Below are 56628 nucleotides of genomic sequence, written 5' to 3' on the forward strand. Positions count from 1 at the left end.
TGCCACTGGTTCCCGTGTCAGCCGCAGAGGCGTTCCGTGTATGACCAGCCCCGGACGGGCGTCGGACGCTGAGACCAGGGCAGCGCGTAGCGATCCGCTGCGCCTGTCGACTCCGAATGACTCTCGGTTCGTCATTTCGTGCGGGTATCGGCCCAGGACGGCCGTCGGGCACTAAGAAATGAGGAGCGCGTAGCGATCTGGGGTGTCTGGGTGCTTAGGGAGGGGGCGGTGTGTGCCTTGGGTGCGGGTGGGCGCGCCCCGGCGGGGGATCGGCTGGGTTTCGGGGTCGGATGCCCGGTCTGCCGGGCCCTGTCCCGGCGCGCATCTCTGATGCGCCGTCCCTTTGACCTTGGACCGTGCCGTTCTTTTGGGGGTTTCCCGGCAGTCTTCGTTTTTCCGTGGCGGGACGGCCTGTCAAGGGTGGCCGAAGGCCATCGCGTAGCGACGCGACCGCAGGGAGCGCTCTTGACAGGCCGGCCCGACGCGGAAGGACGATGAGACTGACGGGAAGCCCCCATACCCTCCCTGATCCCGCCCGGCCGAGATCCCGACCCATGGGTCCCGGCCCGCTATTTGCGTCCCCGTCCACATCCGTGTCGCTGTGGCCGCCGCGCCGCCGCGCCGCCCGTGTGGCGGGTGGGCAGCCGCCGACGTGCCCCCGGCCCCTCGAGGGGGCAAAAGCCGGCCCCGGCCGCGGTTACGTCACCGGCAGTACCACATGCACCCGGAAGCCGCCGCCGTAGCGGGGGCCCGCGGAGCAGGAGCCGCCCAGGGTGCTCGCTCGTTCGCGCATTCCGAGGAGGCCGTGGCCGCCGCCCGGGGCGGACGCGGGGGAGGGGTCGGCGCCGGTGCCGCCGTCGTCGAGGACGGTGACCTCCGTCGAGGCGCCGACCCGGACCACGCTGACCTCGGCCCGGGCCCCCGGGCCCGCGTGCTTGCGTACGTTGGTCAGGGCCTCCTGGATGACCCGGTACGCCGCGAGGTCCACGGCGGCGGGCAGCGGCCCGGGGTCCCGGCCCAGCTCCACCATCACCTTCACCGGCAGTCCGGCGTGCCGGAAGGTGTCCACGAGCTCGTCCAGCCGGGCCAGGCCCGGGGCCGGCTCGGTCGGGGCCTCCGGGTCGCCGGACTGGCGCAGCAGGCCGACCGTGGCGCGGAGTTCGTTCAGTGCCGAGCGGCTGGCGTCGCGTACGTGGGCGAGGGCCTCCTTGGCCTGGTCGGGCCGCTTGTCCATGACGTGGGCAGCCACCCCCGCCTGCACGTTGACCAGGGCGATGTGGTGGGCGACCACGTCGTGCAGGTCGCGGGCGATGCGCAGGCGCTCCTCGGCCACGCGCCGGCGGGCCTCCTCCTCGCGGGTCCGCTCGGCGCGTTCGGCCCGCTCCCGTATCGCGTCGACGAACGCGCGCCGGCTGCGGACCGCGTCGCCGGCGGCCGCGGCCATCCCGGTCCAGGCGAAGATGCCGATGTTCTCCTGGGCGTACCAGGGCAGCGGGCCGGCCAGCATGGCCACACCGGTCAGCCCGGCCATCGTGAGCAGGCCGATCCGCCAGGTGGTGGGCCGGTCGGTGCGGGAGGCCAGGGTGTACAGGGCGATCACGGTCGACATGGCGACGGGCGCGCGGGGTTCGCCGGTGGTCAGCTCCAGCAGGGACAGCGCGATGGTCGCGGCGAGCACCGCGCGGGGCCGGCGGCGCCGGAAGACGAGCGCGCCCGCGGCCAGGACCATCAGCAGCAGCGAGAACGGCTCGGGGGTGCGGGTGCCGAAGGTGGGCCCGTGCGGGCCGTGCGGGTCGGCGAAGGAGCCGACGACCATGGAGACGAGCGCCCCGAGCGCGAGGACGGCGTCGAAGGCGAGCGGATGGGCCCGCAGCCACCGCCGGGTGCGGGCGAACGGCCCGAGGTCTGTCGTCACCCCGATACGGTACGGCCTGCCCTCCCGGGCGGAGCCGGGCAGTCCGGCCCCCGGGCAGTGCGGGCGCCCGTTCGGCGGCCGGTCGGCCGCCGGTCAGCCGCCGGGGCGCGGCGGCCGCGGGGGTGCGGACGCGGCGGGGGGCCTGCGGTGCGGCGGCGGGGTGGAGCAGGGCTGCGGGCGCCGGGCGGCGCGCACCAGGCACAGCGCCATCACGGCGGCGATCGCCGCGAGATGCTCCTTGCCGGCGAGGTTGTCCTTGACGAGCACCTCGCCGACCATGACGCCGATCACCAGGGCGCCGGTCAGGTGGGCCCGGTAGCGCCAGCACAGGTAGAGGGCGAGGCCCACGACCGCCGCCGACGGGCCGGTGTCGTTGACGACCCGGTCGTCGACCGGCAGTCCGAAGGGGTGGCCGGGGCCCAGGGAGAGCCCGATCCGCGCGTACGTGGTCCCGGCGAGGGTGGCGACGTAGCCGATCAGCAGCGTGCGCCACCACCCGATGCAGACCTCGGCGATCCCGAAGACCAGCAGGATCTGGGCCAGGGCCCCCCACACGGGCAGGTCGAGGGCCGGGACGAAGAGGGAGAGTGGGGTCCGCAGCAGGGCCAGCCAGAACGGGTCGACGGCCTTGACCGACCCGAGGTTCTGGACGGGCTGGAACCCCCACGGGGTGTTCTGGACGACCTGGAATGCCGAGGTGAGGCACACCGCCCCGAGGGTCATCGGGACGGCCCGCCAGCGGTCGCGGACGAGGGCGTCCCGGACGGTCCTCAGCAGGGGCCCCCACTCACGGCGGGCGAACCGCCGCAGTGGGGTGGTCGTCCAAGCCGTCAACGATTGGTCTCCAGATGTCTGCGGTTGAGCCACTTCGGCAGCCCGGGAGCCTCCAGGAAGCCCTCGGCCCGGCCCGCCGCGATGCCGATCCGCAGCAGGTCGGAGCTCTTCTCGAAGAGCATGAACCGCGGCTCCCAGATCGGCCGGTATTTGGCGTTGGCCCGGTAGAGGGACTCGATCTGCCACCAGCGGGAGAAGAAGCTCAGCAGCGAGCGCCACAGGCGCAGCACCGGACCCGCGCCGAGCTTGGACCCCCGCTCGAAGACGGAGCGGAACATCGCGAAGTTGAGCGAGACCTGTGTGACGCCGATCTCCTTGGAGCGTTCGAGGAGTTCGATGACCATGAACTCCATGAGACCGTTCTCGGAATCGCGGTCACGGCGCATCAGGTCCAGCGACAGGCCCTTGGGGCCCCACGGCACGAAGGACAGCAGCGCCCGCAGGTCGCCGTTGCCGTCGGTGCACTCCAGCATCACGCACTGGCCGTCGCCCGGGTCGCCCAGGCGGCCCAGCGCCATGGAGAAGCCGCGCTCGGTGGCGCCGTCGCGCCAGTCGTCGGCGCGGCGCACCAGCTCGGCCATCTCCTCGGCCGGGATGTCGGCGTGGCGGCGGATGCGGACGGTGTAGCCGGCGCGCTTGACACGGTTGAAGGCCTGCCGGACGGTGCGCATGGCGCGGCCCTCGAGGGTGAACTCGGCGGTCTCGACGATGGCCTCGTCGCCCAGCTCCAGGGCGTCCAGGCCGTGCCGGGCGTAGATCTGGCCGGCCTCCTCGCTCGCGCCCATCACGGCCGGCACCCAGCCGTGCTCGCGGGCCTCGGCCAGCCACGGGTCGATGGCGCCGGGCCAGGCCTCGGGGTCGCCGATGGGGTCGCCGGAGGCCAGGGAGACACCGCCGACGACGCGGTAGGTGACGGCGGCCTTGCCGGTGGGGGACCAGATGACGGACTTCTCGCGGCGCAGGGCGAAGTAGCCGAGCGAGTCGCGGTCGCCCTGCTTCGCCAGCAGCGCGCGCAGCCTGTCCTCGTCCTCGGGCGTGATCGGGTCCACGGCGCGGCGCGAGCGGAACGCGGCGAGGAGCACGGCGAGCAGCAGGATCATCGACATCACGTTGATGACGACGTCGACCCAGGCGGGCGTGGTGATGGAGGCGTAGTCGCGGGCGTTGGGGTCCAGGGTGATCAGGCGCATCGCTCCGTAGCGCCAGCGGGCCAGGAACGTCGCGTCGGCGGCGTCGGGGTCGGTGTTGGCGGCGCCGACGATCAGCGCGGCGGCCAGCGAGGTGACCAGCAGGCCGACGGCGGCGACGGCGGTGGCCAGCTTGGGGTTGGAGCGGTCGCCCTTGGCGTAGAACTCCTTGCGGCCCACGACGAGGGCTGCGACGAACGCCGCGGTCAGGACGAGGGAGATCCAGTTCTGGGTGTGGTCCCGGAACTCCGGGTAGCACAGGTTGAACTCGCCGCTGGTGCACGGCGCGAAGGCGGCCGTGGCGAAGGCCAGCAGGAGCAGGCCGCCGAGGACCAGGTTCAGGATCCACGCGGCCCGCTTGCGCCGGCCCATGGTGACGGCGAGCAGCAGCGAGAACAGGCCGGAGGCGAAGCCCGCGGTGAGCAGGTAAGGGGTGTAGAAGTCGGCGGTGTTGTGCCGGCGCAGGTCCTGCCCGAGGGAGACCCACACCGCGCTGAGGAAGTTCACGAAGGTGACGGCGCGCAGGTACCAGACCGCGAAGGCGGCGCTGCGCCGGGAACGGGCCGATCCGCGCCCGGTGTCGCGGCCGCCGCCGTCGTCCTTCTTGCTCGGGGTGCTCGCGTTGCTCCCGGTGTCCTTGCTGCTGGTCTCCTTGGCGCCGTCCTTGCCGATGGCCTTGGTGGTGTCCTTGGCGGCGGACTGCGGTGTTTTCTTCGGCTGCGCACCCTCTGGGGCCTTTGCGGCCTGAGTGGCGGTCCGGTCGGTATGTTCGCTGGTCAAGCGGGCCTCTCCCATGAAACGCGATGATATGGGGCGCCGCCGTCCATGGGTGGCCGGGTCCGGGGGTCATGGCCTGGTCAAGACCGTGTCCCCCGGCGGCTCAGTCGTTCGGCTCGTGCTCCGGCCGCTCGGGCCGCTCCGGCTGCTCCGGGAGTTCCGCCGCGAGTGCGGCGGCCGCCTGGACCAGCGGAAGAGCGAGCAATGCCCCGGTTCCTTCTCCCACGGTGACGCCGTGGGAGAGCACAGGGTTGAGTGCCATCCGGTCCAGGGCCTTGGTCTGGCCGGGCTCGCCGCTGGCCTGCCCGGCCAGCCACCAGTCCGGGGCCCGGAACGCCGCCCGCTGGGCCACCAGTCCGCAGGCCGCCGAGACGATGCCGTCGAGGACGACCGGCGTACGGCGCACCGCGCACTGGAGCAGGAAGCCGGTGATGGCGGCAACGTCCGCGCCGCCGACCGCGGCGAGCAGGGCCACCTGGTCGCCCAGGACCGGGCGGGCCCGGCGCAGCGCGTCGCGGATCGCCGCGCACTTGCGCATCCAGGTCAGGTCGTCGATGGGCAGGCCGCCGCGGCCGGTCACCACCGAGGCGTCGGTGCCGCAGAGCGCGGCGACGAGCGTCGCGGCGACCGTGGTGCCGCCGACGCTCAGGTCCCCCAGGACCACCAGGTCGGTCCCGCAGTCCGCCTCCTCGTCGGCGATCCGCATGCCGAGCCGCAGGGCCGCCTCGGCCTCCTCGCGGGTCAGCGCGTCCTCGACGTCGATGCGCCCGCTGCCGCGGCGCACCCGGTGGCGGACCACGTCCTGCGGCAGCAGCTCCGGGTCGCAGTCCAGCCCGGCGTCCACGACCCGCACCGAGGCGCCGAACCGCCCCGCCAGGATCGACACGGGGCTGGCCCCGTCGAGCACGGAGCGCACCAGCGCGTGGGCGGAGCCGGCCGCCCGGGCGGAGACGCCGGCGGCAGCGATCCCGTGGTCCGCGGCGAACAGGACGACCTTGGGCGCCTTGATCGGCTTGACCGGAACCCGCCCCTGCGCGGCGGCGAGCCACTCGGCGAGCTCGTCGAGCCGCCCGAGCGCCCCGGCCGGCACGGCCAGCCGCTCACGGCGCTCCTCGGCGTCACGCCGGACGCCGCCGTCGGGGCGCTCGATCAGATCGGAGAAGTCGTCGAGATTCAGCGTGGTCATCTGCCAGAGCGTACAGCCGGTGAGGCCCTGCCCAAGCCTGTCCCGCCACTGCGGGCCCCGGCGCAGGACCGGCGCCCCGGATCAGTCCTTCAGCACCAGCGCCTGGCCGGCCACCACCAGCAGCACGTGCTCGCACTCGGCGGCCACCGCGGCGTTCAGGCGCCCGAGTTCGTCCCGGAAGCGCCGCCCCGACGCGGTCGCCGGGACGATCCCCGAGCCCACCTGGTTGCTGACCGCCACCACCGTGCGCCGGGTCGCCCGCAGCGCCGCCACCAGCTGCGCCGTCCGCTCCCGCAGGTCCTTCTGTCCCCGCCCGGCCCAGACCGCGTCGTCCCAGGCGCCCACCCGGTCCATCGCGTCCGTCAGCCACAGCGCCAGGCAGTCGATCAGCAGCGGCTCACCGCCCTCCGACAGCAGCGGCACCAGCTCGCAGGTCTCCACCGTCCGCCAGCTCGCCGGCCGCCGCTCCCGGTGCAGCCCGACCCGCGCCGCCCACTCGGAGTCGCCCTCGCGGGAGCCCGAGGTGGCCACGTACACCACCTCCGGGAAGCTCTCCAAGCGCCGCTCCGCCTCCAGGGACTTGCCCGAGCGGGCGCCGCCCAGCACCAGCGTCCGGCGCGGCAGGTCCGGCACCGCGTGGTACTCGCCCACCGTCACCGTCGTCCCGTCCGGCACGGCCCGCGCCCCGGCCGCCGCGCACCGCCGCTCCAGCTCGCGCCCCGGCGGGACGTCGTGGTCCAGGTGTACGGCGATCACGTCCGTGGTCGGCCCGGCCGCACCGGAGGCCCGCAGCCGCGCCAGTGCCTCGGGCCGGCCCAGCACGTCCGCGAGCACCATGTCGTACGGGCGCTGCGCCAGGCTCCAGGGCGTCCCGGCCGGCGCCCCGCCGGGCGGCAGGTACAGCAGCCGGCTGCCGTCCGGGCCGGTCACCTCGTACCCGGTGCCCGGCGCGTCCATGGGCACCGCCCGCACCCGGTGCCCGCTGATCACCGCCAGCTCCCGCCCGTCCGGCACCCGCCCGGCCGCCGGCAGCCCCGGCGGCAGCTCCACGGCGGGCCCGTCGTGCGGGTGGGTCAGCAGGACCTGGCGCACCCCGGCCAGGGAATGGCCGGCGCGGGCACCGGCGAAGACCGCCCCGGGGGTCAGGTCGAGCAGCAGCGCCCCGTCCACGAGGAGGGACGTCGCGGCCCGCGCGCGGGGGCCGACGCTGACCGCGCAGGCCGCGCAGGGACAGCCGGGGCGGGGCAGTCCTTCGGGTGTGCCGGTGCCGAGCAGAGTGAGTTCCACGAGAAGATCCTCCCGCGTCCCCGGGAGTGGTGCGCGCCCGGCTACTCTGCGGGCAGACTCAAGGCGACCAGCGGATGAGCAGCGGACGAGCAACGGAGGCGGACATGGCGTGGACGTGGCGGTTCGAGACGGCCGAGGGCACCGAGACGACCCCGGCGGTGACCCCGGAGGAGTTCACCACGCAGGGCGACGCGGAGTCCTGGATCGGGGAGTACTGGAAGCAGCTGCTGGAGGGCGGCGCCGAGCGGGTGAAGCTGTCCGACGACAACGGCGTCGAGCTGTACGCGATGAGCCTGCGCGAGGCACTGGACGCCTGACCCGCCGGTCCGGCCGGTCCGGCCGCGCCGCCGCACGAGGCGCGGGGGCCGGTCCGCCCGGGACGGTCCACGGCGGACACGGCTGCGCCCCGGGCCCCGTGAGGGGACCCGGGGCGCAGCCGTGTCGCAGGGCGGGGAATCAGCCGCGCACGCCGCACAGGTGCAGCAGCGCCGCGACCCCGCGGTACGGATCGGTCCGGCCGGCCCGCTCCTCCGCCGCCAGGAGCCGCTCCAGCTCCTCGTCGGGCGGCAGCTGCTCGCCGGCCTCGGTGCCGTCGGTGAAGACGCGGACGCCGTACCAGGACTGCAGCGGCGCGCCGATCCCGGACAGCGTGGCCGTCAGCTCGGACAGCCGGTCGGCCCGGACGTCCAGGCCCAGCCGGTTCGTGTAGTCGATCGTGTCGAAGGCGGCCAGCGCCCCCGACCAGTCGCCGCCCAGGCCGGGCCGCATCGCGAGCGCGTCGCCGTTGCGCACGAGCAGGGACAGCAGGCCGCCGGGCGCCAGCATCCGGGCCAGCCCGGCGAGCATCGCGTCCGGCTCGGGGACGTACATCAGTACGCCGTGGCACAGCACCACGTCGAAGCTGCCGGGGGTGAAGTGCGCGCCGGTCTCCCGGCCGTCGCCCTCCATCAGCAGGACCCGCTCCTGGATGCCCGCGGGCTCCGACTCCAGCGCCGTACGGGCGACCGCCAGCATGCCGGGGTCCATCTCCAGGCCGGTGACCTTGTGCCCGGCGCGGGCGAGGCGCAGCGCCTGGGTGCCCTGGCCCATGCCGACGTCGAGGACGCGCAGCCGCTGCCCGACGGGGAAGCGCTGGGCGATCTGCTCCTCCACCTGCCGGCCCACGAGCTCCTGGCGGACGGCGTTGCGCAGTCCGCCGAGGCCCTCGAGCCACAGCCGGGCGCCCCCGGAGAAGCCGTCCCCCGTCCCTGCGGGCGCCTTTGCGGTCAGGGCCGTTCCCCGCGCTTGACCTGCGGCTTCGGCAGGCGCAGGCGGCGCATCTGCAGGGTGCGCATCAGGCCGTACGCCACCGCGCCGCGGCGCGGCTGGTCGGCGAAGCGCTGGTTGAGAGCCTTGCGGAGGCGGAAGCCGAGGCCGACGGAGTCGACGATGATCAGGGCGATCACGGCGAGCCAGAGCAGCAGGGCGACGTTCTGGATCTGCGGCACCCGGATCATGCTCAGGACGAGGATGACCACGGCCAGCGGCAGGAACATCTCGGCCACGGAGAAGCGGGAGTCCACGAAGTCGCGGACGAACTTGCGCACGGGGCCCTTGTCGCGGGCGGGCAGGTACCGCTCGTCGCCGTTGGCCAGCGCCTCGCGCTGCTTGGCGAGCTCCACCCGGCGCCGCTCGCGGGCGCGTCGGGCGTCCTCCTTGCGGTCGCCGGTCGAGGCCACCACAGCCTTGCGCTGCGACTGGGCCACGGCGCGCTTCGGCGTCGGGCGGCCCTTGGGGGCCTGCGGGTCACGGGGCTTCGAGAGGTCGGCGCTCACCTTGTCGGTGGCGGCGGCCTTCTCTTCCTTGGAGGAGCGGCTACCAAACACAAAACCCAAGCGTACGTGGTCGCGGCCGGGTACCCCACCCCGTCGGGGAACGATCCGGCAACGGCGGGCGTCTGGAGTGGTGCAGGGTTCGTGCGGCACTGCGGACCCCTGCCGGGGTCCGGCGGTGTCGGGGGAGCACCTACTCCTCACGCCTGATCCGGGCGGGGACGCAGTCGTCCTGGAGGAGGAGCGCATCCGTCCACGAACAGTGCGGTAATGGAGGCAGGGCCCGTACTGTGGGTTCTGTGGCGGTCATCTCGGGTGATCGAGGATCGCAATGTGACCTGGAGCGAAGTCCGTCAGAAGGGGGCGCGCGAAGCCCATGAGCGGTGTCATGAAGCGTATGGGGATGATCTTCCGCGCGAAGGCGAACAAGGCCCTTGACCGGGCCGAGGACCCGCGCGAGACCCTCGACTACTCGTATCAGAAGCAGCTGGAGCTGCTGCAGAAGGTGCGCCGCGGCGTCGCCGACGTGGCGACCTCCCGCAAGCGCCTGGAACTCCAGCTCAACCAGCTCCAGGGGCAGTCCGCGAAGCTGGAGGACCAGGGCCGCAAGGCGCTGGCGCTGGGCCGCGAGGACCTGGCGCGCGAGGCCCTCTCCCGCAAGGCCGCGCTGCAGCAGCAGGTCAGCGACCTGGAGGTGCAGCACCAGACCCTCCAGGGCGAGGAGGAGAAGCTGACGCTGGCCGCGCAGCGCCTCCAGGCCAAGGTGGACGCCTTCCGGACGAAGAAGGAGACCATCAAGGCCACGTACACGGCGGCCCAGGCCCAGACCCGGATCGCCGAGTCCTTCTCCGGCATCTCCGAGGAGATGAGCGACGTCGGCGTGGCGATCCAGCGCGCCGAGGACAAGACCGCCCAGCTCCAGGCCCGCGCGGGCGCCATCGACGAGCTGCTGGCCTCCGGCGCCCTCGACGACCAGAGCGGCCTGGGCGCCAAGGACGACATCCAGGCCGAGCTGGACCGCCTCTCGGGCGGTACGGACGTGGAACTGGAGCTCCAGCGCATGAAGGCCGAGCTGGCCGGCGGCCCGTCCGCGCAGCAGCAGGCGATCGAGGGCGGCGCCCCGGGCGCCGCCCAGCAGCACAACCAGCACCGGTTCGACAAGCAGTAGGACGGGGCCCGTCATGATTGTCCGCATCATGGGGGAAGGGCAGGTGGAGGTGGCCGACAGCCACTTCCCCGAGCTCAACGCGCTGGACGACGAGCTGCTCGCCGAGATGGAAGGCGGCGACGAGGAGGGCTTCCGGCGGACGCTGGGCGCCCTGCTGGACGCCGTGCGGCGGCTCGGCAAGCCGCTGCCCGACGATGCGCTGGAGCCGTCCGAGCTGATCCTTCCCGCGCCCGACGCCTCGCTGGACGAGGTCCGGCAGATGCTCAGCGACGACGGGCTGATCCCGGGCTGATCCCGGCTGAGTCCGGCGGGCCCCGCGGGGGTGCGCGCTCAGTGCGGCGGCGGTTCCTTCGGGACCGCCGCCGCTGCCCGGTCCGGATCCGGGGTGCCGCCGATGAAGTTCTCGAACTTCCGGCGCGGGACGGCCCAGCGGCGGTCGTGGTGGAAGGCGCGCAGCGAGGCCTTGGCGCGGGCCCGCGGCCGGTTCGCGTAGAACCTCTTCGCGTACGGGGAGCCCGGCCGGGCCAGGCGCACCGCGCCGATCAGCGCCACGAACGGGATCACCGTGCCGAAGAAGGCGGTGCGCGCCTTGCCCTTCCACAGCGCGACCAGCGCCAGGAAGAAGTTCGCGGCGATGTTCACCACCACCAGGCCCCGGTTCTCGCGCTCGTCCGGGGTCAGGTCGTTCACGCCGAACGGCAGGAACCCGCTGAGGACCAGGGCCACCAGGGCGGCCGTCAGCACCACGACCTCGACGCTCTTGCGGCCCTGCTCGCTCCAGTAGACGTCGTCGAGGTGCAGGATCAGGGCGAACTCGTCGAGGACCAGGCCCGCCCCCAGGCCGAAGACCACGGCGGAGAGCAGGGAGCCGAAGCCGTGGGCGCCGCTGCCGATGGCCCCGAAGCCGCCGATGATCACCAGGACCACGCCGGGGACCACGTGGTGGACGTGCAGGCCGCCGGGGGTGACGTTCCTGAAGGGGCCCTTCCCGGCCCGGATCAGACGCGTGATGACGCGCGTGACCAGGAACGACAGGACGAAGGACAGCAGGGCCAGGAGCAGCGGGAGCTTTCCCGGTTCGACGATGTTGCGGTACCACCAGTGACCCATCCCGCCCGCTCCTTGTGTCGTGGCAGCTCCCCGTTTGGCCCGTATTGGGAAAATTTACCGGTCCCGGCGAGCGGGTAGCGTTCGCGCCGATGACAGATTCGTTCGATGATCAGCCTGCGCCGTCGCGCCTGACGCCGCCTGCCGAACGGGCCTCGCTGCCCGACGGCCTCCGCTTCGCCTTCGGCACCCTCACCGTGCTGCCCGCCCGCATCACCCGCTGGGACCGGCCCGCGGCCCGCACCGGCATGGCCTGCGCGCCGCTCGCCGGGCTCGTCGTCGGCCTGCTCGCGGCGGCCGCCGGGGTGCTGCTGCTCGTCCTCGGCGGCGGACCGCTGCTCGCCGCCGCCGTCACCCTCACCGTCCCGGCCGCCCTGACCCGCGGACTCCACCTGGACGGCCTCGCCGACACCGCCGACGGGCTGGGCAGCGCCAAACCGGCCGCCGAGGCGCTGCGCATCATGAAGAAGTCCGACATCGGCCCCTTCGGGGTGGTGGCGCTGCTGCTGGTGCTGCTCGTCCAGGCCGGGGCGCTGTCCGGCCTCTACGCCGACGGCTGGGTCCGCGGCGGCCTCGCGGCGCTCGTCGCGGCCGTCACCGCCCGCCTCGCCATGACCCTGGCCTCCCGCGACGGGGTGCCGCCCGCCCGCCTCGAAGGGCTGGGCGCGGCCGTCGCCGGCGTCGTCCCGCGGACCGCGGCCGCGCTGGCCGCCGTGGCGGTGGCGGGCCTGGCCGCGGCCGCCGCCGCCCCGATGGGCCCCGTCGCCGCCGCCCGGCACGCGGCCGCCGTCCTCGCCGGCCTCGCGGTGGCTGAGGTGCTGCTGCGCCGGTGCACCGGCCGCTTCGGCGGGGTCACCGGCGACGTCTTCGGCGCCGTCGCCGAGGTCTCCGCGACCGTGGCCCTGGTCGTGCTGTCCCTGGGCTGACCCCTGGGGCGACCCCTGGGGCGACCCCTGGGGAGGGCGGCGCGCCCCGGCCGCGTAGGGTCGGGCCGTGGATGAGACGCCGACGCCCATCAGGGTCCTGCTCGCCGACGACCAGGCCCTGCTCCGCAGCGCCTTCAAGGTGCTCGTCGACTCCGAGCCCGACATGGAGGTCGTCGGCGAGGCCTGCGACGGGGCCCAGGCCTACGAGCTCGCCCGCCGGGCCAGGCCCGACGTGGTGCTCATGGACATCCGCATGCCCGGCACTGACGGTCTCGCCGCCACCCGGCTCATCGGCGAGGACCCCGAACTGCGCGCGGTCCGCGTGGTCATGCTGACCACCTTCGAGGTCGACGAGTACGTCGTCTCGGCCCTGCGGGCCGGCGCCTCGGGCTTCCTCGGCAAGGGCGCCGAACCCGACGAGCTGCTGAACGCCATCCGCGTCGCCGCCGCCGGCGAGGCGCTGCTGTCCCCGGCCGCCACCAAGGGGCTCATCGCCACCTTCCTCGCCCAGGGCGGCGGCGCCGGAGCCGCAGCCCCGGCCGCCGCCCACGCCGAGCGGCTCGCCGCGCTGACCGGCCGGGAGCGCGAGGTCCTCGTCCACGTCGCCGCGGGTCTGTCCAACGACGAGATCGCCGGCCGGCTGGAGGTCAGCCCGCTCACCGTCAAGACCCACGTGAACCGGGCCATGGCCAAGCTCGGCGCCCGCGACCGGGCCCAACTGGTCGTCGTGGCCTACGAGTCGGGCCTGGTCAGGCCGCGGGCCGACTAGGGCCCGTCCCGCGGCCCGGCCGCAGTGCCGTCGGCCCCGTACCGCGCCGCGCGTACTACAGGCGCGGTATGCCGGAGATAAGGACGGGACCTGGGGCCGACGCAGCGGGCCCGGGCGTACGCCAGGCTGGAGGGCCACCCGCGGCCCCTGCCGCCCCCGCGGCGCCCGCTCAGACCGACTGCAGAGAGATACCGACGCCCATGTCCTGGCTGTCCCGCTTCAGCCTGTCCCAAAGAGCGCTGATCGGCCTGGTCTCGATCACCGCGCTGCTCTTCGGCGCCATAGCCATCCCGCAGCTCAAGCAGCAGCTGCTGCCGTCCATCGAACTGCCGGTGGTGTCCGTGCTCGCCCCGTACCAGGGCGCCTCGCCCGACGTGGTGGAGAAGCAGGTCATCGAGCCGATCGAGGCCACCCTCAAGGGCGTCGACGGCATCACCGGCATCACCTCCACGGCCAGCGAGGGCAACGCCCTGATCATGGCCAAGTTCGACTACGGCGACAGCGGCACCAAGCAGCTCGTCGCCGACGTCCAGCAGGCCGTGAACCGGGCCCGCGTCCGGCTCCCCGCCGAGGTGGACCCGCAGGTCGTCGCCGGATCCACCGACGACATCCCGACCGTCGTCCTCGCCGTCACCTCGGACAAGGACCAGCAGGCGCTCGCCGACCAGCTGAGCCGCTCCGTCGTCCCCGTCCTCGAGGACATCAAGGGCGTCGGCCAGGTCACCGTCGACGGCGTCCAGGAGCTCCGGGTCGCCGTCACCCCGGACCCCGCCAAGCTCGCCGCGGCCGGCCTCGACGGCGCCGCGCTGGCCCAGGGCCTCCAGGCCGGCGGCGCCACCGTCCCGGCCGGCTCCTTCGACGAGGCAGGCAAGAACCGCACCGTCCGCGTCGGCGGCGGCTACACCTCCCTCGCCCAGCTGGAGGAGCTGCGCCTGAGCGCCGGCCCCGGGAAGCCGGCCGTCCGCCTGGGCGACGTGGCCACCGTCAAGCAGGAGCCCGCCAGGGCCGTCTCCCTCACCCGCACCAACGGCAAGCCCAGCCTCGCCCTCGTCCTGACCATGGACAAGGACGGCAGCGCCGTCGCCATCTCCGACGCCGTCAAGGACAAGCTGCCCGAGCTGCGCTCCGCCCTCGGCGCCGGCGCCGAGCTCACCGTCGTCGGCGACCAGGGCCCGCCCGTCGCGAAGTCCATCTCCAGCCTCACCACCGAGGGCCTGCTCGGCCTGCTCTTCGCGGTGATCGTGATCCTGGTCTTCCTCGCCTCGCTGCGCTCGACGCTGGTCACCGCGGTCTCCATCCCGCTGTCCGTCGTCCTCGCGCTGATCGTGCTGTGGGCCGACGACCTGTCGCTGAACATGCTGACGCTCGGCGCCCTGACCATCGCCATCGGCCGGGTCGTCGACGACTCGATCGTGGTCCTGGAGAACATCAAGCGCCACCTCGGCTACGGCGAGGAGCGCGAGGCCGCCATCATCGCCGCGGTCAAGGAGGTCGCCGGCGCGGTCACCTCCTCCACGCTCACCACCGTCGCCGTCTTCCTGCCGATCGCCTTCGTCGGCGGCATGGTCGGCGAGTTCTTCGGCCCGTTCTCCCTCACGGTCGCCGCGGCCCTGCTCGCCTCGCTGCTGGTCTCCCTCACCGTCGTGCCGGTGCTCTCGTACTGGTTCCTGCGCGCCCCGAAGGGCGCCCTGGAGGACCCCGACCGGGCACGGCGCGAGGCGGAGGAGAAGGAGGCCAAGAGCCGCCTGCAGCGCGGTTACGTCCGGGCCCTCGGCCTGGTCACCCGCCGCCGGGCGAGCACCCTGGTCGTGGCCGCCGTGGTCCTCGTCGGGACCCTGGGGATGACCCCGCTGCTGAAGACGAACTTCTTCGACCAGGGCGAGCAGACCGTCCTGACGGTCAAGCAGCAGCTGCCGCCCGGCACCTCGCTGGCCGCGTCCGACGCGGCGAGCCACAAGGTCGAGAAGGCCCTCACCGGGATCGAGGGAGTCAAGGACTACCAGGTCACCGTCGGATCCTCGGGCTTCCTGGCCGCCTTCGGCGGCGGCACCGGCTCCAACCAGGCCTCGTACCAGGTGGTCCTGGAGGACGGGAGCGACTCCGAGGCCGTCAAGAAGCGGATCGAGGACACCCTCGGCTCGCTCGCCGGCATCGGCGACACGAGCATCTCCGCGGGCGGCGGCTTCGGCAGCCAGAACCTCAGCGTGGTCGTCAAGGCGGGCGACGCCGGCGTCCTCGCCAAGGCCGCCGAGCAGGTCCGGGCCGAGATGGCCACCCTCGACGACGTCACCGACGTCCAGAGCGACCTGTCCCAGTCCGTGCCGCGGATCTCGGTGACCGCCACCCCGCGGACCGCCGAGGCCGGCCTGAACCAGGCCGCGCTCGGCGCGCTCGTCGCCCAGGCCGTACGCGGCACCCCGGCGGGCAAGGCCGTCCTGGACAACACCGAGCGGGACATCGTCATCAAGTCCGCGCAGCCGGCCGCCACCCTGGCCGAGCTCCAGGCGCTGCCCGTCGGCCCGGCCCGGCTCGGCGACATCGCCGAGGTCAAGGAGGTGCCCGGCCCGGTCTCCATGACCCGGATCGACGGCGCCCGCGCCGCGACCGTCACCGCCAAGCCGGTCGGCGACAACACCGGCGCCATCGGCGCGCAGCTCCAGACGAAGATCAAGGCGCTGGACCTGCCCGAGGGGGCCACGGCCACCATCGGCGGGGTCTCCGAGGACCAGGGCGAGGCCTTCGCCTCGCTGGGCCTGGCCATGCTCGCCGCCATCGCGATCGTCTTCATGCTGCTGGTCGCCACCTTCCGGTCGCTGGTGCAGCCGCTGATCCTGCTCGTGTCGATCCCGTTCGCGGCGACCGGCGCGCTCGGCCTGCTGCTGGTGACCGGGACCCCGCTCGGTGTGCCCGCCCTGATCGGCATGCTGATGCTCATCGGCATCGTCGTGACCAACGCGATCGTCCTGATCGACCTGGTCAACCAGTACCGCGCCCAGGGCCTGGGCGTCGTCGAGGCCGTGGTCGAGGGCGGCCGGCACCGCCTGCGTCCCATCCTGATGACGGCCCTGGCGACGATCTTCGCGCTGCTGCCGATGGCGCTCGGCGTCACCGGCGAGGGCGGGTTCATCTCGCAGCCGCTCGCGGTGGTGGTGATCGGCGGCCTGGTCTCCTCGACCCTGCTGACGCTGCTGCTGGTGCCGACCCTCTACACGATGGTCGAACTGCGCAAGGACCGCCGCCGGGCCAAGCGCACGGCCCGCCTGCGCGTGGTTCCCGACCCGAAGGGCACCCCGGACACCGACCCGGCCCCGGCCGGCGTCTGACCGGCCGGGCCGCAGGAACCGGAAACGGCAAAGGGAAACGGAAACGGAAACGGCCGAAGGGCCGCCCCCCTCGACGAGGGGGGCGGCCCTTCGGCCGTTTGGCAGGCCGTGCGCGCGCTACGGGAGCGCGAGCATGCGCTCCAGGGCGAGCTTGGCGAAGCTCTCCGTCTCCTTGTCGACCTGGATCTGGTTGACCAGGGTGCCCTCGGCGAGGGACTCCAGGGTCCAGACCAGGTGCGGCAGGTCGATGCGGTTCATCGTCGAGCAGAAGCAGACCGTCTTGTCGAGGAAGACGACCTCCTTGTCCTCCCCGGCGAAACGGTTCGCCAGGCGCTTGACGAGGTTCAGCTCGGTGCCGATGGCCCACTTGGAGCCGGCCGGGGCCGCCTCCAGCGTCTTGATGATGTACTCCGTCGAGCCGACGTAGTCCGCGGCCGCCACGACCTCGTGCTTGCACTCCGGGTGCACCAGCACGTTCACGCCCGGGATGCGCTCGCGGACGTCGTTGACCGAGTCCAGCGAGAATCGGCCGTGGACCGAGCAGTGCCCGCGCCACAGGATCATCTTCGCGCCCCGCAGCTGCTCGGCGGTCAGCCCGCCGTTCGGCTTGTGCGGGTTGTAGACCACGCAGTCGTCCAGGGACATGCCCATGTCGCGGACGGCGGTGTTGCGGCCCAGGTGCTGGTCGGGGAGGAAGAGCACCTTCTCGCCCTGCTCGAAGGCCCAGTCCAGGGCCTTCTTCGCGTTGGAGGAGGTGCAGATCGTGCCGCCGTGCTTGCCGGTGAAGGCCTTGATGTCGGCGGAGGAGTTCATGTACGAGACGGGGACCGTCACCTCGGCGATGCCCGCCTCGGTCAGGGTGTCCCAGCACTCGGCGACCTGCTCGGCGGTGGCCATGTCGGCCATCGAGCAGCCCGCGGCCAGGTCGGGCAGGACGACCTTCTGCGCGTCGGTGGTCAGGATGTCCGCCGACTCGGCCATGAAGTGGACGCCGCAGAAGACGATGTACTCGGCCTCCGGCTTGGCGGCCGCGTCACGGGCCAGCTTGAAGGAGTCGCCGGTGACGTCGGCAAACTCGATGACCTCGTCCCGCTGGTAGTGGTGGCCGAGGATGAAGACCTTGTCGCCGAGCTTCTCCTTGGCCGCGCGGGCGCGCGCCACCAGGTCCGGGTCCGACGGCGAGGGCAGGTCGCCCGGACACTCCACACCGCGCTCGCTCTTGGGGTCGGCTTCGCGGCCGAGCAGCAGCAGGGCAAGGGGCGTCGGCTGGACGTCCAAAGGCTGGGCGGTGGTCACGACACGCACCCTTTCTGTTCTGCGACTACGAGACTTCATTCGACTTCTCGTCTATTTGACGCTATCTATGATAGCTGCTTCATGTCACTTTGACGATGGCCATAGTGTCGATGTGACGCATTCGCCCGTGATGAACCCGTCGCTCCGCCGGGTCCGCCGCCGGGCAGCGGTGTGCGAGCATGAATGTCTGAAACACGCGTCGGGTCCGGAATGAATCCGCGGCCCCGCTCGTTGCCATCGACGGCAAGAGTCCGACGTTTCCCTGCCTGAGGCGGGGAGCCGCCCACTTCGGGAGTGAATGCAGATGTCCGTACAGGACGACAAGACCACTGTGAGCGACGGCATCCTCCTGTCCGACGCCGCCGCCGAGAAGGTCAGGACCCTGCTGGAGCAGGAGGGCCGCGATGACCTGGCGCTCCGCGTCGCCGTCCAGCCCGGCGGCTGCTCCGGCCTGCGCTACCAGCTCTTCTTCGACGAGCGCTCGCTCGACGGCGACGTCGTCAAGGACTTCGGCGGCGTGAAGGTCGTCACGGACCGGATGAGCTCCCCGTACCTGCAGGGTGCCTCGATCGACTTCGTCGACACGATCGAGAAGCAGGGCTTCACGATCGACAACCCCAACGCCACCGGCTCCTGCGCCTGCGGCGACTCCTTCAGCTAAGCCTGAAGCGTGACGAAGGCCCCCGGCACCTCACGGTGCCGGGGGCCTTCGTGTGTGGACCGGAGCCCTACTGCTTCGGCAGCGGCTTGCCCGTGGTCCCGTCGACCACCTTGCGCTCGCCCAGCGGCTGCTGCAGCGTCGCCGACACCGACATCTCCTGGGCGATCATGATGCAGGCCCGGCCGGGATCGGTCGGGGTGTCCGTGATCCGCACCGTCACCGAACCGGCCTCCTCACGGGCCTCCAGCGCGTACGTGCTGCACACCCCGCCCCAGAAGTTCACCGTCAGCTTCCGGTCGGCCTGCCCGTACGAGAACCCCGGCACCGTCCGCGCGCCCGACGCCGGAGCCGGCGGGGTGGAGCCGCCCTCCACGGCGGACTGGACCACCGTGCGCCCCGGCGCACCGCCCGTGCCCGCCACCTCGAAGTGCCAGGCCGGCACCAGGCCGCGGGCCCCGTTCACCGTCCCGGGGGCGAGACCCAGCACGGCGCCCTTCACCGTCTCGGTCCGCGGCGGCTTCATCGGCCGCGGCTCCGGGTTGCACGGCAGCGTGTCCGAGGGGCCGACCGGGGTGTCCGGGGTCAGCGGGACCGAGGTCGCACAGCCGCTCGGGCCGGGGCCCGTACCGTCCGCGCCGCCCGAGGCCCGGTTCAGCCGGGCCAGCGCCTCCACGGCTCCGATCACCGGCTGCTCCCCGGCCCGCTCCGGCGCCTTCAGCTCGCCGCTGCCCCCCACCACCGTGCTGTCCGCGCCGACGCTGACCTTGGTGGACCAGCCCTGCGTGGGCAGTCCGCCGATCACCGGGTCGGCGGTCACCACCCGGACCGCACCCTGGGTCTGGCGGGCGTCCAGCCGGGCCCCGCTCTGCCCGACCGCGGCCAGCACCGGGGCGGCGGCCGCCTTCGCGGCCTCCTCGCTCACCGGCTTGCCGCCGCCCGCACCTTCGCCGCCCCCACCCTCGCCCTGGGGGAGCGTCGCGGGCCCGCAGGTGTCCTTGCCGCGCTTGCAGTCGTCGCCCGCGCCGCCGCCCCCGTGGAAGCGGGCGAAGTTCCAGGTGCCGGGGGCCTTGCGGTTCACGGTGAGCAGGGGCCCGGACCCGTCGCCGCCCTCCCCGGCCTGCCAGGTCTCGCCGACCAGCCGCGGGGCGCCCGCGATGCCGAGGGCCTGCGCGAGCCGGGCCACCTCCTGCTCGCCGATCTCGCCGGTCGCGGCGTACGAGGGCGCGCTCGCCGGGGCCTCCGGGAGCGGGACCTCCGCCCGGTACGTCACTCCGCTGCCGTGCGGGTCCGGCTCGCCGGGGGCGATGCCCGGACCGGACGGACTCGGGGCCACGCGGGGCGCCGCGGCCGCGGCGTTGCCCGTACGGCCGCCGCCCGAGCCGCCGTCGCCGTACGCCGTGGAGGCCCAGTACGCCGTGCCGCCGCCGGCGAGCAGGACGGCCGCCGCGATCGAGCCGATGGCCCAGGCGGGCCGCCGCCGTGTGCCGCGTGATGTGTCGGGTTGTTCGCTGGTCACCGCATGCTCCTTCGCCCGTACCGCCGGTGGCTGATGCCGGTGTGACGGAACAGGAGCGAAACCGGTTCCGCCGCCCTAGTCGCCGTACTCGGCGGTGGCGGCGATCAGGCGGGCCGAGGAGGGCGGCACGCTGACCCCGTGGATCTGCGCGGGCGCCACCCGGGCCGGCCGCGGGTCCGCCGGGACCGCCCAGTGCGGGGCCATCCTGGCGCAGTCGCCGAGCAGCTGCGCGAACCCAGGGCGCGTGTCGGCCGCGTACGCTCCGTATCCGAATCCATCGGTATAGGTCATGGGGGCACGGTAGGCTCGGTGCCGCCCGCGGAGAAAGACCTACTACGGGGTAGTTTCGGGGGGTCGGCGGGACGGCCGGGACCGGGTAGTTTTGACTGTCACCTCGCCGTCATCCGCAGGAGCATCCACGCCGTGCGTATCGCAGTCACCGGCTCCATCGCCACCGACCACCTCATGACCTTCCCCGGCCGCTTCGCGGACCAGTTCGTCGCGGACCAGCTGCACACGGTCTCCCTCTCCTTCCTCGTCGACAACCTCGACGTGCGGCGGGGCGGCGTCGGCCCGAACATCTGCTTCGGCATGGGCCAGCTCGGCACCCGGCCGATCCTGGTCGGAGCGGCGGGCTCCGACTTCGACGAGTACCGCGCCTGGCTCGACCGGCACGGCGTCGACACCGCGTCCGTGCGGATCTCCGAGGTGCTGCACACCGCGCGCTTCGTCTGCACCACCGATGCCGACCACAACCAGATCGGGTCCTTCTACACGGGCGCGATGAGCGAGGCCCGCCAGATCGAGCTGAAGGCCGTCGCCGACCGGGTGGGAGGGCTCGACCTCGTCCTCATCGGCGCCGACGACCCCGAGGCGATGCTCCGCCACACGGAGGAGTGCCGGACGCGGGGCATCCCCTTCGCCGCGGACTTCTCGCAGCAGATCGCCCGCATGGACGGGGAGAACATCCGCACCCTGATGGAGGGTGCGACGTACCTGTTCTCGAACGAGTACGAGAAGGGCCTCATCGAGACCAAGTCCGGGTGGTCGGACGAGGAGATCCTCGCCAAGGTCGGCACGCGGGTGACGACGCTGGGGTCGCGGGGTGTCCGCATCGAGCGGGCCGGTGAGGAGACCATCCTGGTCGGCTGCCCGGAGGAGACGGCCAAGGTCGACCCGACCGGTGTCGGCGACGCGTTCCGCGCGGGCTTCCTCACGGGGCTGGGCTGGGGGGTCGGGCTGGAGCGGGCGGCTCAGCTGGGCTGCATGCTGGCCACGCTCGTCATCGAGACGCTGGGCACCCAGGAGTACACGCTGGCCCGGGCCCACTTCATGGAGCGGTTCACCAAGGCGTACGGCGAGGACGCCGCCGCCGAGGTCCGCGCCCACCTGTCCGCCTGACCCCGGCCCGGGGGTCCCGCTGCGCGGAGCCCCTCCCCGCCCCGCCCTTTCGCCGTATCCCGGAGCTCCGCCCCCGGACCCCCAGCGCCTCAAACGCCGGCGAGGCTGGAACATCCAGCCCGCGCGGCGTTTGAGCGCACCGGGCGCGAAGCGCCCGGGTCTTCCAGCCGCGCGGCGATTGAGCGGAAGCGGATCGGGCGCGGAGCGCCGGGCTTTCCGGCCTCGCCGGCGCTTGAGGCGCTGGGGGTCCCCCCAGCGGTAGCTGGGGGAGGGTCCGGGCGGAGCCCGGTTTCGGGAAGGGGCGGGGAGGGGATCGCTCCGCGCAGCGGGAACCAGGGACCCCGGCTCCGCCGGGCACCGGGCTCCGCCCGGCTTCGGAGGTGCGGCGGGGTCAGAGGTTGCGGCGGACCGTGTAGGCCGTGGCCGGTGGGCGGGGGGATTCGCCCAGGTAGGTGTGGCCCCGCATCGCGCACCACGCCGGGATGTCCAGGCGGGCCACCTCGTCGTCCGAGACCACGGTGACGGTGCCGCCCACCGGGACCGTGCGGATGGCCCGGGCCAGCTCGATCACCGGCTGCGGGCAGCGCAGCCCGACGGCGTCCACCTCCAGCGACTCCGCGACAGGAGCCTGCGGCGCCTCCTCCGGCACGCCCAGCGTGTCCCGCACCCCGGCCACCACCCCCGGCAGCACATCCAGGAAGCCGTTCACCTCCGCCGCGGTGGTCCCCGCCGGCAGCGAGACCCGGACGTTGCCCTCCGACAGCACCCCCATCGCCTTCAGGACATGACTGGGGGTCAGGGTGGAGCTCGTGCAGGAGGAGCCGGAGGAGACGGAGTAGCCCGCCCGGTCCAGCTCGTGCAGCAGGGTCTCGCCGTCCACGTACAGGCAGGAGAACGTCACCAGGTGCGGCAGCCGCCGCACGGGATCCCCGACCACCTCCACGTCCGGCACCAGCCGGGCGACCCGCCGCCGGATCCGGTCCACGAGCACCCGCAGCCGGGCCGCCTCCGCATCGGCCTCGGCCCGTACGGCCCGCAGGGACGCGGCCGCGGCGACGATGGCCGGCAGGTTGGCGAAACCGGGGGAGCGCCCCGACTCCCGCTCGTCGGCAGGACCTTGGGGGGCGAAGCGGACACCCTTGCGGACCGCCAGCAGCCCGACCCCGGGCGGGCCGCCCCACTTGTGGGCGCTGGCGGCCAGCACCGACCAGCGGCCCTCCACCGGCCCCCAGCCCACCGACTGGGCCGCGTCCACCAGCAGCGGCACCCCGGCCGCCGCGCACACCTCGGCCACCTCGGCCACCGGCTGCACCGTGCCCACCTCGTGATTGGCGGACTGCAGGCAGGCCAGCGCGGTCGACGCGGTCAGCGCCGAGGCGTAACCGGCCGCGGAGGCCGCGCCCATGCGGTCCACCGGCACCCGGGCCACCGTGCCGCCGCCCGCCTCGTGCACCTCCGCCGCGTGGAGCACGCTGCTGTGTTCGACCGCCGATACGACCATATGGCTGCCGACGCGCCGGCGGCCGGCCAGCACGCCCGCGATCCCGGAGTGAACCGCGTGCGTCCCCGAAGGAGTGAACACGAGCTCGTCGGGCCGGCAGCCCACCGCCTCCGCGGCAGCCTCGCGCGCCGCGTCCAGCAGCAGCCGGGCCCGCCTCCCCTCCCGGTACAGTCGGGCGGGGTCGGCCCAGCCCTCGTCCAGCGAAGCCTGCAGCGCCTGCCGGGCGACGGGGTGCAGCGGGGCGGCGGACGCGGTGTCGAAGTACGGCATCCGGTCACGCTAACCGGCCGCCCCCCGAGCCGGAGGTCAGGGGGCGTCAGATGCCGCCAGGAGGCCGCCATTCAGCCGGTGCCGCGCCGTCCCCCGTACGGCGGATCCATCCCTTCGGGGGCAGTAGCGGCGCGTTGGGCACCCTCCCCGCGCGACCCCAAATAGCGTCCAGTAGGGTTTGGTCCGCATAAACATCCAAACCCCTGCCTGCGTCAGGGCCGGCGACCGACCCGAACACGGCCGCGGCCGGCCGCGCGGGCCGAGACTCTCGGGAAGGCGCTACGTGAGTCCCTACGGCTCCGACCGCTCGCCGCGGCGCCCGATGCGGCGGAAGCTGCTGCAGGCGCTGACTGCGGGCGTGGTCCTGGCGACCGCCACTGGTTGCTCGTACACATGGAAAAACTTCCCCCGCCTCGGAATGCCCACCCCGGTCACGGAGGAGGCGCCTCGCATCCTCTCCCTGTGGCAGGGGTCCTGGGCGGCCGCTCTGGTCACCGGCATCCTGGTGTGGGGCCTGATCCTGTGGAGCGTCATCTTCCACCGGCGCAGCCGGACGAAGGTGGAGGTCCCCCCGCAGACCCGGTACAACATGCCCATCGAGGCGCTGTACACCGTGGTCCCGCTCATCATCGTCTCGGTGCTGTTCTACTTCACCGCCCGTGACGAGTCGAAGCTCCTCTCGCTCACCCCGAAGCCCGCGCACACGATCAACGTGATCGGCTTCCAGTGGAGCTGGGGCTTCAACTACATCGAGAACGTCGACGGCGACGCGGCGACCCCGAAGGCCGGTGAGGTCCCGAAGGAGCTCTCCCGGATCCCGGACCGCTTCACCAAGGACTTCCCGGCGGGCGCCGAGGGCGTCTACGAGAAGGGCATCCCGGGCGACCACAACCCGCAGACCGGCAACCCGGGGCCGACCCTCTGGCTGCCCAAGGGCGAGAAGGTCCGCTTCATCCTGTCCTCGAACGACGTCATCCACTCCTTCTGGGTGGTGCCGTTCCTCTTCAAGCAGGACGTCATCCCGGGCCACACCAACGTCTTCGAGGTCACCCCCTCCGAAGAGGGCACCTTCATGGGCAAGTGCGCCGAGCTCTGCGGCGTCGACCACTCCCGGATGCTCTTCAACGTCAAGGTCGTGTCCCCCGAGGCGTACCGGGCGCACCTGAAGGAACTGGCCGAGAAGGGGCAGACCGGCTTCCTGCCGGCCGGCATCAAGCAGACTGACCCGGCCCGGAACGCGGAGACGAACAAACTGTGAGCATCCTCAACGAATCCCAGGGTGCCGCCGCCGACTCGTATGAGAACGAGCTGCCGGTGCGGCGCAAGCAGCCGGGCAACGTCATCGTGAAGTGGATGACCACGACCGACCACAAGACCATCGGTACGATGTACCTGGTCACGTCGTTCGTGTTCTTCCTCATCGGCGGCGTGATGGCACTGTTCATGCGTGCCGAGCTCGCCCGCCCCGGCATGCAGATCATGTCGAACGAGCAGTTCAACCAGGCGTTCACCATGCATGGCACGATCATGCTGCTGATGTTCGCCACCCCGCTGTTCGCAGGCTTCGCCAACTGGATCATGCCGCTGCAGATCGGTGCGCCCGACGTGGCGTTCCCGCGGCTGAACATGTTCGCGTACTGGCTCTACCTCTTCGGCTCGACCATCGCGGTGGCCGGCTTCGTGACGCCGAACGGCGCCGCCGACTTCGGCTGGTTCGCCTACTCCCCGCTGTCGGACGCGGTCCGCTCGCCGGGCATCGGCGCCGACATGTGGATCATGGGTCTGGCCTTCTCCGGCTTCGGCACGATCCTCGGCTCGGTCAACTTCATCACCACGATCATCTGCATGCGCGCCCCCGGCATGACGATGTTCCGCATGCCGATCTTCACCTGGAACGTGCTGCTGACCGGTGTCCTGGTCCTGCTCGCCTTCCCGGTCCTGGCCGCCGCGCTCTTCGCGCTGGAGGCCGACCGCAAGTTCGGTGCCCACGTCTTCGACGCGGCCAACGGCGGCGCACTGCTGTGGCAACACCTCTTCTGGTTCTTCGGACACCCAGAGGTGTACATCATCGCCCTGCCGTTCTTCGGCATCGTCTCCGAGATCATCCCGGTCTTCTCGCGCAAGCCGATGTTCGGTTACATCGGCCTGATCGCCGCGACGATCGCGATCGCCGGCCTCTCGGTGACCGTGTGGGCCCACCACATGTACGTCACCGGCGGTGTGCTGCTGCCGTTCTTCTCCTTCATGACCTTCCTGATCGCGGTCCCGACCGGTGTGAAGTTCTTCAACTGGATCGGCACCATGTGGAAGGGCTCGCTGTCCTTCGAGACCCCGATGCTCTGGACGATCGGCTTCCTGGTCACCTTCACCTTCGGTGGTCTGACCGGCGTCATCCTGGCCTCGCCCCCGATGGACTTCCACGTCTCCGACTCGTACTTCGTCGTCGCCCACTTCCACTACGTCGTCTTCGGCACCGTGGTGTTCGCGATGTTCGCCGGCTTCCACTTCTGGTGGCCGAAGTTCACGGGCAAGATGCTGGACGAGCGCCTCGGCAAGATCACCTTCTGGACGCTGTTCATCGGCTTCCACGGCACCTTCCTGGTGCAGCACTGGCTGGGCGCCGAGGGCATGCCGCGCCGTTACGCGGACTACCTCGCGGCCGACGGCTTCACCGCGCTGAACACGATCTCGACGATCAGCTCGTTCGTGCTCGGCCTGTCGTTCCTGCCGTTCATGTACAACGTCTGGAAGACGGCCAAGTACGGCAAGAAGATCGAGGTCGACGACCCGTGGGGCTACGGCCGTTCGCTCGAGTGGGCGACGTCCTGCCCGCCGCCGCGGCACAACTTCCTCACCCTGCCGCGCATCCGCAGCGAATCGCCGGCGTTCGACCTGCACCACCCTGAGATCGCGGCCCTCGACCACCTCGAGGACCACGGTGCGAAGGCCGTGACCGGTGGCAAGGAGGCCGGCAAGTGAAGATCCAGGGCAAGATGTTCCTCTGGCTCTCCTTCTTCATCCTGATCATGGCCGTCGTGTACGGCGTGTGGTCGAAGGAGCCCGTCGGAACCACCGCGCTCTTCCTGGCCTTCGGCCTGAGCGTGATGATCGGCTACTACCTGGCCTTCACGGCCAAGCGCGTCGACGAGATGGCCCAGGACAACCTGGAGGCCGAAGTCGCCGACGAGGCCGGCGAGCTGGGGTTCTTCTCCCCGCACAGCTGGCAGCCGCTGTCGCTCGGCATCGGCGGTGCGCTCGCGTTCATGGGCGTCATCTTCGGCTGGTGGCTCATGTACTTCTCGGCCCCGATCATCCTGATCGGCCTGTGGGGCTGGGTGTACGAGTACTACCGCGGTGAGAACCAGAACCAGTAGCAGCACCGGCAGTACCACGCGGCGCAGAGCCGCACCTGGGGCCCGGACACCTCGAACAGAGGAGTCCGGGCCCCTCGTTTGGAGTCACCCCGCGCGCCATGATTTGCGTACTTTCATAGCGTGGGTCCCATGAAGCACTCACCGCGTCTTCGGACCGCACTCGGCTGCACCGCGCTGGTCGCGTCCCTCGGTGCCGGCGCCACCGCGTGCGGAGGCCGTGACAACCCGCTGTCCGCCCGCCCGTACGACGCGGGACAGCAGATCGCCTTCAACCAGGCCTCGGGCCGCCGCCCCGTCGACCCCGACAAGCCCCTCGAGATCACCGCCAAGGCGGGCTCCGGCCGGATCACCGACGTGACCGCCGTGGACACCCAGGGCCGCCGTCTCGCGGGCGAGCTGACCGCCAAGGGCGACCGCTGGCACAGCACCGCCCCGATGGCGGCCGGCCAGCACTACACGGTCCAGGTCAGTACGGAGAACGAACGCGGCGCCCCAGGGCTGCGTACGCTGGCGTTCGACACCAGCCCGGCCAAAAAGGTCCTGGCGGTCGAATTGGGCCCGGCCACGGGCAAATACGGCGTCGGACAGCCCATCACGGCCGCACTCAGCGAGCCCGTCAAGGACAAGGCGGCCCGCGCCGTCGTCGAACGCGGCCTGGTCGTCGACACCCCGCCCGGCGTCGAGGGCTCCTGGTACTGGGTGGACGACAAGCACGTCCACTTCAGGCCCAAGGAGTACTGGCCCGCCCACAGCACCGTCTCCGTACGCAGCAACCTGGAGGGCGTCCGGATCTCCGACCACCTCCACGGGGCCGGGAGCAAGCCGGTGAAGCTGGAGATCGGCGACCGCGTCGAGGTCACCACCGACGCCGCCGCCCACTCCCTCACGTTCCGGCGCAACGGAGAAGTGATCAACACCATTCCGGTGACCACCGGAAAGCCCGGCTTCTCCACCCGCAACGGGGTCAAGGTGGTGCTCGGCAAGCAGTACTTCGTTCGGATGCGCGGCGACACCGTGGGCATCGGCGGCAGCGAGTACTACGACCTGCCCGTCTACTACGCGACCCGGGTCACCTGGAGTGGTGAATACGTCCACGCCGCCCCCTGGTCCGTCGACTCGCAGGGCTACGAGAACGTCAGCCACGGCTGCACCGGCATGAGCACGGGCAACGCCGCCTGGTTCTACGAGAACATCACCGAGGGCGACGTCGTGAAGGTGATCAATTCCATCGGCGCCGACATGGACGTCTTCGGCAACGGCTTCGGCGAGTGGAACATGGACTGGAAGCACTGGCGCGAGGGCAGCGCCCTGCTCAAGGGCACCCAGGACGGCCGCAGCCCCGTCGACCAGGCCCGCCTGCGCCCGCAGGTCTGAGACCCGGCCCCGCCCGCGCAGGGACCCCGCGCACGGGCCCTGCCCCGGTGCCCAGGAGCCCGAACGGGGCCCTGCGCACCGGGGCGGCTGCTCCTAGGCGTCCAGAGACAGCCGGGAGCGCAGCAGGGCCGCCAGTGCGTCCGCGAACTCCACCGGGTCGACCGGAAGGGTCACCGCCGCATCCGCGCGGCTCCACGTGGCCAGCCAGGCGTCCTGCGGACGCCCCATCAGCAGCAGTACCGGCGGGCAGCGGAAGACCTCGTCCTTGATCTGCCGGCACACCCCCATGCCCCCGGCCGGAACCGCCTCACCGTCCAGCACGCACACGTCGATCCCGCCCGCGTCCAGTTCGCTCAGGACCGCCGGCAGCGTGGCGCACTCCGTGAACTCGACGGGCGGCAGGTCCGCGGCCGGCCTGCGCCCGGCCGCCAGGCGCACCTGCTGCCGGGTGTTCGCGTCGTCGCTGTAGACCAGAACCCGTGCAGTCGACCGCATTTCGTTCCTCCACGGTGCCGTGAATCACGTTGATGTTGCGCGGGATGCTACTCCTCCAGACCCGGTGTCAACATCGGTTCGCACACCCTCGCGAACGGTGCTCCGATGGGCCGTTCGGGCCTTGCACACGGCCCTGACACTCCGAACGGCACCCCCCGGGGTGAGGGCGGGATAAGCGACCGACATAATGTCGGTCGTGGCGACAGCAACGACAGTAGATACCGGGCACGCGCACCCGACGGTCAATCGACCGAACCTCGTCAGCGTCGGAACCATCATCTGGTTGAGTTCCGAGCTGATGTTCTTCGCGGCCCTCTTCGCGATGTACTTCACCCTGCGATCGGTGACGGGCGCCGAGTACTGGACAGAGCAGGCCTCGGCCCTGAATCTGCCCTTCTCGGCGACGAACACCACGATCCTGGTGCTTTCCTCCCTCACCTGCCAGCTCGGCGTCTTCGCCGCCGAGCGCGGTGACGTGAAGAAGCTCCGGACGTGGTTCATCGTCACGTTCATCATGGGTGCGATCTTCATTGGCGGCCAGGTGTTCGAGTACACCGAGCTGGTCAAGCACGAGGGCATCTCCCTCTCGTCCGGTCCGTACGGTTCGGTCTTCTACCTGACCACCGGCTTCCACGGACTGCACGTGACGGGCGGTCTGATCGCCTTCCTGCTGGTCCTCGGCCGGACGTACGCGGCCAAGAGGTTCACCCACGAACAGGCCACGTCGGCCATCGTCGTGTCCTACTACTGGCACTTCGTCGATGTTGTCTGGATCGGCCTCTTCGCGACGATCTACCTGATCAAGTAGCGGGAACACGTCGCCGGGCGCGCCCCGGCACTCCATCCAGAAACACCGACGCAGAAGATCCTGACACCGGGGTAATCCGTGAAAAAGCTCTCCGCACGACGACGCCATCCGCTGGCGGCGGTCGTCGTTCTACTCCTCGCGCTGGCGGCCACTGGGGGGCTGTACGCCGCCTTCGCCCCTGCGGGCAAGGCGCAGGCCGATGAAACCGCCCAGTCCCTCGCCATCGAGGAGGGCAAGAAGCTCTACGCCGTGGGTTGCGCAAGCTGCCACGGAACCGGCGGTCAGGGAACCACTGACGGCCCCAGCCTGGTCGGCGTCGGCTCCGCGGCCGTCGACTTCCAGGTGAGCACGGGCCGCATGCCCGCCCAGCAGCCCGGCGCCCAGGTGCCGAAGAAGCCGGTGATCTACTCCCAGGCGCAGATCGACCAGCTGGCCGCGTACATCGCCTCCCTCGGCGCCGGCCCGATCGCGCCGACCGAGAAGCAGTACGACCCGGCGGGTGCCGACGTCGCGAAGGGTGGCGAGCTGTTCCGCAACAACTGCGCGCAGTGCCACAACTTCACCGGTGAGGGCGGCGCCCTGACGAACGGCAAGTACGCCCCCAACCTCGAGGGCGTCGAGCCGAAGCACGTCTACGAGGCCATGCTCACCGGCCCGCAGAACATGCCCTCCTTCCCGGACAGCACCATGCCGGAGAAGCAGAAGAAGGACATCATCGCGTACCTCCAGCACGTGAACGGCGAGAAGTCGGTCAGCCCGGGCGGCCTCAAGCTCGGCGGCCTCGGCCCCGTCTCCGAGGGCCTCTTCGGCTGGATCTTCGGTCTGGGTGCGCTGATCGCTGTCGCCGTCTGGGTCGCGGCCCACACCGCTAAGGCCAAGAAGTCATGAGTAGCCAAGACATTCCCGAAGACAAGCACCTGCCGAGCGAGCAGGGCGACGCGCACCACGGTGGTGTGGCGGTCGCGGACGACCCGTTCGCCGACCCCGGCCTCCCGGTCCACAAGCCGCGTATCCAGGACATCGACGAGCGGGCCGCCCGGCGCTCCGAGCGCACCGTGGCGATGCTGTTCACGCTGTCGATGCTCGCCACGATCGGCTTCATCGCCGCGTACGTGAGCATCCCGGTCGACAAGATCGTGTTCATCTTCCCCATCGGGAAGGTGAGCGCCCTCAACTTCGCCCTGGGTCTGACGTTGGGCGCGGCCCTCTTCTGCATCGGCGCGGGCGCGGTCCACTGGGCCCGCACCCTGATGTCCGACGTCGAGGTCGCCGACGAGCGCCACCCGATCGCCGCCCCGGCGGAGGTCAAGGCGAAGGTCCTCCAGGACTTCGCCGACGGTGCGAACGAGTCCGCCATCGGCCGCCGCCCGCTGATCCGCAACACGATGCTCGGCGCGCTGGCCATGCTGCCGCTGTCCGCCGTCGTGATCATGCGCGACCTGGGCCCGCTGCCCGAGGACAAGCTGCGCAAGACCATGTGGGCCAAGGGCAAGCTGCTCATCAACCAGAACACGATGGAGCCGCTGCGTCCCGAGGACGTCCAGACCGGTTCGCTGACCTTCGCCATGCCCGAGGGCCTGGAGGAGGCGCAGCACGACTTCCAGACCCAGATCGCCAAGGCCGCCCTGATGATCGTCCGGATCAAGCCGGAGGACATCAAGGACAAGCAGGAACTCGAGTGGTCCCACGAGGGCATCGTGGCCTACTCGAAGATCTGCACCCACGTCGGCTGCCCGATCAGCCTGTACGAGCAGCAGACGCACCACGTGCTCTGCCCGTGCCACCAGTCCACCTTCGACCTCTCCGACGGCGCCCGTGTCATCTTCGGCCCGGCCGGCCACGCGCTTCCGCAGCTGCGGATCGGCGTGAATGGCGAAGGCTTCCTCGAGGCGCTCGGCGACTTCGAGGAGCCCGTCGGTCCTGCATTCTGGGAGCGCGGATGAGCACTGCCACCGACACGAAGCGCAAAGCGCCTGCCGGCGAGCGCGTAGCGGACTGGGCGGACGGCCGCCTGGGCATCTACAGCCTCGCCAAGGCGAACATGCGCAAGATCTTCCCGGACCACTGGTCCTTCATGCTGGGCGAGATCTGCCTCTACAGCTTCATCATCATCATCCTCACGGGTGTGTACCTGACGCTGTTCTTCCACCCGAGCATGAACGAGGTCGTGTACCACGGCTCGTACGTCCCGATGCAGGGCGTCACGATGTCCGAGGCCTTCTCCTCGACGCTCGACATCAGCTTCGACGTCCGCGGCGGTCTGCTCATCCGGCAGATCCACCACTGGTCGGCGCTGATCTTCGTCGCGGGCATGGTCGTGCACATGATGCGCGTCTTCTTCACCGGCGCGTTCCGCAAGCCGCGCGAGGTCAACTGGATCTTCGGCTTCCTGCTGCTGGTCCTCGGCATGTTCACCGGCTTCACCGGTTACTCCCTGCCGGACGACCTGCTCTCGGGCACCGGTGTCCGCTTCATGGAGGGCGCGATCCTGTCCGTGCCGATCGTCGGCACGTACATCTCGTTCTTCCTCTTCGGCGGCGAGTTCCCCGGCGGCGACTTCGTCGCGCGGTTCTACTCGATCCACATCCTGCTGCTGCCCGGCATCATGATGGGCCTGCTGGTGGCCCACCTGATCCTGGTCTTCTACCACAAGCACACCCAGTTCGCGGGTCCCGGCAAGACGAACAACAACGTCGTCGGCATGCCGCTGCTGCCCGTCTACATGGCCAAGGCCGGAGGCTTCTTCTTCCTGGTCTTCGGTGTCATCGCGGCCATCGCGGCGATCGCCTCGATCAACCCGATCTGGGCGCTCGGCCCGTACCGCCCGGACCACGTGTCCACCGGTGCGCAGCCCGACTGGTACATGGGTATGCCGGAAGGCCTGATCCGTGCCATGCCCGGCTGGGAGATCAACCTGTGGGGCCACACGCTCGTCCTGGGCGTGTTCATCCCGCTGCTGCTCTTCCCGCTGGTCCTCGGCGCGATCGCGGTGTGGCCGTTCATCGAGTCCTGGGTCACCGGCGACAAGCGCGAGCACCACATCCTGGACCGCCCGCGCAACGTCCCGACCCGCACCGCGTTCGGTGTCGCCTGGATCGCGGAGTACATCGTGCTCCTCATCGGCGGTGGCAACGACATGTTCGCGCAGTACTTCCACCTGTCGATCAACAACATCACCTGGTTCGTGCGGATCGGTTTCTTCGTCGTCCCGGTGCTGGCGTTCATCGTCACCAAGCGGATCTGCCTCGGCCTGCAGCGCCGTGACCACGACAAGGTGCTGCACGGCCGCGAGACCGGCATCATCAAGCGCCTGCCGCACGGTGAGTTCGTCGAGGTCCACGAGCCGCTGTCGCAGGACAAGCTGCACACGCTGACCGCGCACGAGCAGTACAAGCCGCTCGAACTCGGCCCGACGGTCGACGAGAACGGCGTCGAGCGCAAGGTCGGCCGCATGGAGAAGCTCCGCGTGAAGCTCAGCAAGGGCCTCTACGCCGAGAACAACCAGATTCCGAAGCCCACGGTGGAGGAGTACAAGGAGATCCAGAGCGGCCACGGCCACCACTGATCCCGTAGGGGACTGATTCCGGTCAGTTCCGGTGTCGCCACGGCGAGAGCCCCGTCCAGGGTCTGGACGGGGCTCTTTGCCGTGTTCGGGGCTGGATAGGCTGAAGCCTTCAAGACCTCTTCATCCGACGGTGGACCCTCAGGAGCGGACCATGAACGTTGTGACCCCGGCAGGCGGCGACAGCGTGGCGGCCCCCACCTGGCCGGGCGTCCTCGACGCCCTGCTCGGCGGCCGGGACCTGCACGCCGACGACACCGCCTGGGCGATGGACCGGATCATGCGGGGCGCGGCCACCGACGCCCAGATCGCGGGCTTCGTGGTGGCCCTGCGGGCCAAGGGGGAGACGGTCGAGGAGATCAACGGCATGGTGCGCGCCATGTACGCGCACGCCAATCTGATCGAGGTGCCGGGGCGGACGGTGGACATCGTCGGCACCGGCGGCGACGGCGCCAAGACGGTGAACATCTCGACGATGTCGTCCATCGTCGTCGCCGGCACGGGCGCCAAGGTCGTCAAGCACGGCAACCGGGCGGCGTCCTCGGCGAGCGGGGCCTCCGACGTGCTGGAGAAGCTCGGCGTCAACCTGGACCTCACCCCGGCGCGGGTGGTCGAGGTCGCCGAGCAGGCCGGCATCACCTTCTGCTTCGCGGTGAAGTTCCACCCGGCGCTGCGGCACGTCGCCGCCGCCCGCCGGGAGCTCGGCATCCGCACCACCTTCAACTTCCTGGGCCCGCTGACGAACCCGGCCCGGGTGCGGGCGCAGGCCACCGGCGTCGCCGACGCCCGCGTGGCGCCGATCGTGGCGGGGGTGCTGGCGGAGCGCGGCTCCTCGGCGCTGGTGTTCCGCGGGGACGACGGCCTGGACGAGCTGACGACGACGGCGACCTCCCGGGTGTGGTGGGTGCGCGAGGGCCGCGTGCAGGAGCAGCCCTTCGACCCGCGCGACGTGGGCATCGACCTGGTCGACGTCTCCGAGCTGCGCGGGGCGGACGCCTCGTACAACGCGGACGTCGCCCGCCGGCTGCTGGCCGGCGAGACCGGCCCGGTGCGCGACGCGGTCCTGCTGAACGCGGCGGCCGCCCTGGTGGCCCTGGACCCCGGCTCGGGCTCCCTGGAGGAGCAGATCCGCCAGGCCATCGCCCGCGGGGCGGAGGCCATCGACTCGGGGGCCGCGCGGGCCGCGCTGGAGCGGTGGGTGGCGGCCAGCAACGCGTGAGCTGACGGATCCCTTCCGTCGATTTCCGGCCAAGGCCCCGGTCCCGGCATGCGGACCGGGGCCTTGTGCGTGCGGGATCTTGTGGCAGGATGCTGACCAGGTCACGAGTGACAGCGTTTTGGCCCCGGCTTGCTGTCCGGCAACCCTCCTTCCGTGGCGGGGTGCCCCGGGTGATGACCGGGTCGCAGGCAACAAGGTCTGCGGCAAGCGCGGATCCCTCGACACCAGGGGTCCTGGTCTCTCGAGGAGTGTTTTTCCGTGAGCAAGCGAATGCGATAGGGCGGATCCGCCCCTTCTTCACCCCTCGGAACAGGGTCCTCTTCGCGTACCCGCACCCCCTCCGAGACCTTTCCCCGTGCCCCGGACGACGGCCGGCCCGTAGCGCCGCCGTACCCGCCCACGGGTGACCTCCGAAGCCATTCCGCCCTGCCTGCCGGGAGATTCCGCCATGTCCGCATCCCTGAACGCCGCCGTCGCCCCCGCCGTCGCCCCCGCCGTCGCCCCCGCCGTCGCCCCCGCTGCCTGCGGCCCCGCCTGCGACCCCGCCTGTGCCGAGCCGCTCGCCGTACTCGGCCGCGACGTCACCGTCCCCCTCGTCACCGGCGGGGAGGTCACCTACGCGGCCCTGGACTACGCGGCGAGCGCCCCGGCCCTGCAGCGCGTGTGGGACGACGTGGCCGCGTACGCCCCGTACTACGGCAGCGTGCACCGCGGCGCGGGCTACCTCTCGCAGCTGTCCACCGACCTGTTCGAGCAGAGCCGGGCCGCGGTCGCCGCGTTCCTGGACTGCCGTCCGTCCGACCAGGTGGTCTTCACCCGGTCCACCACCGACTCGCTGAACCTGCTGGCGGCCGCCCTCCCGGCCGGCTGCCGGGTCTTCGTCTTCGAGACCGAGCACCACGCCTCGCTGCTGCCGTGGGACGACGCGCAGGTCACGTACCTCAACGCGCCGCGCACCCCGGGTGAGGCCGTGGCCACCCTGGAGCGGGCCCTCGCCGACCGCGCCCCCCACGGCCCCGCGCTGGTGTGCGTGACCGGCGCCTCCAACGTCACCGGCGAGCTGTGGCCGGTGCAGGAGCTCGCCGCCGCCGCGCACGCCCACGGCGCCCGCATCGTCCTCGACGCCGCGCAGCTGGCCCCGCACCACCCGGTCTCCGTGCGCGAGCTGGACGTGGACTGGGTGGCCTTCTCCGGGCACAAGCTGTACGCGCCCTTCGGCTCGGGCGTGCTGGCCGGCCGGGCCGACTGGCTGCAGCAGGCGCAGCCGTACCTGGCGGGCGGCGGCGCCTCCCGCCGGGTCACGCGACGCGTCAGCGGGGAAGGGGCCGGGGGCGTCGAGGTCGAGTGGCACACCACGGCCGCGCGGCACGAGGCCGGCTCCCCGAACGTCATCGGCGTCTACGCGATCGCCTCGGCCTGCCGGGCCCTGACGGAGGCCGGCTTCGACGCCCTCGTCGCCCGGGAGCGCCACCTGATCGAGAAGGTCCGCGGCGGCCTCTCGGACGTCCCGCAGGTGCGGATCCTGTCCCTCTTCGGCGACGACGCCCCGCGCGTCGGCGTGATCTCCTTCGTGGTGGACGGCTGGAACAGCTCCCACTTCGCCGCCGCCCTGTCCGCCGAGTACGGCATCGGCGTGCGCGACGGCCTGTTCTGCGCCCACCCGCTGGTCCGCACCCTGCTGGGCAGCGCCCCGCAGGAGCCGGGCGAGTGCGGAGCCCCCGAGGCGGCCCCCGGCGAGCTCCCCCGGACTTCGTCCGGGGGGACCCCCACCCTGAACGCCATCCGCGTCAGCTTCGGCGCCGGCACCCCCGACGAGCACGTGGACCGCTTCGTCCGCGCGGTCAGGGAACTCGTCACCGAGGGCGCGAAGTGGCAGTACCGCACGGAGGAGGGCCGCTGCGTCCCGGCCGTGTGACACCCTGCCGGCCATGCCGCTGACCACGTACTGGGACCCGGTCCCGACCGTCGGCGCCGCCGCCGGCCGCCCCCTGCCGCAGGGGGGCGCCCCGGTGCAGGACTGGAGCGCCCCGGTGCCGGGCCGCTGGGAGAAGCGAAGCCGGCGCGACGTCCCCGGGCCGTTCTACGGGGCGGACAGCGACACCTGTGGGACCGGCCGGGCTCGCGCGCCCGCCCACGTCCTGTACGACGACGACCACGGCCAGGAGTTCGTCTACCGCCAGCCCCGCACCGTCGCCGAGACGCACGACCTGATCTGCGCCGCCGAGGCCGATCCCTTCGCCGGCTACGGCGCCGACGGCGAACTGCACTGGACGCCGGAGCTGGTCCGGGACTGGTGGCGCGAGCGCGGGCGGGTGCGCGAGTGGGCCGTGGGCGTGGCCCGGACCTGGTCGGGGTCGGCGAGCCCGTACGAGCGCGAGGCCGCCCTCGGGGCGCGGGAGTACATCGCGCACATCGACAGCGGTCTCGGCGACTGCCTGCGCGGCTACGTCTTCTGGCTGGCCGAGGGCCGACCGGCCGGGCCGGGGGAGGTGCTGCCCCGGCTGTGAGCCGGGGGCCGGTGCGGCGGCCGGGCCCTACGCGTCCAGGCCGATGGCGAAGGCGGCTTCCAGGTCGTGCTGGGAGTAGGTGCGGAACGCCACGTGGGTGTCGGTGGCCTCGACGCCCGGGATCTTGCTGATGCGGCCCGGGATGATGTCCGCCAGGTCGTCGTGGCGGGCCACGCGGACCAGCGCGATGAGGTCGTACGTCCCGGTGACGGAGTACACCTCGCTGACGTTCTCCAGCGCGGCGATGGACTCGGCGATCTCGGGGATGCGGTCCACGCTGGTCTTGATGAGCACGATCGCGGTGATCATGGCTGGCTGTCTCCCTCGGTGGCCGTCGCTGATCGCCTCACTCTAGTCGTACGCCGGTAGCGCCCCCACGCGTAGACGAAGCCGAGCGAGAAGCCCACCAGGTGGGCCAGGTAGGCGACCCCCGGCCCGCTGTCCGCCCGGTGCGCCGCCAGCCACTGCAGGGCGAACCAGAACAGCAGCACCAGCCAGGCGGGGAACCGCAGCGGCAGGAACAGCAGGAACGGGAACAGGCTCGTCACCCGCGCCCGCGGGAACAGGCACAGGAACGCGCCCAGCACCGCCGAGATCGCGCCCGAGGCGCCGACGAGGGTCTGGTCGGAGGAGGCGTTGGCGGCCGCGTACGCGGCGAGGGCCAGGTAGCCGGTGCAGACGTAGAAGCACAGGAACGCCGGGCGCCCCATCCGCTCCTCCGCCATGGCGCCGAAGACGTACAGGAACAGCATGTTCCCGAGCAGGTGCAGCCAGCTGCCGTGCACGAACAGCGCGGTCAGCGGGGTCAGCAGGGCCCGCCCGGACCCGGTGAAGAGCTCGTCCGGGACCACGCCCCACCGCCGGAAGTACGCACCCCCGGTGTCCAGGAGCTGCTCGCCGGTGCCGTAGGAGGGGTTCAGCCCCGACGCCGGGCCGAGGACGAACACCAGGCAGCAGCCGGCGATCAGCGCGTGGGTGGCCACCGGGCCCCGCGCGGCCTCGCGCACGGCAGCCCGCCACTTTACGATCATGCGATTGAGCATGACCCAACCGGCCCCGCCCCACGCACCGGCAGGCCGTAGGGTTACGTGCTGCGGTCCGCCGATTCGCGCAGACGGCGGCTTTAATTGAATCAGCTACGAAGGAGAGAGCGGCCCGATGACGGTTCCCCTGCCGACCGACACCACCCGGTGGCGCTGCACGCTGTGCGGCAACCTCACGCGCTTCGACGTCACTCGTTCGTCGAAGGTCGTGGAGTACGTACACCTGGACCTCGCCGGGGAGCCGAAGGTCGAGGAGCGCGAGGTGGTCAGTGAGACCATCGAGTCGGTCCGCTGCCGCTGGTGCAACGCGGTGGACCAGATCGAACTCGTGGACAGGCCGGGCGCGGACTCCTGAGGGAGCCACGCCCTTTTCGGAAAGATCACGGTAGGGGTGACGGATTGTGGAGCCAGCAAGCGGCGCTGAGCCGGCCGATGCGGCCGGCGACGCCGCCGAGGTGCTCGACCGCCCACTGCCGGAAGGCGTGCGGCGACGGGTCGTCGCGCTCGTCTCGGACGCCTTCGGCGGACTGACGGTCGCGGACCTCCCGGCGCAGCTGCGCCAGTACGCCCGGTTCACCCCGACCCGGCGCGCCAAGTTCGCGGGCAACGCCATGGCCTCGGCCGTCGAGGGCGACGCCGTCTTCCGCGGCCGCGTCGCCGAGAAGGTGCGCGAGGCCCAGCCGGAGCTGGCCGGGGCGCTGGACGCGGGCAGCGCGCCCGCCGCCGCCGACCCGCTGGACGTGGCCGCGGCCGCGTACGTGCTGCGGCCGGCCGGCTGGGTGAAGCTGGTGACCGCCGCGGGCGAGGAGGCGCAGCGCGCCGACGCCGAGCGGGCCGACGAGGAGACCCGGCGCGAACTGGACCGGCTGCGCGAGGAGCTGGCCCACGTACGGGACCTCCAGCGCGTCGGCGGCGAGCAGGTCCGCACCGAGCTGGAGGCGGCGCGCAAAGAAGCCGAATCGCTTCAGCGCAAGCTGCGCAGCGCCCAGAGCGACGTCAAGCGGGGCGAGGCGGCCCTGCGCAAGGTGACCGCCGAGATCGACGCGATCCGCGCCGAGGCCGCCGCCCAGGTGGCGGCCGCCGAGAGCGAGACCCGCCGGCTGAAGGCCCGTCTGGCGGAGGCCGAGTCGGCGCTGGAGACCTCCCGCCGGGCCACCCGCGAGGGCCGCAGCGTCGAGGACATGCGGCTGCGGCTGCTGCTGGACACGGTGCTGGACGCCGCGCAGGGGCTGCGCCGCGAGCTGGCCCTGCCGCCGGTCTCGACGCGCCCGGCCGACACCGTGGACGCGGTGGAGCCGGGCCGGATGACCCCGAAGGACATCGCGGCGCGGGCCCTGTCGGAGACCGACCCGGCGCTGCTGGACCAGCTGCTGGCGCTGCCCCAGGCCCATCTGGTGGTCGACGGCTACAACGTGACCAAGACCGGCTATCCGACGATGCCGCTGGAGAAGCAGCGGCTGCGGCTGCTGGGCGGGCTGTCGATGCTGGCCGCGCAGACCGGCGCGGAGATGACCTGCGTGTTCGACGGGGCGGAGCTGGCGGCCCCGGTGCTGCTCGCGCCGCCGCGCGGGGTGCGGGTGCTGTTCTCCAAGCCCGGCGTGACGGCGGACGAACTGATCCGCCAGCTGGTGCGGGCCGAACCGCCCGGGCGGCCGGTGGTCGTGGTCTCCACGGACCGCGAGGTGGCCGACGGCGTGGCGAAGGCGGGGGCCCGGCCCGTCACGTCCGCTTTGCTCCTGAAGCGGCTTTCGCGCGTTTCGTAACTCCTTGGCGGAATGCGGCATTTCGCCGAGACCTCGGCGAACGGACCGTCAAGTCGCCTGCACGCAGCGTGCGCCCCAGGTAAAGAACCTGGTCGGAGCAAGGGATTTTTCCCGCGGGGATTTGAAGTGATCACAGCGGGGTCACTAGGGTCTGCTCAAACCTTCGTGCGGTAGATCACCCATTCGGGGTGACGGCGAAGGCGTCGCCGGGGTGCGTGCGTTCGACTCCCCTTCCCCTCTCCGGCGGCACTGGAAGAAGGAGCTCGGCTTCGTGGCGTCCCACCGTCGACCCAAGCAGCCGACCCGCGCACGGGTGACCGTCCTCACCGCCACGGCCGCCGCAGCCGTCGCCCTCTCGGCGCACGGCGCCTCCGCCGCTCCCGGCGGACCGGGCAAGGACGAGGTCAAGGCAAAGGTCGACGCGCTCTACGAGGAGGCCGAGCAGGCCACCGAGAAGGCCAACTCGGCCAAGGAGCGGCAGGAGAAGCTGGAGAAGGAGATATCCCAGCTCCAGGACCAGGTCGCCCGCGGCCAGGAGGAGCTCAACCAGCTGCGCAACACCCTCGGTTCGATGGCCAGCGCCCAGTACCGCACCGGCGGCATGGACCAGTCCGTCGCCCTCTTCCTCTCCGGCGACCCCGAGACCTACCTCGAGAAGGCCTCCACCCTCGAGCAGCTGACGGGCAAGCAGGTCGAGGCCGTCCAGCGGATCCAGGCCAAGCAGCGCAGCCTCGCGCAGCAGCGCCAGGAGGCCGCCGGAAAGCTCGCCGACCTCGACGCCACCCGCAAGGAGCTCGCCGAGAAGAAGAAGGCCTCCCAGGACAAGCTCGCCGAGGCCCAGGCCCAGCTGAACACCCTGACCGCGCAGGAGCGCGCGCAGCTCAAGGACGACGACAGCCGCGCCAGCCGCGGCGACGGCGACCGCGCCGACCTCGGCAACGTGAAGGTCTCCGGCCGCGCCGGGGCCGCCCTGGAGGCGGCCAAGACCAAGCTGGGCAGCGCCTACGTCTCCGGCGCCACGGGCCCGAGCGCCTTCGACTGCTCCGGGCTGACCCAGTGGGCCTACAAGCAGGCCGGCGTCAGCATCACCCGGACCACCTACACCCAGCAGAACGACGGCACGCGCATCGGCCGCAGCGAGCTCCAGCCCGGCGACCTGGTCTTCTTCTACTCGGACATCCACCACGTCGGCCTGTACGCCGGCAACGGGATCGTGCTGCACGCCTCGAACCCGCGCGGCGGCGTCAAGTACGAGTCCATCAACAACATGCCGTTCCAGTTCGGCGTCCGCATCTGACGCCCTGCGCCTCGGGGCCCGTGGCCCCGGCGCCCGATCCGGCGCCTGTGCGCGGCGCACCGTACACCGCCCATCCGGGCGAATTCGGCGGCCCAGACACGACCCCGCGCCCCGCCCGTGACCTGCGTACCGGGCGGGGCGTCGCCGTGTGCGCCCCGCGGCGGTCGTTGGCCGGTGCCCCGCCGCCGCGGCTACTGTCTGCCCGCGCGGACCCCGGCACACGGCCGTCCACGGGGGCGGACCCGGTCCCGCGCAGCGGAAGGGAGCGGTTTCACATGGCGTCCCATCGCCGGTCCGGTCTCGGCGGCCTCGACCGCGCCACCAAGGCCACCGTCCTGACCGTCGCGGCCACGGCCGCCGTCGCCATGACGGGCGCCGCCGCCTCCGCGGCCCCGGCTCTCCCGCAGGAACCCCCTTCCGGCGCCCGCGCCCAGGTCGACCGGCTCTTCGAGGAGGCCGAGCAGGCCACCGAGCGCTACAACAAGGCCGGGGAGCGGGCCGGTGAGCTGCGCGCCGAGATCGACCGGGCACAGGACCAGCTGGCCCGCGGCCAGGCCCGCATCAACACCATGCGCGGCGTGCTCGGCGCCTTCGCCGGCGCCCAGTACCGCTCGGGCGGCATCGATCCCGCCGTCGAGCTGATGCTGTCCGAGAATCCGGACGAATACCTCGAAAAGGCCTCCGCTCTCGACCGGCTGACCGGCCGCCAGGCCCAGCAGCTCGCCGAACTGCGCGGGGAACAGCGCCGGCTGGGCCAGCAGCGCCACGAGGCCTCCCTCAAGCTCGCCGAGCTCGACACCGTACGCGCCGACGTGGCCCGCCAGAAGCGCGTCGTCACGGCGAAGCTCGCCGCGGCCCGCCGGCTGCTGAACGAGATGCCGGCGCAGGAGCGGGCCGACTACGAGCAGGCCTCGCGCTCCGGCGACCGCCCCGACGCCCTGTCGCCCGAGCTGCCCGCGCCCGGTTCCGGGGCCTCCTCGGGCCGCGCCGCCGCGGCCGTGCGGGCCGCCCGCTCCGCGGTGGGCCGCCCGTACGTCTGGGGCTCCACCGGCCCCAGCGGGTTCGACTGCTCCGGGCTGATGGTGTGGTCGTACCGGCAGGCCGGCGTCTCCCTGCCGCGCACCTCCCAGGCCCAGCGGTACGCGGGCCGCCAGGTCCCGCTGTCCGAGGCCCGGCCGGGCGACCTGGTCACCTACCGCTCCGATGCCAGCCACGTCGGCATGTACGTCGGAAACGGCCAGGTCGTGCACGCCCCCTACCCGGGGGCGCGGGTCCGCTACGACCCGGTCGGGATGATGCCCGTGTCCTCCGTCACCCGGCCCTGAGCGGGTCGCTGGCTACGATCGGCGGATGCCCCCGGTCCCTCCGGCCGCCGCCCTGCGAGCCGCCCGCCCCCGAGCCGCCCGCCTTCGCGGTGTCTTCCGCGGCGCCGGGGTGTTGCTGCTGGTGGGCGGCCTGCTCGGCGGGTGTTCCGGGGCACCGGCGCGCGATGCCGCCGAGCGGGACGTGCGGACGGCCGTCGCCGCCTGGGCGCAGCGGCCGCCCGCGGAGCTCGCCGGGATTCCGCTGGAGGGATGGGCGTACGAGGTCGGCGCGGTCCGGCGGGACGGGGACCGGGCCACCGCCGAGGCCCGGCTCGACTACCGGCTCGCCGGATACGACACGGCTCCGGCCGGCTCCGTCCGCGAGGTGCGCCTCGGCCGGTCCGGCGGGCGGTGGCGGGTCACCGGCGAGGGGCCCGGCCCGGGCGCGCCGCAGCAGCTGTGGGACCAGGGGCCGGTCTCCGCGGCCCGGGGCGCGCACGCGCTGGTGCTGGGCAGCGGCCGCGACCCCGCGGAGCTGTCCGGGATCGCGGCCGAGGCCGACCGGGCGGTGGCCGCGGCGGGTGCCGCCTGGCCGCGGCCGTGGGCGGGGCGGGTCGTGGTCCTGGTGCCCGGCTCCACCGAAGGGATGGCGGCGCTGCTGGGCCGGCCGGTCGCCGACTACGCGGGCATGGCGGCGGTGACCACCGGCAGCACGGGCGCCGCGGCGGGCCCCGCCGACCGGATCGTGGTCAACCCGGCCGGGTACGCCGAGCTCAGCGCCGCCGGCCGGGGCGTCGTCCTGGCCCACGAGGCCACCCACGTCGCCACCCGCACCGCCACCTCCGCCCGGACCCCGCTGTGGCTCTCGGAGGGCTTCGCCGACTGGGCGGCCTACCGCGCCGGCGCCACCGCCCCGGCCGCCGCGGCGCCCGCCCTGGGCCGGGCGGTGCGGCGCGGGGAGCTGCCGGCGGAGCTGCCCCGCAACGAGTCCTTCGCCTTCGGCGGCGATCCGGAGGCCCTGGCGCGCGCGTACGAGGGGGCCTGGCTGGCCTGCCGGCTGATCGCGCAGCGGTGGGGGGACGCGGCCCTGGTCGGCCTGTACGAGCGCGCGGGGCGCGAGCCGCTGCCGGGTGCGCTGGAGGGACTGGGCGTGGACGAGGCGGAGCTGACCCGGGCCTGGCAGGAGGCGCTGCGGGAGCTGGGCGGGGACCGACCGGCCTGACCGGCCCGACCGGCCCGTCCGGTACTGTCGGCAGGCGATGCACAAGACGCTGATCGTGACCAACGACTTCCCGCCGCGACCGGGCGGCATCCAGGCCTTCCTGCACAACATGGCGCTGCGGCTGGATCCCGACCGGATCGTCGTCTACGCCTCCACCTGGAAGCACAGCGCGGAGGGCCGCGAGGCCACCGCCGCCTTCGATGCGGAACAGCCGTTCCAGGTGGTGCGCGACCGCACCACGATGCTGCTGCCGACGCCGCGCGTGACGCGCCGGGCGGTGGGCCTGCTGCGCGAACACGGCTGCGAGTCGGTGTGGTTCGGGGCGGCCGCCCCGCTCGGGCTGATGGGGCCGGCGCTGCGGCGGGCCGGGGCGCGGCGGATCGTGGCGACCACGCACGGGCACGAGGCCGGCTGGGCGCAGCTGCCCGCGGCGCGGCAGCTGCTGCGGCGGATCGGCGAGGGCACGGACACCCTGACGTACCTGGGGGAGTACACCCGCTCGCGGATCGCTTCGGCCCTGACGGACCGGGCCGCGGACCGGATGGTCCAACTGCCGCCGGGCGTCGACGAGAAGACCTTCCACCCGGGGTCGGGGGGCGAGGAGATCCGGGCCAGGCTGGGCCTGTCCGACCGGCCGGTGGTCGTCTGCGTCTCCCGCCTCGTCCCGCGCAAGGGCCAGGACACCCTGATCGAGGCCATGCCGCGGATCCTGGCGGCGGTGCCGGATGCGGTGCTGCTGGTGGTGGGCGGGGGGCCGTACGAGGCCGATCTGCGCGCCCTGGCCGTCGCGACGGGCGTCGCGGACTCCGTGGTCTTCACCGGCGCCGTCCCGTGGGCCGAGCTGCCGGCCCACTACGGGGCCGGGGACGTCTTCGCCATGCCGTGCCGGACCCGGCGGGGCGGGCTGGACGTGGAGGGGCTCGGCATCGTGTACCTGGAGGCTTCCGCCACAGGTCTGCCGGTGGTCGCCGGGGACTCGGGAGGGGCCCCGGACGCGGTCCTGGACGGCGAGACGGGGTGGGTGGTGCGCGGTGGCTCCCCGGCCGATGCCGCCGACCGCATCACGGCCCTCCTCCAGGACCCGGCCCTCAGGTCCCGCATGGGCGAACGGGGCCGCGCCTGGGTCGAGGAAAAGTGGCGCTGGGACCTCCTGGCCGACCGCCTCCGCACCCTCCTGTAGCCACCGCCTGCGTGCCGCCGCCGCGCGGAGCCTGTCCCCTCCCCGCCCCTTCCCGAAACTGGGCTCCGCCCAGACCCGGTTCGCCTCAAACGCCGGCGGGGCTGATTTATCAGCCCCGCCGGCGTTTGAGGCGCTGGGGGTACCCCCAGCGGTGCCTGGGGGAGGGTCCGGGGGCGGAGCCCCCGGTTTCGGGAAGGGGCGGGGAGGGGAAACGGCTCCGCGCAGCGGCGGCGGACAGCCGGGACTGTGACGTGGATGTCTGTCAATGCCGCCTCTCGGCGGACGGCCGGATTCCGTCCATCATGCGGCCATGAGAACTCATCTGACGCGCCGTCATTTTCTGGGCCTCGGCGCCCTCCAGACGGCGGCAGCCCTCGGCTTCACCCGCATCGGACCGGAGGCCGCCTCCGCCGCCGAACCACCCCCCGCCCCCTACGCCCCCGCCATCGTCGTCGGCTCCGGCTACGGCGCCGCCGTGGCCGCCCTCCGCCTCGGCCAGGCCGGCGTCCGAACCGTGGTCCTCGAGATGGGCCGCCTCTGGAACACCCCCGGCCCGGACGGCAAGGTCTTCCCCTCCACCTCCGCCCCCGACCACCGGTCCATGTGGTTCCGCACCCGCACCGAGGCCCCGCTCGCCACCTTCCTCTGGCTGGACGTGGTCAACCGCAACATCACCCCGTACCCCGGCGTCCTCGACCGCGTGAACCACGGCGACATGTCCGTCTACGTCGGCCGCGGCGTCGGCGGCGGCTCCCTCGTCAACGGCGGCATGGCGCCGACCCCGCGCCGCTCCTACTTCCAGGAGGTGCTGCCCCGCGTCGACGCCGACGAGATGTACGGCACGTACTTCCCGCGCGCCCGCGCCATGCTCGGCGTCAACGACATCGACCCGGGCTGGTTCGAGTCCACGGAGTGGTACCGCTTCGCCCGGATCTCCCGCAGGCACGCCCACAACACCGGCCTGAAGACCGCCTTCGTGCCCAACGTGTACGACTTCGGGTACATGCAGCGCGAGGCCGCCGGCACCGCCACCCGCTCCGCCCTCGCCGGCGAGGTGATCTACGGCAACAACCACGGCAAGAAGAGCGTCGACAAGACCTACCTCGCGGCCGCCCTCGGCACGGGAAACGTCACCATCGAGACCATGCAGCGCGTGGTCGGCGTACGCCAGGACCCGGCCGGGGGCTACGTGCTCACCGTGCACGGCAGCGATGTCACCGGACGGGTCACCGAGGTGCGCGAACTCGGCTGCCGGCAGCTCTTCCTCGGCGCCGGCAGCCTCGGCACCACCGAGATCCTGCTGCGCGCCCGCGAGCGCGGCACCCTTCCGGGGCTGAACGAGCAGGTGGGGCGCGGCTGGGGCCACAACGGCAACATCATGACCGCCCGCGCCAACCACCTCTGGGACACCGTCGGCGCCAACCAGGCCACCATGCCGGCCCTCGGCATCGACGACTGGGACAACGCGGCCAATCCGGTCTTCGCGGAGATCGCCCCGCTGCCGATGGGCATCGAGCACTGGATCTCGATGTACCTGGCGATCACCAAGAACCCCGAGCGCGGCTTCTTCACGTACGACGCGGCCACCGACTCGGCGCGGCTGAACTGGCGCCGGGAGCAGAACACCCCGTCCGTCGAGGCGGCCAAGTGCCTCTTCGACCGCATCAACCGGGCGAACTTCACGATCTACCGCTACGACCTGTTCGGCGACAACAAGGCCTTCGCCGACACGTTCACGTACCACCCGCTGGGCGGCTGCGTCCTCGGGCAGGCCACCGACGACTTCGGCCGCGCCAAGGGCCACCAGGGCCTGTACGTGGTCGACGGCTCCCTCGTGCCGGGGTCGCTCGGCGTGAACCCGTTCGTGACCATCACCGCCCTCGCGGAGCGCAACATGGCCCGGATCCTGGCCGAGGACCCCCGGTGAGGGGCAGGGCTCAGGAGCGGTAGAGCGCCTCGATCTCGTCCGCGAAGTCCTTCGCCACCACGTTCCGCTTCAGCTTCAGCGAGGGCGTGATGTGGCCGGACTCCTCCGTGAACTGGGAGGGCAGAATGCGGAATTTCCGCACCGATTCCGCCTTGGAGACCGCCGCATTGCCGTCGTCCACGGCCTTCTGGACGGCGGCGATGAGGTCCGCGTCCTCGCGCAGGTCCGCCGCGGTGGAGCCGGCCGGCTTGCCGTTCTCCGCCGCCCAGCGGCCCAGGAACTCCTCGTCGAGGGTGACCAGCGCCGCCACGAACGGCTTCGCGTCGCCCACCACCATGCACTCCGCGACCAGCGCGTGCGCCCGGATCCGGTCCTCGATCACGGCCGGGGCGACGTTCTTGCCGCCCGCCGTGACGATGAGCTCCTTCTTGCGGCCGGTGATGGTCAGGTAGCCGTCCTCGTCGAGGGTGCCGACGTCGCCGGTGTGGAACCAGCCGTCGGTGAGCGCCTCGGCGGTCGCCGCCTCGTTCTGCCAGTAGCCCTGGAAGACCTGCTCGCCGTGGAGCAGCACCTCGCCGTCGTCGGCGATGCGCACCACCGAGCCCGGCAGCGGCTGGCCGACCGAGCCGATCTTCGGCCGGTCCCACGGGTTGAAGGCGGTCGCCGCGCAGGACTCCGTCAGGCCGTAGCCCTCCAGCACCGTGAAGCCGATGCCGCGGAAGAAGTGGCCGAGCCGCTCGCCCAGCGGGGCGCCGCCGGAGATCGCGTACTCGCCGCGGCCCCCGAGGACGGCGTGCAGCTTGCTGTAGACCAGCTTCGAGAAGAGCTTGTGCTTCAGCCGCAGCCCGAAGGACGGGCCGCCGGCGGTGTCCAGCGCGCGGCTGTACGCGATGGCCGTCTCGGCCGCCGCGTCGAAGATCTTCCCCTTGCCGTCGGCCTGGGCCTTGGCGCGCGCCGAGTTGTAGACCTTCTCGAAGACGCGCGGCACGCCGAGGATCAGCGTCGGCCGGAACGACTGCAGTTCGTCGGTGAGGTTCTTGATGTCCGGTACGCAGCCCAGGCGGATCGGCGCCAGCACGGCCGCCACCTCCACCAGGCGCCCGAAGACGTGTGCGGCCGGCAGGAAGAGCAGCACCGAGCACTCGCCGGTGCGGAACAGCGGGCTCAGGCGCTCCACCACGTTGCCGCACTCGGCGAAGAAGTTGCGGTGGGTCAGCACACAGCCCTTGGGGCGGCCGGTGGTGCCCGAGGTGTAGACGATGGTGGCCGGGTCGTCGGCGTTGGCCAGCGAGCTGCGCTCCTCGACCTCGGCGTCGGAGACGCCGGCGCCGGCGGCCTTCAGGGCCTCGACGGCGCCCTGCTCCATCTCCCAGACCTCGCGCAGCTCCGGCAGCCGCTCGCGCAGGGAGGCCACGGCGGCGCTGTGGCCCGGGCCCTCCACCACGGCGGCGACGGCGCCGGAGTCGCCGAGGATCCACTGGATCTGCTCGGGCGAGCTGGTCTCGTACACGGGGACGGTGACGGCGCCCGCGGTCCAGATCGCGAAGTCGATCAGCACCCACTCGTAGCGGGTGCGGGAGATCAGCGCGACCCGGTCGCCGGGCTGCACGCCCGCCGCGATCAGGCCCTTGGCGGCGGCCCGGACCTCGGCGAGGAACTCGGTGGCCGTCACGTCCTGCCACCTGCCGTCGACCTTGCGGCCCATGACGGCGGTGTCGGGATGCTGCGCGGCATTGCGGCGGATGAGATCCGTCAGGTTCCCGTCCGACGGGACCTCGTACAGGGCCGGAAGGCTGAACTCGCGCAAGACTGCTGCTCCTCTGGGCGCCATCGCCACCGTGTGGACCGACCGGACGTTACCCACCGGTAGTGGGTTCCGGATAGAGGGAACCGGCCAGATGTTCCGTGCGTCACATGACGCGGCACTGCCCTGCCGACACTAGTCGACCGCGGCAACGACCCGGAAGTAACCGCAGGTAGGGCCGCTTGTGCGACCCGCTCTACCCGGCGCACAACGGCCCCCCTAGGGTTGCCCCATGGCTGGCAGCACCGACGGCAGGAAGGGCGGCAACAGCCGCACGCACCCGGGCGCACCCTCCGCCGCCCGCACCGGGACGCGCGTCCACGTGGTCAGCGACGTCCACGGCAACGCCGAGGCCCTCGCCCGGGCCGGTGAGGGCGCCGACGCGCTGATCTGCCTCGGCGACCTCGTGCTCTTCCTCGACTACGCCGACCACTCCCGCGGGATCTTCCCCGACCTCTTCGGCGTCGAGAACGCCGACCGGATCGTGGAGCTGCGCACCGCCCGCCGCTTCGACGAGGCCCGCGACCTCGGCCGGCGGCTGTGGGCCGGCCTGGACCGGGAGCGGCTGATCGAGGACGCGGTGCGCCGCCAGTACGCCGAGATGTTCGCCGCGTTCCCCCACCCCACGTACGCCACCTACGGCAACGTCGACATCCCGGCCCTGTGGCAGGAGTACGCCGGCCCCGGCACCACCGTCCTCGACGGACAGCGCGTGGAGATCGCCGGCCGCGTCTTCGGGTTCGTCGGCGGCGGCCTGCCCTCCCCGATGCGCACCCCGTACGAGGTGGACGAGGAGGAGTACGCCGCCAAGGTCGAGGCCCTCGGCGAGGTGGACGTGCTCTGCTCGCACATCCCGCCGGAGGTCCCCGAGCTCTGCTACGACACCGTCGCCCGCCGCTTCGAACGCGGCAGCGAGGCGCTGCTCGCCGCGATCCGCCGGACCCGGCCCCGCTACGCCCTCTTCGGCCACGTCCACCAGCCGCTGGCGCGGCGGATGCGGATCGGGAGCACCGAGTGCGTGAACGTCGGGCACTTCGCCGCCACCGGAAGGCCCTGGGCCCTGGAGTGGTGAGGTCCGCACGCACGGTAGCCTGCACGCGGCGGCCGCAGGCCGCACACTTCCTCGAAATACTCCACGGAGGAGCGACCGCGATGGCGGAACACACCAGCTCGAGCATCACGATCGATGCGGCGCCGGCCGACGTCATGGCCGTGATCGCCGACTTCGCCCGCTACCCCGAGTGGACCGGCGAGGTGAAGGAGGCCGAGGTGCTGGCCGCCGACGCCGACGGCCGCGCCGAGAAGGTCCGCCTGCTGCTGGACGCCGGCGCGATCAGGGACGACCACACCCTCGCCTACACCTGGAAGGGCACCGACGAGGTCAGCTGGACCCTGGACAAGTCGCAGATGCTGCGCCAGCTCGACGGCTCGTACCGGCTGGCCCCGCTGGAGGGCGGCAAGCGCACCGAGGTCACCTACCAGCTGACCGTCGACGTCAAGATCCCCATGCTGGGCATGATCAAGCGCAAGGCCGAGAAGGTCATCATCGACCGGGCCCTCGCGGGCCTGAAGAAGCGCGTCGAATCGACCTCGGCCTGATCCGCGTGCGCATCCTGCTCGTCACCGGCCCCGGCGGGGCCGGGCGCACCACCGTCGCCTCGGCCGCCGCCCGCGCCGCGGCCCGGGCGGGGCAGCGGGTGCTGCTCCTGTCCGGCGACCCCGCCGAGCCGCTCGCCGCGCTCGCCGGACCGTACGCGGGGGAACCGGCCGAGGCCGCCGAGGCCCTGCAGCCCGCGGAGGCCGCGCAGGCCGGGGAGTCCGTCGAGGTCGCGCCCGGCCTGACCGCCCGGTCCGCCGCCGGGGTCCTGGTGGCCCGCGTCGACTCCGGCGAGGAGTTCCGCGCCGAGCTCGTCGCCCTCCAGGAGCGCGGATCCGCCCTGCTCGGCATGCTCGGCTCCCGGCCCATGGGCGCCGAGGAGCTCACCGAACTGCCCGGCGCCGAGCAGTTCGCGCTGCTGCGGGCCCTGCGGCGGGCCGCCTCCGCGCCCGCCGTCGACCTGGTCGTCGTCGACATGCCGCCGCTGCCCCGGGCCCTGGCCGTCCTCGCCCTGCCCGCGCAGCTGCGCCGCTACCTGGCCCGGCTGCTCCCGGCCGAGCGGCAGGCCGCGCGCGCCCTGCGCCCCGTACTGGCCCAGCTCGCCGGCGTCCCGATGCCCGCGCAGTGGCTGTACGAGGCCGCCGCCCGCTGGGACGAGGAGCTGGCCGCCGTCCAGCGGGTCGTGCAGGCCGACACCACCTCGGTCCTGCTGGTCGCCGAACCCGGGCCCGGCGCCGACGCCGCCCTGCGCAGCGGGCTGCTCGGGCTCGCCCTGCACGAGCTGCCCGTCGCCGGGATCGTCGCCAACCGCATGGTGCCCCAGGGCTCGCCCGACCCGTGGCTGGCCGGGCTCGCCGCCGAGCAGGAGAAGCACGCCGCCCACTGGGCCGGCGACACGCCCGTGGTCCCGCTCGCCCACCTCGGCCGGGCCCCGCGCGGGCCGGAGGACCTCGACCGGCTCGCCGCCGCCCCCGGGCTGCTCCCGGACGGCCCGCCGGCCCGCCGGAACTGGGTCGTCGAGGACCGCCTCGCCGAGGACGGGGTGCTCGTCTGGGTGGTGCCGCTGCCCGGCGCGCACAAACGTGACCTCGACCTCGTCCGGCGCGGCGACGAGCTGACGGTCGCCGCCGGACCGCACCGGCGGATCGTTTCCCTGCCCTCCGCGCTGCGCCGCTGCACCGTCTCCGGCGCCGCCCTCACCGACGGCGAGCTCCGCGTCCGCTTCACCCCCGACCCGGGACTGTGGCCCCGTCGGCCCTGAACCGCGTACCCCCGTTCGGGTAACGTCGAAAGGGATACGCACCGCACGTTCCGCAGCTGCTGCAGGAGAGTCCGCCATGAGCGAGGCCACCGACCGTCCCGCCGACGACGACGCCTGGGCCACGGCCTGCGCCGAGGACCTCGCCGCCGAGGAGGAGCGCCGCCGCGCCCGGCACGGCGGCGGCGCCACGGGCACCGCGAGCGCCGCCGAGGAGCTGTACAAGCTGTTCGAGGCCGTCGCCGACAAGGTGTCCACCCTGAACAACCCGCTGCTCGGAGCCACCGCCCAGGGCGCGCTGCGGCAGTTCGTCGACCAGGCGAAGGCCGCCGCCAAACCCGTCGTCGAACGCAACCCCGAGGTGTTCGGGCACCTCGCGGCCGCGGGCACCGAGCTGCTCGCCGCCTACCGCTCCGCCGTCGAGGGCCACGAACGCCGCTGGACCCGCGACGAGCCCGGCGCCGGCCGCCCCGCCGACCGGCCCTCGGACCGTCCCTCCGGCGACGGCTCCGACCCCCGTGACGAGGGCGGGGCCGGCCCCGGCCACCGGATCGATCTCGACTGAGACCCTGCCGCCCTCGGGTACCGTTGGCCATGGCGGGGTTTGACCGGAAACCGAGGGACTAATGGGACTCACCATCGGCGTCGACATCGGCGGCACGAAGATCGCGGCCGGCGTGGTCGACGAAGAGGGCACCATCCTTGAGACGTACAAGGTGCCCACCCCGCCGACGCCGGACGGCGTGACGGACGCGATCTGCGCCGCCGTGTCCGAAGTCAGCAAGAACCACACCATCGAGGCCGTCGGCATCGGCGCCGCCGGCTACGTGGACGACAAGCGCGCCACCGTGCTCTTCGCGCCGAACATCAACTGGCGCCACGAGCCGCTCAAGGACAAGGTCGAGCAGCGCATCGGCCTCCCGGTCGTCGTCGAGAACGACGCGAACTGCGCCGCCTGGGGCGAGTACCGCTTCGGCGCCGGCCAGGGCCACGAGGACGTCATCTGCATCACGCTGGGCACCGGCCTCGGCGGCGGCATCATCATCGGCAACAAGCTGCGCCGCGGACGCTTCGGCGTGGCCGCCGAGTTCGGGCACATCCGGGTCGTCCCGGACGGCCTGCTGTGCGGCTGCGGCAGCCAGGGCTGCTGGGAGCAGTACGCCTCCGGGCGCGCGCTCGTCCGGTACGCCAAGCAGCGCGCCAACGCCACCCCCGAGAACGCGGCGATCCTCCTCGCGCTCGGCGACGGCACCCCCGACGGCATCGAGGGCAAGCACATCAGCCAGGCCGCCCGCCAGGGCGACCCCGTGGCCATCGACTCCTTCCGCGAGCTGGCCCGCTGGGCCGGCGCGGGCCTGGCCGACCTGGCCTCGCTCTTCGACCCCTCGGCGTTCATCGTCGGCGGCGGCGTCTCCGACGAGGGCGACCTCGTCCTCGACCCGATCCGCAAGTCCTTCAAGCGCTGGCTGATCGGCGGCGCCTGGCGCCCGCACGCGCAGGTGCTGGCCGCCCAGCTCGGCGGCAAGGCCGGGCTGGTCGGCGCGGCGGACCTGGCCCGCCAGGGCTGACGCCCTGCGCGTCGCTGCATCCTGCCCGCCGTGCCCTCTGGGGCGCGGCGGGCAGGATGGCTATGTTGCCGGTATGGACATGGACCTGACCTCGCGGCTCCCCGCACCGCCCCAGTCCCGTACCGAAGCGGACGGCTCGGCCGTCGTCCGCGTCCTCAGCTACAACATCCGCTCGATGCGCGACGACGAGGAGGCGCTGGCCCGGGTGATCAGGGCCTGCGCCCCCGACCTGGTCCTGGTCCAGGAGGCGCCGCGGTTCTTCCGCTGGCGCAAGCACGCGGCCCGGCTCGCCGCCAAGAGCGACCTGGTCGTCCTCTCGGGCGGCGCCACTGCTGCGGGGCCGCTGCTGCTCTGCTCCCTCCGCGCCTTCGTGGAGCGCACCGAGGACGTGCTGCTGCCGTTGACGCCCGGGTTGCACCGGCGTGGCTTCGCCACCGCCGTGGTGCGCTTCGGGGGCGTACGGGTCGCCGTGGTGAGCGTGCACCTGTCGCTGGACCGGGCCGAGCGGCTGGCCCAGGCCGAGCAGCTGCTGGCCCGGGTGGGGGAGGCCGACGCCCCGTACACGATCGTCGCGGGCGACATCAACGAGACCCCCGACGGTCCCGCCTTCCGGCTGCTGGCCGGGGCCCTCCAGGACTGCCGGACCGTGGCCCCCTGGGGCGGCGAGCACACCTTCGTACGGTCCGGGCCGCCCCGGCGCATCGACGCGATCTTCGCCTCGGCGGGGGTCGAGGTCCTCGGCTGCGGTGTCCCGCAGGGCCTGGACGGCATCACCCCGGCCGACCTGGCCGCCGCGACAGACCACCTACCGGTCCTCTCCACCCTCCGCCTCCCGGCGAGGGGCTAGCCGCCGCCGCGCGTGGCCGCTGGCCGCTGCGCGGAGCCGTTCCCCACCCCGCCCCTTCCCGCTGTGTCCGATGGCGGCTTCGCCGCGGGCGGGTCCTGCGGCCCCGGGCCCCGCTCGCCTCAATCGCCGGCGGGGCTCAAAGATTCGGGGGCTCCGCCCCCGGACCCCCGCGCCTCAAACGCCGGCGAGGCTGGATAGTGCCGACGACGCTGGATGGTGCGGGCGAGAGCGGATCCGTGCGGGCGGGAGCGGATCCGTGCGGGCGGGGCTGTGGGGCCGGCGACGCTGGATGGTGCGGGCGGGGCGGATGGTGCGGGCGGGGCTGGATGGTGTGGGCGGGGGCGGATAGTGCCCGACTCTGGATGGTGCGGGCGGGGCGGATGGTGCCCGCGACGCTGGATGGTGCAGGCGGGGCGGATGGTGCGGGCGGGGCTGTGGGGCCGGCGGGGCTGGAATTGGCGCAGCGGCACAATCCAGCCCGCGCGGCGTTTGAGCGCACCGGGCGCGAAGCGCCCGGGTCTTTCGGCCCCGCCGGGTACATCCCAGCCCCGCCGGCGATTGAGGCGGGCGGGGGCCGGGGCCGCAGGCCACGTTTCGGGAAGGGGCGGGGAGGGGACAGGCTCCGCGCAGCGGGAGCGGTGGGTCAGACGACCGCGCCGCGGCCGGGGTCGTCGTCCTCGTCGTCGCCCTGCGACATCCGGGCCACCAGCGTGGCGAAGCCGCCCAGGAAGCCCCCGATGCCGAGCGTCGTCAGCCACCACGTCATGTCCCACTGCAGCAGCACGGCCACCAGCAGCAGCACCGGCCCGCCGACGACCGCCAGCCAGGCGAACTTCGTGGTCGTATCGGCCTCCGGCAGCTCCGGCTCGGGCTGCACGAAGTGCCCCTCGTCCAGTTCGTCCGGATCCGGCGGCGAGTGGTCGCGGGGCCCGGCACCGGCACCGGCCCCGGCACCACCCACGCCGACACCCGGGGCGAAGACCACCGAGCTGCCCAGCGGCCCCGGCGCAGCCGGCGGGGCCGGCGGGGCCGCAGGGTCATCGTCGGACGACGGCGACAGCGGCTCCACGTCCTCCTCCGGCAGCATCAGGTTCTCGATCGGCCGGAACGGCCGCGCACCCGGCGGATCCGCCGGCTCCTGCCCGTACCCGGCGACGATCGCCGCCCACGCGGCCTCCTCGTCCAGCGGGGGAACACCCCCCGAGGACTCCTCGTGCTCAGCCACCGCTGGCCGCCCCCTCCCTGCCGACACTCTGCGCGAGCCGCCCGACGAACGCGTAGCTGTCCATGAAGATCCGCTCCGCATCGTGGTCCAACGTCGCGACGTGGTAGCTCTGTTCCAGCAGGGTCTCGGTGACGTCCGTCGACGAGATCCGCGCCAGGATCCGCGCCGAGTCCACCGGCGGGACCACGTGGTCCTGCGGGCTGTGCAGCAGCAGCACCGGCTGCGTCACCTGCGGCAGCTCGCCGTCCACGAGCCGGAGGAACTGCCGCAGCGAGTGCGCCGCCCGCGTCGGCACCCGGTCGTACCCGACCTCCTCCGAGCCCGGCTTGGCGATGTCGCTCGCGATGCCCGGCGTCGACCGCACGAAGTGCCGGGCCACGGGAAGGGCGAAGGCCAGCGGGTCGTGCACCTTGTTGGCCGGGTTGACGAGGACGATGCCGCTGATGGCATCACCGTGCTTCGCCGCCAGCCGCAGGGTCAGCGCCCCGCCCATGGACAGCCCGAACACGAAGACCTGCGCGCAGGAGTCCAGCAGTTCCCGCAGCGCCCGGTCGACCTCGGCGTACCAGTCCTGCCAGCCCGTGAGCTGCATGTCCTGCCAGCGCGTCCCGTGCCCGGGCAGCAGCGGCAGCGACACCGTCAGGCCCTGGGCGGCGAGGTACTCGGCCCACGGGCGCAGCGACTGCGGGGAGCCGGTGAAGCCGTGGCACAGGAGGACGCCGACCTCTCCGCCCTCGTGGCGGAACGGCTCGGCTCCAGGGAGGACGGGCACCAGGATCTCCTTAGTGAGGGGGCGAGAGGGGGGTGCGTAGCGCTGTGTGACTTCACCGTACGCGACCGGCACGGCACCGACCAGGGTCGTAGGACCGCCGCGGTGCGAGCCAGGGGTTAAGGTCTGTTCGACAGGACACAGGAAGGCTTACGAGTTGATCTACGGCGCTATGAAGTTCTCCATCGGGGGTTCCCTGAAGCTCGCCTTCAGGCCGTGGGTGGAGGGCCTCGAGAACATTCCCGCCGAGGGGCCGGCGATCCTGGCGAGCAACCACCTGTCCTTCTCGGACTCCTTCTTCCTGCCGGCCGTGCTCGACCGGAAGGTGACCTTCATCGCGAAGGCCGAGTACTTCACCTCCCCGGGCGTCAAGGGCAAGCTGACGGCCGCCTTCTTCAAGGGCGTCGGCCAGCTCCCGGTGGACCGCTCCGGCGCGCGCGGGGCCGGCGAGGCCGCCATCAAGAGCGGCATCGAGGTCATCGAGCGCGGTGAGCTGTTCGGTATTTACCCCGAGGGCACGCGTTCACCCGACGGCCGCCTCTACCGCGGCAAGCCCGGTGGCCTGGCCCGGGTGGCGCTGGCCACCGGCGCGCCCGTGATCCCCGTCGCGATGATCGACACCGAGAAGATCCAGCCCCCCGGCAAGGTCGTCCCGAAGCTGATGCGCCCGGGCATCCGGATCGGCAAGCCGCTGGACTTCAGCCGCTACCACGGCATGGACGGCGACCGCTTCATCCTGCGCTCGGTGACCGACGAGGTCATGTACGAGATCATGAAGCTGTCCGGCCAGGAGTACGTCGACATCTACGCGACGGCCGCCAAGCGCCAGATCGCCGACGCCGAGAAGGCCGCCAAGGCCGCGAAGGCCGGCGACAAGAGCGGTGACGACAAGAGCGGGGACGACAAGAGCGCCCAGTAGGCGCCGGAGTTCGGGGCGGGACCGCCCGCAAGGGGTGGGGGATGGTGAAACGCGAGCGCGTCGTGCGCATGTCGGTCGAGCAGCCGCTGTGGCGGGCGCTGACCGGCTACCGGCTGATCAGCATGGCCTACGCGGTGGGGCTGTTCGCCTCGGCGTACCGCGCCTTCGACCGCCCCTGGGTCGCGGTCGGCTACCTCTCCTTCCTCGTCGTGTGGACGCTGGCCACCCTGCCCAAGGTCGCCAACGCCGCGAGCTGCACCAAGCGGTTCCTGGTCGCCGACCTCACGATCGCCCTGGTCGGCGTGCTGCTCACACCGCTCGCGGACACCGACGAACGGATCACCACGGGCGGCCCCACCCTCCCCAGCATCTGGACGGCCGGAGCGGTCCTCGCCTTCGCGATCAAGGGCGGCTGGCGCTGGGCCTGCTTCGCGTCGAGCTTCGTCGCCGCGGCCAACATCGTCCAGCGCGGCGCGCCCACCCGCGACACCGTGCACAACGTGGTGCTGGTCTGGGTCGCCTCCGTCGCCGTCGGGTACGTCGTCGAGGTCGCCCGGGCCAGTGAGGCCACCCTCGCCCGCGCCCTGGAGATCGAGGCCGCCACCCGCGAGCGCGAGCGCCTCGCCCGCGA

General features: G+C 72.6%; 52 protein-coding genes and 1 riboswitch (1 of these 53 only partly in view). Of the genes, 34 read left to right on the forward strand and 18 right to left on the reverse strand.

All coding sequences use genetic code 11. The annotated features are described in order from the left end of the window. Positions 1-697: 697 nt before the first annotated feature. The 5 genes from AB0F11_RS18645 to AB0F11_RS18665 form a co-directional block, all read right to left on the reverse strand. Positions 698-1915 (reverse strand): histidine kinase, encoded by a 1218-nt coding sequence (locus AB0F11_RS18645; protein ID WP_362174561.1) that lies wholly within the window; start codon positions 1913-1915, stop codon positions 698-700. Positions 1916-2008: 93 nt separating this feature from the next. Continuing rightward, on the reverse strand, positions 2009-2749 hold the full coding sequence (locus tag AB0F11_RS18650; RefSeq protein ID WP_362174564.1) for a hypothetical protein: 741 nt from the start codon (positions 2747-2749) through the stop codon (positions 2009-2011). Continuing rightward, complete coding sequence (locus AB0F11_RS18655) at positions 2746-4461, reverse strand: phosphatidylglycerol lysyltransferase domain-containing protein (protein ID WP_362174783.1); 1716 nt, start codon at positions 4459-4461, stop codon at positions 2746-2748. Before AB0F11_RS18655 ends, AB0F11_RS18650 begins: the two co-directional genes overlap by 4 nt. A gap of 355 nt (positions 4462-4816) precedes the next feature. Beyond that, complete coding sequence (gene cobT, locus AB0F11_RS18660; RefSeq protein WP_362174566.1) at positions 4817-5899, reverse strand: nicotinate-nucleotide--dimethylbenzimidazole phosphoribosyltransferase; 1083 nt, start codon at positions 5897-5899, stop codon at positions 4817-4819. A gap of 81 nt (positions 5900-5980) precedes the next feature. Further along, complete coding sequence (locus tag AB0F11_RS18665) at positions 5981-7186, reverse strand: bifunctional adenosylcobinamide kinase/adenosylcobinamide-phosphate guanylyltransferase (RefSeq protein ID WP_362174568.1); 1206 nt, start codon at positions 7184-7186, stop codon at positions 5981-5983. A gap of 74 nt (positions 7187-7260) precedes the next feature. Between AB0F11_RS18665 and AB0F11_RS18670 the strand changes: the two genes are divergently transcribed. Further along, complete coding sequence (locus AB0F11_RS18670; RefSeq protein ID WP_361914072.1) at positions 7261-7503, forward strand: hypothetical protein; 243 nt, start codon at positions 7261-7263, stop codon at positions 7501-7503. Between the two features lie 139 nt (positions 7504-7642). On the opposite strand, the gene AB0F11_RS18675 is transcribed toward AB0F11_RS18670, so the two are convergent. Further along, entirely contained in the window at positions 7643-8350 is a 708-nt protein-coding gene (locus tag AB0F11_RS18675; RefSeq protein ID WP_362174571.1) for a methyltransferase domain-containing protein, read from the reverse strand. A gap of 101 nt (positions 8351-8451) precedes the next feature. Further along, positions 8452-9060, reverse strand: a complete 609-nt coding sequence (locus AB0F11_RS18680) for a DUF3043 domain-containing protein (RefSeq protein ID WP_362174574.1) — start codon at positions 9058-9060, stop codon at positions 8452-8454. A 313-nt stretch (positions 9061-9373) separates the two neighbouring features. Between AB0F11_RS18680 and AB0F11_RS18685 the strand changes: the two genes are divergently transcribed. Both AB0F11_RS18685 and AB0F11_RS18690 read left to right on the forward strand, forming a co-directional pair. Next, the gene (locus tag AB0F11_RS18685; protein ID WP_362174577.1) at positions 9374-10165 is read left to right on the forward strand and encodes a PspA/IM30 family protein; all 792 of its coding nucleotides are present in this window, start codon (positions 9374-9376) and stop codon (positions 10163-10165) included. A gap of 13 nt (positions 10166-10178) precedes the next feature. Beyond that, positions 10179-10457 (forward strand): hypothetical protein, encoded by a 279-nt coding sequence (locus tag AB0F11_RS18690; protein WP_362174580.1) that lies wholly within the window; start codon positions 10179-10181, stop codon positions 10455-10457. 38 nt (positions 10458-10495) lie between these two features. On the opposite strand, the gene AB0F11_RS18695 is transcribed toward AB0F11_RS18690, so the two are convergent. Further along, complete coding sequence (locus AB0F11_RS18695; protein WP_362174583.1) at positions 10496-11275, reverse strand: hypothetical protein; 780 nt, start codon at positions 11273-11275, stop codon at positions 10496-10498. A gap of 89 nt (positions 11276-11364) precedes the next feature. Between AB0F11_RS18695 and AB0F11_RS18700 the strand changes: the two genes are divergently transcribed. The 3 genes from AB0F11_RS18700 (at position 11365) to AB0F11_RS18710 (ending at position 16290) form a co-directional block, all read left to right on the forward strand. Further along, a complete protein-coding gene (locus AB0F11_RS18700; RefSeq protein WP_362174585.1) occupies positions 11365-12198 on the forward strand; it encodes an adenosylcobinamide-GDP ribazoletransferase in 834 nt (277 codons plus the stop codon). A gap of 67 nt (positions 12199-12265) precedes the next feature. Next, positions 12266-12967: a response regulator transcription factor gene (locus tag AB0F11_RS18705; protein WP_362174587.1), complete on the forward strand. Its 702-nt coding sequence runs from the start codon at positions 12266-12268 to the stop codon at positions 12965-12967. Between the two features lie 200 nt (positions 12968-13167). Further along, positions 13168-16290 carry an efflux RND transporter permease subunit gene (locus AB0F11_RS18710; protein WP_362174590.1) on the forward strand — a complete coding sequence of 1041 codons (3123 nt, stop codon included), beginning with the start codon at positions 13168-13170 and terminating at the stop codon, positions 16288-16290. A gap of 117 nt (positions 16291-16407) precedes the next feature. Here the strand turns inward: AB0F11_RS18710 and nadA are convergent, their stop codons facing one another. After that, the gene (nadA, locus tag AB0F11_RS18715) at positions 16408-17595 is read right to left on the reverse strand and encodes a quinolinate synthase NadA (RefSeq protein ID WP_362174593.1); all 1188 of its coding nucleotides are present in this window, start codon (positions 17593-17595) and stop codon (positions 16408-16410) included. 295 nt (positions 17596-17890) lie between these two features. Here nadA and AB0F11_RS18720 point away from each other — a divergent pair, with 295 nt between their 5' ends. After that, complete coding sequence (locus tag AB0F11_RS18720) at positions 17891-18247, forward strand: iron-sulfur cluster assembly accessory protein (protein WP_114058871.1); 357 nt, start codon at positions 17891-17893, stop codon at positions 18245-18247. Between the two features lie 67 nt (positions 18248-18314). On the opposite strand, the gene AB0F11_RS18725 is transcribed toward AB0F11_RS18720, so the two are convergent. Further along, the gene (locus AB0F11_RS18725; RefSeq protein WP_362174596.1) at positions 18315-19763 is read right to left on the reverse strand and encodes a hypothetical protein; all 1449 of its coding nucleotides are present in this window, start codon (positions 19761-19763) and stop codon (positions 18315-18317) included. A gap of 75 nt (positions 19764-19838) precedes the next feature. Further along, positions 19839-20054 (reverse strand): hypothetical protein, encoded by a 216-nt coding sequence (locus AB0F11_RS18730; RefSeq protein ID WP_362174599.1) that lies wholly within the window; start codon positions 20052-20054, stop codon positions 19839-19841. Between the two features lie 132 nt (positions 20055-20186). Here AB0F11_RS18730 and AB0F11_RS18735 point away from each other — a divergent pair, with 132 nt between their 5' ends. Beyond that, complete coding sequence (locus AB0F11_RS18735) at positions 20187-21164, forward strand: carbohydrate kinase family protein (RefSeq protein WP_362174601.1); 978 nt, start codon at positions 20187-20189, stop codon at positions 21162-21164. A gap of 391 nt (positions 21165-21555) precedes the next feature. On the opposite strand, the gene AB0F11_RS18740 is transcribed toward AB0F11_RS18735, so the two are convergent. Further along, the gene (locus AB0F11_RS18740; protein ID WP_362174604.1) at positions 21556-22935 is read right to left on the reverse strand and encodes an aminotransferase class V-fold PLP-dependent enzyme; all 1380 of its coding nucleotides are present in this window, start codon (positions 22933-22935) and stop codon (positions 21556-21558) included. 283 nt (positions 22936-23218) lie between these two features. Here AB0F11_RS18740 and coxB point away from each other — a divergent pair, with 283 nt between their 5' ends. The 4 genes from coxB (at position 23219) to AB0F11_RS18760 (ending at position 27683) form a co-directional block, all read left to right on the forward strand. After that, positions 23219-24193, forward strand: a complete 975-nt coding sequence (coxB, locus tag AB0F11_RS18745; protein ID WP_362174606.1) for a cytochrome c oxidase subunit II — start codon at positions 23219-23221, stop codon at positions 24191-24193. Next, entirely contained in the window at positions 24190-25914 is a 1725-nt protein-coding gene (gene ctaD / locus AB0F11_RS18750; protein ID WP_362174609.1) for a cytochrome c oxidase subunit I, read from the forward strand. Before coxB ends, ctaD begins: the two co-directional genes overlap by 4 nt. Beyond that, on the forward strand, positions 25911-26309 hold the full coding sequence (locus AB0F11_RS18755; RefSeq protein WP_361914025.1) for a cytochrome c oxidase subunit 4: 399 nt from the start codon (positions 25911-25913) through the stop codon (positions 26307-26309). The genes ctaD and AB0F11_RS18755 overlap by 4 nt, the downstream gene beginning before the upstream one ends. Positions 26310-26438: 129 nt before the next feature. Continuing rightward, positions 26439-27683 (forward strand): Ig-like domain-containing protein, encoded by a 1245-nt coding sequence (locus AB0F11_RS18760; protein ID WP_362174612.1) that lies wholly within the window; start codon positions 26439-26441, stop codon positions 27681-27683. Positions 27684-27776: 93 nt separating this feature from the next. Here the strand turns inward: AB0F11_RS18760 and AB0F11_RS18765 are convergent, their stop codons facing one another. Continuing rightward, on the reverse strand, positions 27777-28178 hold the full coding sequence (locus tag AB0F11_RS18765) for a hypothetical protein (RefSeq protein ID WP_361914019.1): 402 nt from the start codon (positions 28176-28178) through the stop codon (positions 27777-27779). A 187-nt stretch (positions 28179-28365) separates the two neighbouring features. Between AB0F11_RS18765 and AB0F11_RS18770 the strand changes: the two genes are divergently transcribed. From AB0F11_RS18770 to AB0F11_RS18800, 7 genes are all read left to right on the forward strand, one after another. Continuing rightward, on the forward strand, positions 28366-28986 hold the full coding sequence (locus tag AB0F11_RS18770) for a heme-copper oxidase subunit III (RefSeq protein WP_361914016.1): 621 nt from the start codon (positions 28366-28368) through the stop codon (positions 28984-28986). A 78-nt stretch (positions 28987-29064) separates the two neighbouring features. Beyond that, positions 29065-29874, forward strand: coding sequence for a c-type cytochrome (locus tag AB0F11_RS18775; RefSeq protein ID WP_362174616.1), 810 nt, complete (start codon positions 29065-29067; stop codon positions 29872-29874). Beyond that, entirely contained in the window at positions 29871-30929 is a 1059-nt protein-coding gene (locus AB0F11_RS18780; protein ID WP_362174619.1) for a Rieske 2Fe-2S domain-containing protein, read from the forward strand. Before AB0F11_RS18775 ends, AB0F11_RS18780 begins: the two co-directional genes overlap by 4 nt. Next, positions 30926-32551 carry a cytochrome bc complex cytochrome b subunit gene (locus AB0F11_RS18785; RefSeq protein WP_362174622.1) on the forward strand — a complete coding sequence of 542 codons (1626 nt, stop codon included), beginning with the start codon at positions 30926-30928 and terminating at the stop codon, positions 32549-32551. The genes AB0F11_RS18780 and AB0F11_RS18785 overlap by 4 nt, the downstream gene beginning before the upstream one ends. Before the next feature lie 151 nt (positions 32552-32702). Further along, positions 32703-33767 carry an anthranilate phosphoribosyltransferase gene (trpD, locus tag AB0F11_RS18790; RefSeq protein ID WP_362174624.1) on the forward strand — a complete coding sequence of 355 codons (1065 nt, stop codon included), beginning with the start codon at positions 32703-32705 and terminating at the stop codon, positions 33765-33767. Between the two features lie 99 nt (positions 33768-33866). Continuing rightward, positions 33867-33983, forward strand: a riboswitch (SAM riboswitch). 232 nt (positions 33984-34215) lie between these two features. Further along, positions 34216-35682, forward strand: coding sequence for an aminotransferase class V-fold PLP-dependent enzyme (locus tag AB0F11_RS18795; protein ID WP_362174627.1), 1467 nt, complete (start codon positions 34216-34218; stop codon positions 35680-35682). A gap of 13 nt (positions 35683-35695) precedes the next feature. Next, positions 35696-36274, forward strand: coding sequence for a ferredoxin (locus tag AB0F11_RS18800; protein ID WP_362174630.1), 579 nt, complete (start codon positions 35696-35698; stop codon positions 36272-36274). A 27-nt stretch (positions 36275-36301) separates the two neighbouring features. Here AB0F11_RS18800 and AB0F11_RS18805 read toward each other — a convergent pair whose 3' ends face one another. After that, positions 36302-36583 (reverse strand): Lrp/AsnC ligand binding domain-containing protein, encoded by a 282-nt coding sequence (locus tag AB0F11_RS18805; protein WP_114057247.1) that lies wholly within the window; start codon positions 36581-36583, stop codon positions 36302-36304. Continuing rightward, positions 36580-37305, reverse strand: a complete 726-nt coding sequence (locus tag AB0F11_RS18810) for a rhomboid family intramembrane serine protease (RefSeq protein ID WP_362174633.1) — start codon at positions 37303-37305, stop codon at positions 36580-36582. The genes AB0F11_RS18805 and AB0F11_RS18810 overlap by 4 nt, the downstream gene beginning before the upstream one ends. 127 nt (positions 37306-37432) lie before the next feature. Here AB0F11_RS18810 and AB0F11_RS18815 point away from each other — a divergent pair, with 127 nt between their 5' ends. The 7 genes from AB0F11_RS18815 to AB0F11_RS18845 all read left to right on the forward strand — a co-directional run bounded on the left by AB0F11_RS18815 (position 37433) and on the right by AB0F11_RS18845 (position 46010). Beyond that, entirely contained in the window at positions 37433-37672 is a 240-nt protein-coding gene (locus tag AB0F11_RS18815) for a hypothetical protein (protein ID WP_249771655.1), read from the forward strand. 43 nt (positions 37673-37715) lie between these two features. After that, positions 37716-39080, forward strand: coding sequence for an NYN domain-containing protein (locus tag AB0F11_RS18820; RefSeq protein ID WP_362174785.1), 1365 nt, complete (start codon positions 37716-37718; stop codon positions 39078-39080). A gap of 271 nt (positions 39081-39351) precedes the next feature. Further along, a complete protein-coding gene (locus AB0F11_RS18825; RefSeq protein WP_362174636.1) occupies positions 39352-40377 on the forward strand; it encodes an NlpC/P60 family protein in 1026 nt (341 codons plus the stop codon). Positions 40378-40652: 275 nt separating this feature from the next. Further along, entirely contained in the window at positions 40653-41702 is a 1050-nt protein-coding gene (locus AB0F11_RS18830; protein ID WP_362174639.1) for an NlpC/P60 family protein, read from the forward strand. A gap of 25 nt (positions 41703-41727) precedes the next feature. Beyond that, positions 41728-42903 (forward strand): hypothetical protein, encoded by a 1176-nt coding sequence (locus tag AB0F11_RS18835; protein ID WP_362174642.1) that lies wholly within the window; start codon positions 41728-41730, stop codon positions 42901-42903. A gap of 37 nt (positions 42904-42940) precedes the next feature. After that, on the forward strand, positions 42941-44083 hold the full coding sequence (locus AB0F11_RS18840) for a glycosyltransferase family 4 protein (RefSeq protein WP_362174645.1): 1143 nt from the start codon (positions 42941-42943) through the stop codon (positions 44081-44083). Between the two features lie 310 nt (positions 44084-44393). Next, positions 44394-46010 carry a GMC oxidoreductase gene (locus AB0F11_RS18845; RefSeq protein ID WP_362174648.1) on the forward strand — a complete coding sequence of 539 codons (1617 nt, stop codon included), beginning with the start codon at positions 44394-44396 and terminating at the stop codon, positions 46008-46010. A gap of 10 nt (positions 46011-46020) precedes the next feature. Here AB0F11_RS18845 and AB0F11_RS18850 read toward each other — a convergent pair whose 3' ends face one another. Next, the gene (locus tag AB0F11_RS18850) at positions 46021-47817 is read right to left on the reverse strand and encodes an AMP-dependent synthetase/ligase (RefSeq protein WP_362174651.1); all 1797 of its coding nucleotides are present in this window, start codon (positions 47815-47817) and stop codon (positions 46021-46023) included. A 229-nt stretch (positions 47818-48046) separates the two neighbouring features. On the opposite strand from AB0F11_RS18850, the gene AB0F11_RS18855 reads away from it, so the two are divergent. From AB0F11_RS18855 to AB0F11_RS18880, 6 genes are all read left to right on the forward strand, one after another. After that, positions 48047-48886, forward strand: coding sequence for a metallophosphoesterase (locus AB0F11_RS18855; protein WP_362174654.1), 840 nt, complete (start codon positions 48047-48049; stop codon positions 48884-48886). A gap of 80 nt (positions 48887-48966) precedes the next feature. Then, positions 48967-49413, forward strand: a complete 447-nt coding sequence (locus AB0F11_RS18860; RefSeq protein WP_361919251.1) for an SRPBCC family protein — start codon at positions 48967-48969, stop codon at positions 49411-49413. 5 nt (positions 49414-49418) lie between these two features. Beyond that, positions 49419-50672 carry an ArsA-related P-loop ATPase gene (locus AB0F11_RS18865; RefSeq protein WP_362174658.1) on the forward strand — a complete coding sequence of 418 codons (1254 nt, stop codon included), beginning with the start codon at positions 49419-49421 and terminating at the stop codon, positions 50670-50672. 76 nt (positions 50673-50748) lie between these two features. After that, positions 50749-51234, forward strand: a complete 486-nt coding sequence (locus tag AB0F11_RS18870; RefSeq protein WP_362174661.1) for a DUF5304 domain-containing protein — start codon at positions 50749-50751, stop codon at positions 51232-51234. Positions 51235-51295: 61 nt separating this feature from the next. Next, positions 51296-52237: an ROK family glucokinase gene (locus tag AB0F11_RS18875; RefSeq protein ID WP_362174664.1), complete on the forward strand. Its 942-nt coding sequence runs from the start codon at positions 51296-51298 to the stop codon at positions 52235-52237. 79 nt (positions 52238-52316) lie between these two features. Then, positions 52317-53084: an endonuclease/exonuclease/phosphatase family protein gene (locus AB0F11_RS18880; protein WP_362174787.1), complete on the forward strand. Its 768-nt coding sequence runs from the start codon at positions 52317-52319 to the stop codon at positions 53082-53084. A 643-nt stretch (positions 53085-53727) separates the two neighbouring features. On the opposite strand, the gene AB0F11_RS18885 is transcribed toward AB0F11_RS18880, so the two are convergent. Further along, positions 53728-54309, reverse strand: coding sequence for a hypothetical protein (locus AB0F11_RS18885; RefSeq protein WP_362174667.1), 582 nt, complete (start codon positions 54307-54309; stop codon positions 53728-53730). Further along, positions 54302-55081 (reverse strand): alpha/beta fold hydrolase, encoded by a 780-nt coding sequence (locus AB0F11_RS18890; RefSeq protein ID WP_362174669.1) that lies wholly within the window; start codon positions 55079-55081, stop codon positions 54302-54304. The genes AB0F11_RS18885 and AB0F11_RS18890 overlap by 8 nt, the downstream gene beginning before the upstream one ends. A 169-nt stretch (positions 55082-55250) precedes the next feature. Here AB0F11_RS18890 and AB0F11_RS18895 point away from each other — a divergent pair, with 169 nt between their 5' ends. Together AB0F11_RS18895 and AB0F11_RS18900 are read left to right on the forward strand one after the other, a co-directional pair. After that, positions 55251-55997, forward strand: a complete 747-nt coding sequence (locus tag AB0F11_RS18895) for a lysophospholipid acyltransferase family protein (protein WP_362174790.1) — start codon at positions 55251-55253, stop codon at positions 55995-55997. 41 nt (positions 55998-56038) lie between these two features. Continuing rightward, on the forward strand, positions 56039-56628 hold the 5' end (the start) of the coding sequence (locus AB0F11_RS18900) for a DUF5931 domain-containing protein (protein ID WP_362174672.1). It continues 619 nt past the right edge of the window; 590 of the gene's 1209 nt are visible here — the first part of the coding sequence; the start codon lies at positions 56039-56041; the stop codon falls past the right edge of the window.

Source organism: Streptomyces sp. NPDC032472, assembly GCF_040636955.1.
GTDB lineage: Bacteria > Actinomycetota > Actinomycetes > Streptomycetales > Streptomycetaceae > Streptomyces.

Coding starts and splice junctions, on each gene's coding strand:
- AB0F11_RS18875 (WP_362174664.1), top strand. CDS start 51,296: ATGGGACTCACCATCGGCGTCGACATCGGCGGCACGAAGATCGCGGCC.
- AB0F11_RS18690 (WP_362174580.1), top strand. CDS start 10,179: ATGATTGTCCGCATCATGGGGGAAGGGCAGGTGGAGGTGGCCGACAGC.
- AB0F11_RS18765 (WP_361914019.1), bottom strand. CDS start 28,178: ATGCGGTCGACTGCACGGGTTCTGGTCTACAGCGACGACGCGAACACC.
- AB0F11_RS18830 (WP_362174639.1), top strand. CDS start 40,653: ATGGCGTCCCATCGCCGGTCCGGTCTCGGCGGCCTCGACCGCGCCACC.
- AB0F11_RS18860 (WP_361919251.1), top strand. CDS start 48,967: ATGGCGGAACACACCAGCTCGAGCATCACGATCGATGCGGCGCCGGCC.
- trpD (WP_362174624.1), top strand. CDS start 32,703: ATGAACGTTGTGACCCCGGCAGGCGGCGACAGCGTGGCGGCCCCCACC.
- AB0F11_RS18810 (WP_362174633.1), bottom strand. CDS start 37,305: ATGATCGTAAAGTGGCGGGCTGCCGTGCGCGAGGCCGCGCGGGGCCCG.
- AB0F11_RS18805 (WP_114057247.1), bottom strand. CDS start 36,583: ATGATCACCGCGATCGTGCTCATCAAGACCAGCGTGGACCGCATCCCC.
- AB0F11_RS18770 (WP_361914016.1), top strand. CDS start 28,366: ATGTCGGTCGTGGCGACAGCAACGACAGTAGATACCGGGCACGCGCAC.
- AB0F11_RS18840 (WP_362174645.1), top strand. CDS start 42,941: ATGCACAAGACGCTGATCGTGACCAACGACTTCCCGCCGCGACCGGGC.
- AB0F11_RS18845 (WP_362174648.1), top strand. CDS start 44,394: ATGAGAACTCATCTGACGCGCCGTCATTTTCTGGGCCTCGGCGCCCTC.
- AB0F11_RS18780 (WP_362174619.1), top strand. CDS start 29,871: ATGAGTAGCCAAGACATTCCCGAAGACAAGCACCTGCCGAGCGAGCAG.
- AB0F11_RS18795 (WP_362174627.1), top strand. CDS start 34,216: ATGTCCGCATCCCTGAACGCCGCCGTCGCCCCCGCCGTCGCCCCCGCC.
- AB0F11_RS18895 (WP_362174790.1), top strand. CDS start 55,251: ATGAAGTTCTCCATCGGGGGTTCCCTGAAGCTCGCCTTCAGGCCGTGG.
- AB0F11_RS18785 (WP_362174622.1), top strand. CDS start 30,926: ATGAGCACTGCCACCGACACGAAGCGCAAAGCGCCTGCCGGCGAGCGC.
- AB0F11_RS18880 (WP_362174787.1), top strand. CDS start 52,317: ATGGACCTGACCTCGCGGCTCCCCGCACCGCCCCAGTCCCGTACCGAA.
- AB0F11_RS18730 (WP_362174599.1), bottom strand. CDS start 20,054: ATGACCTATACCGATGGATTCGGATACGGAGCGTACGCGGCCGACACG.
- AB0F11_RS18685 (WP_362174577.1), top strand. CDS start 9,374: ATGAGCGGTGTCATGAAGCGTATGGGGATGATCTTCCGCGCGAAGGCG.
- AB0F11_RS18870 (WP_362174661.1), top strand. CDS start 50,749: ATGAGCGAGGCCACCGACCGTCCCGCCGACGACGACGCCTGGGCCACG.
- AB0F11_RS18800 (WP_362174630.1), top strand. CDS start 35,696: ATGCCGCTGACCACGTACTGGGACCCGGTCCCGACCGTCGGCGCCGCC.
- AB0F11_RS18855 (WP_362174654.1), top strand. CDS start 48,047: ATGGCTGGCAGCACCGACGGCAGGAAGGGCGGCAACAGCCGCACGCAC.
- AB0F11_RS18835 (WP_362174642.1), top strand. CDS start 41,728: ATGCCCCCGGTCCCTCCGGCCGCCGCCCTGCGAGCCGCCCGCCCCCGA.
- AB0F11_RS18760 (WP_362174612.1), top strand. CDS start 26,439: ATGAAGCACTCACCGCGTCTTCGGACCGCACTCGGCTGCACCGCGCTG.
- AB0F11_RS18700 (WP_362174585.1), top strand. CDS start 11,365: ATGACAGATTCGTTCGATGATCAGCCTGCGCCGTCGCGCCTGACGCCG.
- AB0F11_RS18695 (WP_362174583.1), bottom strand. CDS start 11,275: ATGGGTCACTGGTGGTACCGCAACATCGTCGAACCGGGAAAGCTCCCG.
- AB0F11_RS18720 (WP_114058871.1), top strand. CDS start 17,891: ATGTCCGTACAGGACGACAAGACCACTGTGAGCGACGGCATCCTCCTG.
- cobT (WP_362174566.1), bottom strand. CDS start 5,899: ATGACCACGCTGAATCTCGACGACTTCTCCGATCTGATCGAGCGCCCC.
- AB0F11_RS18710 (WP_362174590.1), top strand. CDS start 13,168: ATGTCCTGGCTGTCCCGCTTCAGCCTGTCCCAAAGAGCGCTGATCGGC.
- AB0F11_RS18740 (WP_362174604.1), bottom strand. CDS start 22,935: ATGCCGTACTTCGACACCGCGTCCGCCGCCCCGCTGCACCCCGTCGCC.
- AB0F11_RS18815 (WP_249771655.1), top strand. CDS start 37,433: ATGACGGTTCCCCTGCCGACCGACACCACCCGGTGGCGCTGCACGCTG.
- AB0F11_RS18670 (WP_361914072.1), top strand. CDS start 7,261: ATGAGCAGCGGACGAGCAACGGAGGCGGACATGGCGTGGACGTGGCGG.